General features: G+C 66.5%; 39 protein-coding genes and 1 tRNA gene (1 of these 40 running past the window's edge). 22 read left to right on the top strand and 18 right to left on the bottom strand.

The window, feature by feature from the left end:
• From QOZ99_RS14870 to QOZ99_RS14860, 3 genes are all read right to left on the bottom strand, one after another.
• A partial coding sequence (locus QOZ99_RS14870) for a cell division protein FtsQ/DivIB (protein ID WP_306890765.1) occupies positions 1-224 on the bottom strand: 224 nt, incomplete at its 3' end.
• A 935-nt stretch (positions 225-1,159) separates the two neighbouring features.
• Positions 1,160-4,246, bottom strand: coding sequence for an efflux RND transporter permease subunit (locus QOZ99_RS14865; RefSeq protein WP_306890764.1), 3,087 nt, complete (start codon positions 4,244-4,246; stop codon positions 1,160-1,162).
• Positions 4,243-5,292 carry an efflux RND transporter periplasmic adaptor subunit gene (locus QOZ99_RS14860; protein WP_370876865.1) on the bottom strand — a complete coding sequence of 350 codons (1,050 nt, stop codon included), beginning with the start codon at positions 5,290-5,292 and terminating at the stop codon, positions 4,243-4,245. The genes QOZ99_RS14865 and QOZ99_RS14860 overlap by 4 nt, the downstream gene beginning before the upstream one ends.
• Positions 5,293-5,525: 233 nt before the next feature.
• On the opposite strand from QOZ99_RS14860, the gene QOZ99_RS14855 reads away from it, so the two are divergent.
• From QOZ99_RS14855 to QOZ99_RS14845, 3 genes are read left to right on the top strand one after another with little or no spacing between them, the layout of a single operon-like run.
• A complete protein-coding gene (locus tag QOZ99_RS14855; RefSeq protein ID WP_306890763.1) occupies positions 5,526-6,215 on the top strand; it encodes a response regulator transcription factor in 690 nt (229 codons plus the stop codon).
• Positions 6,215-7,513, top strand: coding sequence for a HAMP domain-containing sensor histidine kinase (locus tag QOZ99_RS14850; RefSeq protein ID WP_306890762.1), 1,299 nt, complete (start codon positions 6,215-6,217; stop codon positions 7,511-7,513). The genes QOZ99_RS14855 and QOZ99_RS14850 overlap by 1 nt, the downstream gene beginning before the upstream one ends.
• A 23-nt stretch (positions 7,514-7,536) precedes the next feature.
• Positions 7,537-7,734: a hypothetical protein gene (locus tag QOZ99_RS14845; RefSeq protein WP_306890761.1), complete on the top strand. Its 198-nt coding sequence runs from the start codon at positions 7,537-7,539 to the stop codon at positions 7,732-7,734.
• An 87-nt stretch (positions 7,735-7,821) separates the two neighbouring features.
• Here QOZ99_RS14845 and QOZ99_RS14840 read toward each other — a convergent pair whose 3' ends face one another.
• From QOZ99_RS14840 to QOZ99_RS14820, 5 genes are all read right to left on the bottom strand, one after another.
• Positions 7,822-8,769 (bottom strand): MFS transporter, encoded by a 948-nt coding sequence (locus QOZ99_RS14840; protein WP_306890760.1) that lies wholly within the window; start codon positions 8,767-8,769, stop codon positions 7,822-7,824.
• Complete coding sequence (locus QOZ99_RS14835) at positions 8,712-9,356, bottom strand: MFS transporter (protein ID WP_306890759.1); 645 nt, start codon at positions 9,354-9,356, stop codon at positions 8,712-8,714. The genes QOZ99_RS14840 and QOZ99_RS14835 overlap by 58 nt, the downstream gene beginning before the upstream one ends.
• Position 9,357: 1 nt before the next feature.
• Positions 9,358-10,683 carry an HlyD family secretion protein gene (locus tag QOZ99_RS14830; RefSeq protein ID WP_306890758.1) on the bottom strand — a complete coding sequence of 442 codons (1,326 nt, stop codon included), beginning with the start codon at positions 10,681-10,683 and terminating at the stop codon, positions 9,358-9,360.
• Between the two features lie 42 nt (positions 10,684-10,725).
• Positions 10,726-11,646 carry an MBL fold metallo-hydrolase gene (locus QOZ99_RS14825; RefSeq protein WP_306890757.1) on the bottom strand — a complete coding sequence of 307 codons (921 nt, stop codon included), beginning with the start codon at positions 11,644-11,646 and terminating at the stop codon, positions 10,726-10,728.
• Positions 11,647-11,844: 198 nt separating this feature from the next.
• Entirely contained in the window at positions 11,845-12,846 is a 1,002-nt protein-coding gene (locus tag QOZ99_RS14820) for a LysR family transcriptional regulator (protein ID WP_306890756.1), read from the bottom strand.
• Between QOZ99_RS14820 and QOZ99_RS14815 the strand changes: the two genes are divergently transcribed.
• The 5 genes from QOZ99_RS14815 (at position 12,845) to QOZ99_RS14795 (ending at position 18,026) form a co-directional block, all read left to right on the top strand.
• Positions 12,845-13,594, top strand: a complete 750-nt coding sequence (locus QOZ99_RS14815) for an SDR family NAD(P)-dependent oxidoreductase (RefSeq protein WP_306890755.1) — start codon at positions 12,845-12,847, stop codon at positions 13,592-13,594. The two genes, QOZ99_RS14820 and QOZ99_RS14815, sit on opposite strands and share 2 nt — an antisense overlap.
• Positions 13,595-13,811: 217 nt before the next feature.
• Positions 13,812-16,313, top strand: coding sequence for a PAS domain-containing sensor histidine kinase (locus tag QOZ99_RS14810; RefSeq protein WP_306890754.1), 2,502 nt, complete (start codon positions 13,812-13,814; stop codon positions 16,311-16,313).
• Positions 16,310-16,951: a response regulator transcription factor gene (locus tag QOZ99_RS14805; RefSeq protein WP_306890752.1), complete on the top strand. Its 642-nt coding sequence runs from the start codon at positions 16,310-16,312 to the stop codon at positions 16,949-16,951. Before QOZ99_RS14810 ends, QOZ99_RS14805 begins: the two co-directional genes overlap by 4 nt.
• Before the next feature lie 2 nt (positions 16,952-16,953).
• Complete coding sequence (locus QOZ99_RS14800; protein ID WP_306890751.1) at positions 16,954-17,331, top strand: response regulator; 378 nt, start codon at positions 16,954-16,956, stop codon at positions 17,329-17,331.
• A gap of 2 nt (positions 17,332-17,333) precedes the next feature.
• Positions 17,334-18,026 carry a response regulator transcription factor gene (locus tag QOZ99_RS14795; RefSeq protein ID WP_306890750.1) on the top strand — a complete coding sequence of 231 codons (693 nt, stop codon included), beginning with the start codon at positions 17,334-17,336 and terminating at the stop codon, positions 18,024-18,026.
• 126 nt (positions 18,027-18,152) lie between these two features.
• Here QOZ99_RS14795 and QOZ99_RS14790 read toward each other — a convergent pair whose 3' ends face one another.
• The 4 genes from QOZ99_RS14790 to QOZ99_RS14775 all read right to left on the bottom strand — a co-directional run bounded on the left by QOZ99_RS14790 (position 18,153) and on the right by QOZ99_RS14775 (position 22,642).
• Positions 18,153-19,358: an NAD(P)/FAD-dependent oxidoreductase gene (locus tag QOZ99_RS14790; protein ID WP_306890749.1), complete on the bottom strand. Its 1,206-nt coding sequence runs from the start codon at positions 19,356-19,358 to the stop codon at positions 18,153-18,155.
• 319 nt (positions 19,359-19,677) lie between these two features.
• The gene (locus QOZ99_RS14785; protein ID WP_306890748.1) at positions 19,678-20,625 is read right to left on the bottom strand and encodes an AraC family transcriptional regulator; all 948 of its coding nucleotides are present in this window, start codon (positions 20,623-20,625) and stop codon (positions 19,678-19,680) included.
• A gap of 335 nt (positions 20,626-20,960) precedes the next feature.
• Positions 20,961-21,209: a hypothetical protein gene (locus tag QOZ99_RS14780; protein ID WP_306890747.1), complete on the bottom strand. Its 249-nt coding sequence runs from the start codon at positions 21,207-21,209 to the stop codon at positions 20,961-20,963.
• Between the two features lie 590 nt (positions 21,210-21,799).
• Positions 21,800-22,642, bottom strand: a complete 843-nt coding sequence (locus QOZ99_RS14775) for a helix-turn-helix transcriptional regulator (RefSeq protein WP_306890746.1) — start codon at positions 22,640-22,642, stop codon at positions 21,800-21,802.
• Positions 22,643-22,738: 96 nt separating this feature from the next.
• On the opposite strand from QOZ99_RS14775, the gene QOZ99_RS14770 reads away from it, so the two are divergent.
• Complete coding sequence (locus QOZ99_RS14770; RefSeq protein ID WP_306890745.1) at positions 22,739-23,644, top strand: SDR family oxidoreductase; 906 nt, start codon at positions 22,739-22,741, stop codon at positions 23,642-23,644.
• A gap of 193 nt (positions 23,645-23,837) precedes the next feature.
• Here QOZ99_RS14770 and QOZ99_RS14765 read toward each other — a convergent pair.
• Together QOZ99_RS14765 and QOZ99_RS14760 are read right to left on the bottom strand one after the other, a co-directional pair.
• Positions 23,838-23,927 (bottom strand) — tRNA-Ser (locus QOZ99_RS14765).
• A gap of 259 nt (positions 23,928-24,186) precedes the next feature.
• On the bottom strand, positions 24,187-24,534 hold the full coding sequence (locus QOZ99_RS14760) for a hypothetical protein (RefSeq protein WP_306890744.1): 348 nt from the start codon (positions 24,532-24,534) through the stop codon (positions 24,187-24,189).
• A 730-nt stretch (positions 24,535-25,264) separates the two neighbouring features.
• Here QOZ99_RS14760 and QOZ99_RS14755 point away from each other — a divergent pair.
• From QOZ99_RS14755 to QOZ99_RS14730, 6 genes are all read left to right on the top strand, one after another.
• Positions 25,265-26,485 carry an efflux RND transporter periplasmic adaptor subunit gene (locus QOZ99_RS14755; protein WP_306890743.1) on the top strand — a complete coding sequence of 407 codons (1,221 nt, stop codon included), beginning with the start codon at positions 25,265-25,267 and terminating at the stop codon, positions 26,483-26,485.
• Between the two features lie 59 nt (positions 26,486-26,544).
• Positions 26,545-29,733 carry an efflux RND transporter permease subunit gene (locus tag QOZ99_RS14750; protein ID WP_306890742.1) on the top strand — a complete coding sequence of 1,063 codons (3,189 nt, stop codon included), beginning with the start codon at positions 26,545-26,547 and terminating at the stop codon, positions 29,731-29,733.
• 221 nt (positions 29,734-29,954) lie between these two features.
• Positions 29,955-33,266: a transglutaminase family protein gene (locus QOZ99_RS14745; RefSeq protein WP_306890740.1), complete on the top strand. Its 3,312-nt coding sequence runs from the start codon at positions 29,955-29,957 to the stop codon at positions 33,264-33,266.
• Between the two features lie 105 nt (positions 33,267-33,371).
• The gene (locus QOZ99_RS14740; RefSeq protein ID WP_306890738.1) at positions 33,372-35,885 is read left to right on the top strand and encodes a circularly permuted type 2 ATP-grasp protein; all 2,514 of its coding nucleotides are present in this window, start codon (positions 33,372-33,374) and stop codon (positions 35,883-35,885) included.
• A 10-nt stretch (positions 35,886-35,895) separates the two neighbouring features.
• On the top strand, positions 35,896-36,807 hold the full coding sequence (locus QOZ99_RS14735) for a transglutaminase family protein (protein ID WP_306890737.1): 912 nt from the start codon (positions 35,896-35,898) through the stop codon (positions 36,805-36,807).
• Between the two features lie 108 nt (positions 36,808-36,915).
• The gene (locus QOZ99_RS14730) at positions 36,916-38,274 is read left to right on the top strand and encodes an AmpG family muropeptide MFS transporter (RefSeq protein WP_306890736.1); all 1,359 of its coding nucleotides are present in this window, start codon (positions 36,916-36,918) and stop codon (positions 38,272-38,274) included.
• Between the two features lie 6 nt (positions 38,275-38,280).
• Here QOZ99_RS14730 and recR read toward each other — a convergent pair whose 3' ends face one another.
• Positions 38,281-38,886 carry a recombination mediator RecR gene (gene recR, locus QOZ99_RS14725; protein WP_183191368.1) on the bottom strand — a complete coding sequence of 202 codons (606 nt, stop codon included), beginning with the start codon at positions 38,884-38,886 and terminating at the stop codon, positions 38,281-38,283.
• A 225-nt stretch (positions 38,887-39,111) separates the two neighbouring features.
• On the opposite strand from recR, the gene QOZ99_RS14720 reads away from it, so the two are divergent.
• Positions 39,112-40,554 carry a sodium:proton antiporter gene (locus QOZ99_RS14720; protein ID WP_306890735.1) on the top strand — a complete coding sequence of 481 codons (1,443 nt, stop codon included), beginning with the start codon at positions 39,112-39,114 and terminating at the stop codon, positions 40,552-40,554.
• 120 nt (positions 40,555-40,674) lie between these two features.
• On the opposite strand, the gene QOZ99_RS14715 is transcribed toward QOZ99_RS14720, so the two are convergent.
• Together QOZ99_RS14715 and QOZ99_RS14710 are read right to left on the bottom strand one after the other, a co-directional pair.
• Positions 40,675-42,273, bottom strand: coding sequence for a phosphoenolpyruvate carboxykinase (ATP) (locus tag QOZ99_RS14715; protein ID WP_306890734.1), 1,599 nt, complete (start codon positions 42,271-42,273; stop codon positions 40,675-40,677).
• Positions 42,274-42,417: 144 nt separating this feature from the next.
• Complete coding sequence (locus tag QOZ99_RS14710) at positions 42,418-43,179, bottom strand: HugZ family pyridoxamine 5'-phosphate oxidase (RefSeq protein WP_306890733.1); 762 nt, start codon at positions 43,177-43,179, stop codon at positions 42,418-42,420.
• Between the two features lie 207 nt (positions 43,180-43,386).
• Between QOZ99_RS14710 and QOZ99_RS14705 the strand changes: the two genes are divergently transcribed.
• From QOZ99_RS14705 to QOZ99_RS14685, 5 genes are all read left to right on the top strand, one after another.
• A complete protein-coding gene (locus QOZ99_RS14705; protein WP_183191364.1) occupies positions 43,387-44,085 on the top strand; it encodes a response regulator transcription factor in 699 nt (232 codons plus the stop codon).
• 7 nt (positions 44,086-44,092) lie between these two features.
• Positions 44,093-45,982, top strand: coding sequence for a sensor histidine kinase (locus tag QOZ99_RS14700; RefSeq protein WP_370876862.1), 1,890 nt, complete (start codon positions 44,093-44,095; stop codon positions 45,980-45,982).
• Between the two features lie 2 nt (positions 45,983-45,984).
• Positions 45,985-46,458, top strand: coding sequence for an HPr kinase/phosphorylase (locus QOZ99_RS14695; RefSeq protein ID WP_306890732.1), 474 nt, complete (start codon positions 45,985-45,987; stop codon positions 46,456-46,458).
• A gap of 148 nt (positions 46,459-46,606) precedes the next feature.
• Entirely contained in the window at positions 46,607-47,008 is a 402-nt protein-coding gene (locus QOZ99_RS14690) for a PTS sugar transporter subunit IIA (protein ID WP_306890731.1), read from the top strand.
• A gap of 4 nt (positions 47,009-47,012) precedes the next feature.
• The gene (locus QOZ99_RS14685; RefSeq protein ID WP_183191360.1) at positions 47,013-47,297 is read left to right on the top strand and encodes an HPr family phosphocarrier protein; all 285 of its coding nucleotides are present in this window, start codon (positions 47,013-47,015) and stop codon (positions 47,295-47,297) included.
• 3 nt (positions 47,298-47,300) lie between these two features.
• Here QOZ99_RS14685 and QOZ99_RS14680 read toward each other — a convergent pair whose 3' ends face one another.
• Entirely contained in the window at positions 47,301-48,041 is a 741-nt protein-coding gene (locus QOZ99_RS14680; RefSeq protein ID WP_306890730.1) for an SGNH/GDSL hydrolase family protein, read from the bottom strand.
• 127 nt (positions 48,042-48,168) lie between these two features.
• Here QOZ99_RS14680 and ahcY point away from each other — a divergent pair, with 127 nt between their 5' ends.
• Positions 48,169-49,488 carry the 5' portion of an adenosylhomocysteinase gene (ahcY, locus tag QOZ99_RS14675; protein ID WP_306890729.1) on the top strand. The gene runs 102 nt beyond the window's last position, so the window shows 1,320 of its 1,422 coding nt (coding positions 1-1,320); its start codon is at positions 48,169-48,171; its stop codon lies off the right edge, out of view.

Below are 49,488 nucleotides of genomic sequence, written 5' to 3'. Positions count from 1 at the left end.
GTCAGCGGCTCACCCGGCTTGCTCTGGAAATAGGAGCGGATGGTCTCCGCATCGACGCGACGGTTGCCCTCGACCACGATCGAGCTGGCGCTCTGTGACGCCAATTCCTGAGCGTTCAGACGATCGAATTCCGCAATTCCGAGTGTGCCAAATAATAAAAAAATGATAAATACGAAATCGCGAATGTATGGATAAAGTGCTTTCCAATTATCTCTTGACGTCATGTTGCACCACTGAGCACTTAATTATCCAAAACTGTAGTATTGTGTATTTGGGCGAAAACGACATGCCCGCGTTCGCGCCACATATGAAGCAATAGGCCGAGTTTCAGGCTATTTTTCTGCAGTCAAATGTCTCAATATTTCGAATAAATTTTTATTGAGATATTATGGAGTAATGTATTTCTCCATATATATAAATGTGTCGGGGTTTTTGCACTCACGTCTAGAATTGATGGCAATCGCTTCATGGTGTGAGCGGAGCTCTGGATGTCGACCCCCCGAACCGCGCAGAGGTTTTCGGAGGGGGCAAAGCCGCCTGGAACTCGACGCAAGCGGAAGCCACGGTGCCCTGCGGGGGGCAAAACGGAATGAAAACGGCAATGCGGAGAATGGCGCGCTTTGCGCCCCCGGCTAAGGTCGGCCTCCCCACCGCTCCTGCCGTAATCGATCCCGCGCATGATCTGATAGGAAACACCTGACGCGACGACGCATAGGGACACCGCGCGGCCACTCATCTGCGCCGAGGCTCCGTGGGTCTCCCCGACTTCAAGGTCAGCGCTCGGCCTCATCGGCGGGAATGCCTCGTCGCCGGCGGTTGGAGTGCGTCGACATTTTGCGAGGTGAAGGCGATTCTGTGGTTGAGCTTCGTCACGTCGCCACCCCCACTGATCGTATCGGCAACCAATGCGTCCTTGGTGACTGGGGCGCTGCCGACGGGTGAAGTCGTGAGTCAGCGCCCCAGTCAGACCCGATGCAGTTGCGCTTGCATCAGGTATCTATTGTCTACAGCAGAATGATTGATCGTGGCGCAACAAGTTAAGTCTATCGTATTTCTAAATATATACATTTTCTAATGATGTAATATTGCCGAATACGTTGCTGTGTGTATATCCATCCTCGGCAATGCACAGCCCAAGCTCTGTCCATCCCGTGCAGCTTCAAGCCGCCGCGGGAGGCGTTCCTGTCGCATCCCTCGCCTGCTTCGTGTGAAACAGCCGCTTCAGAAGCGTCAGGAAGTCGTCGACGAAGGTGAATATGACGGGAATGACGAGGAGGCTAAGGAAGGTCGAGGTTAGCAGCCCGCCGATAACGACGATGGCCATGGGTTGGCGGAAGCTGGAGTCGCCACCGCTCAGGCTCAAGGCCACCGGCAGCATGCCGCACCCCATCGCGATGGTGGTCATGATGATGGGCCGCGCCCGCTTGTGGCAGGCGTCGACGAGAGCATCGAACCGGGGCATGCCGCCTCGACGCGCCATGATGGCGTATTCGACCAGGAGAATGGAGTTCTTCGTCACTACGCCCATCAGCATGAGCAGCCCGATGACCGCGGGCATGGAGAAGCTGGTGCCGGTGAGAACCAGCGGTAGAAGCGCGCCGCCGAGCGACAGCGGCAGCGCCATCAGGATCGTCACCGGCTGCAGGAAGTCGTGGAACAGCAGCACCAGCACCGCATAAATGCAGAAAACACCGATCGCCATGGCGATGCCGAAGCTCGCGAACAGTTCGGAACTGCGCTGTAATTCACCTTGTTCGACCAGCCGGACGCCCTGCGGCAGGTTCTTGAGCGCCGGCTGGGCCTGGGCTTCGCTATTGACCTCCCCGAGAGTGCGGCCGTTGAGCTCGATCGACAGGGTGATGTTGCGCGACCGGTCGATGCGGTTGATCTCGGATGGGCTGCCGCCAATGCGGATGTCGGCGATCGAGCCGAGATCGACGCTGCCATTGCTGCCGGCCACCCGCAGATTGGCGATATCGTCCAGCGTCGCGCGGTTTCGCGGATCCAGCCGCACCCGGATCGCCACTTGCCGCTGTGTCAGGTTGAGCTTGGCCATTGCGGCTGAATAGTCGCCATTCGTTGCGACCCTGACCGCCTCGGAAATCGCTTCCGATGTCACGCCCAGAGCCGCGGCGCGCGTGAAATCCGGTGTGATCTGGACCTCGGGGGCCTGAAGGGATGCACTGGACGTCACCGCGCCGATGCCGGTGATGCCGCGTAGTTGCTCTTCGAGACTGGCGCCGACCTTGTCGAGTGTGTCGGCATCGTCGCTGGCGAGCGTGATTTCCAGCTTGGTGCCATTGCCTCCCGATCCGACTTCGACGCGCGTGCCCGGCAGCACGGTCAGTGCCTGGCGTATGCTGCCCTCAATCTCGGCCTGTTTGCGGTCGCGGTCGCCGATGGCCGTCAGATCGACGACGAGCGTTGCCGAGGTAACATCGCTGGTCGTGGTGGAATTCAGTCCACCGCCCGACGATACACTCCCGACAGCGACGTAAACGCTGGTGACGTCCGCCAGCCTTGCGATGACATCGGCGGCTCGGCGCGCCGTCGCGTCGGTCTGCTCGATCGTGCTGCCGGGCTGCAAGGTCAGCGTGACTTTCGTCTGCGCGTCGTCGGAAGCCGGCAGGAAGCCCGACTTGAGAAAGGGGATCGTCGACAATGAGAGGCCGAGGAAGACGCAGACGCCGAGAACCGTCAGCATCCTGTTCTGCAAGCACGCTTTCATGAACGCCATGTAGGCGTGCAGGATCCGGCCATCCTTCTGCTCGACCGGATGCGCCTTCATCATGTAGGCAGCCATCATCGGCGTCAGAAAACGGGCTACGAGCAGCGAGGCGAGAACGGCCACGGCCGCGGTGACGCCGAACTGTCGGAAAATCAGGCCGGGAATGCCGCTCATGAAAGCGGTCGGCAGAAACACGGCGACAAGCGTGAAGGTCGTGGCAATGACCGCGAGCCCGATCTCGTCGGCGGCCTCAAGCGCGGCATCTATGGGTGATTTTCCCATTTGCAGGTGACGCGCGATGTTCTCGACTTCGACGATGGCATCATCGACCAGGATGCCGACCACCAGCGACAACGCGAGGAGGGTTACGGTATTGAGGCTGAAATCGGCGAAATACATGACAAGAAAGGTCGGGATGACCGACAGCGGCAAAGCCACCGCCGACAGGAACGTCGCCCGCCAGTCGCGCAGGAAAAGCCAGACCACGACGACCGCGAGGATCGCGCCCTCGTACAGCATATGCATCGAGCCGTCGTAGTTTTCGATGATCGGCCCGACCGTGCTGTAGGCCTCGATGATCTCCACATCCGGATTGTCGGCCGCAAATGTCAGCATCGCGGCTCGGAGGTCGGCCGCGACGCCGGTGTCGGAAAAGCCGTTCGATCGCTTGATCTCGACGCCGACGACCGGCTGCCCCTTGAGATAGGCGAGCGACGAGCGGTCCGAAAAGCTGTCCGTGACGTTGCCGATCTCGTCAAGCCGCACCAGCGTGCCATTGGTGAGCGGTATCGCGAGCGCCTTGAGATCGTCCACCGAGGCGACGGCGCCGAGCGTCCGGATGGTCTGCCTGCCGCCCCCGATCTCGCCGCGCCCGCCGGAACTGTCGGCCTGCACCGCTTTCAGGCGCGAGGAGACGGTGGCAGCCGTGACCCCCAGCGACCCCATGATGTCGGGATCGAGGTCGACATGAATTTCGCGATCGATCCCGCCGACGCGGCTGGCTTCGCCGACACCCGAAACGGACAGTAGCGCCTTGGTCATGTCGTTGTCGACGAACCAGGACAGTTCGGTCTCATTGAGGCGCGTGGAGCGAACGGCATAGGTGATGAGCGGAGAACTCTGCACCGTCACCTTGGTCACGCTGGGCGCTTCCATCTCGGACGGCAGATCCGTCGTGCTGTCCACCTTGTTGCGGACTTCGTTGAGCGCCTCTTCACTGTTCTTCTCAAGCGTGAAGGAGACACTGATCGACACCTGGCCGTCCGTGATCGTCGTGGTGATGTGGTCCAGCAGGCTGAGCGAGGCGAGGTTGTCTTCGATCTTCCGGGCGACTTCGGTCTCCAGCTGCGAGGGAGACGCGCCCTCCAGCGTGGCGGTGATCTTGACGGTCGGCAGGTCCATGTCGGGAAAATTCTGGACCGGCAGCCAGTGGAAGACGAGCAGGCCGCCCACAGTGAGCAGGATGAACAGTAGGATGACGGGAACAGGATTGCGGATCGCGAGAGCGGAGAAGTTCATTCGGCTTCTCCCTCGATCCGGACGAGGGCCTTGTCGGCGAGAAAGGCCCCGCCGGACTTCACTACCCTGGCGGATGGATCGAGGCCCGACACGATCTCGACCTCGCCCGCCATGCGGCGGCCGGTTTCGACCCGTATGCGTGTGACGCGCCTGTCGTTGCTGACGGTGAAGAGGTAGTTGATGCCGTCGCGGAAAACCAGCGCGGATTGCGGCACAGAGAGGGCCTGTGTCGTTTCAAGTTCAATATGGCCGGTCACGTAAAGTCCCACCGGGGGACGCGCCTCCACTGGAAGCGCGACATAGACGATGGCCCGCCCCGTATCGGTGCTAACCGTCGGCGCAACCAGCCGGACATGCCCCGTGATGCGGTTATCGCCGGGTCCCGCGATGACGGCATCCAGGCCTTCCCTGATGCGCGGCAGATAGCGGGCCGACACCTCCGCCTGCCACTCGACGCGCCGCTGACGCACCAGCCGGAACAGCTCGGTGCCGGACGACACCACAGCGCCGAGCTGCGCCGAGCGGGAGGTGATCATCCCGTCATCCGGCGCCAGGATCGTCGTCTGCTCGATCTTGATCCTCTGGCCCTCGACCGTCGCCTCCGCCGATTTCACGTCGGCAATCGCCGTCTCCTCCGCGTTGAGGTATTCGACGGCCTTTTCGTCCGAGAGCGCGCCGCTGCCCTGCAGCTTGCGCACGCGCTCGGCGTTCGCTTTGGCCTTGGTGAGGTTCGCTTTCGCCGTCTCGCGTGCCGCTTCTTCCTTGAGCAGGTCCGACCGCACGGTCTCCTGGGCGAGCCGCACAAGCACCTGGCCCTTTGCGACCACCGAGCCGACTTCAACGAGAACATCCGTGATGCGCAGACCGCTGATCTCCGATGCAACCATTGCCTCATGCCAGGGCTTCAGCCAGCCGCTCGCGGGCACGGTCTCGGGCCATTGGCGCTCCACGGGCTTCACGACGGCTACGGTGAGGGCGGGGGTCTCGTTCTGCTCCTGCGCGCCAGAGGACTGGACGCCCAGCGCAACGCCCGCCACGGCAAGCAGGGCAACGAGTGAATTCACAGTGCGCCGGCTGACCGCGATCGATGCCCGCGAGGCAGATTTCGTCTTGAACACGGAACTCATACGCCGCCCGGACTATCAACGGATACTCCGCCTTCGATAGCGGCTGGGGCGTTAAGTGCGATCAAGCCAGCGTTAAGAAGGGTAAAATCTCCCGTCAGCCGGGTATTTTTATGTATGGATTTGTCATCCACGATGAAAGACGGGCTCTCGGGATGACAAAGGTTCTTCTGATCGACGATGACGTCGATCTCACCACGCTCCTGCAAGAGTACCTCACCGAAGAGGGTTTCGAGGTCACCGCCACAGAAGACGGGCGTGCGGCGATCGCGTTGGCAGTCGCCAATACCGTCGACATCATCGTCCTCGACATCATGATGCCGCACATGAACGGTATCGACGTCCTGCAGCGGATCCGGCGGCTGAGCGCGATTCCTATCCTTATGCTGACCGCGAAGGGCGACGACGTCGATCGCATTGCCGGACTTAATCTTGGTGCTGACGATTATGTATCAAAGCCCTGCTCGCCCGGCGAACTGGCAGCAAGGCTCAAGGCGATACTGCGTCGTTCTGGCTCCGCGGTTGCCGGTGCGGTGCCAGACCTGCTCCGTGCGGGGAATCTCGTCATGCACCCTGGGACACGGGCGGCGGAATGGCGCGGCAAGCCGCTTGATCTGACCGGCACCGAATTCAGCCTGCTCGAAGTCCTGGCCCGACAGGCCGGCCAGCTCGTCTCCAAACAGGACATATCGAAGCATGCGTTCGGCCGCCCGCTGATGCCGTTCGATCGGCGTATCGACGTTCACTTGAGCAGCATTCGACAGAAACTCGGCATGCGGGAGGACGGCCAATCCTGGATTCAGTCGGTACGAGGACACGGTTACCAGTTATTACAGGATCGTTGATGCGTGGTCTGTTCTGGAAGTTCTTCATCATCATATGGCTTACGATGACGGCATCGATCGCTGGCCTGTTCGTTGTGGGCAAACTTCTCGATGCAGCTCCCTTCTCGCAAGAAATATTACGTCAAAAACGTGTCATGGCGCTTGATGTCGCGGCCAGATTATTGGAACAAAAGGGTATAGAGGCTGCAAAAGCGTATGCACACGCTGCGGCGACTGTTCCGCAGCCGGTTCATCTTTCTATCTCCGAAGTCGACACGGCAGCCAATTGCACCAATGGCGATGTCGAGAATGTACGTAACGTCATTTCCGACAACATCTGCACTCGCGTAGTGCTTGTTACGCCCAAACCCGGCGCCATGGCAGGCACGTGGCCGAAGCTGCTTCCCTGGGCGTCGGCATTGATCGCCAGCGCGGTCGCTGCCTTTGCGCTCGCCCGTTACCTCATCGGTCCCGTCGCCCACCTCCGGCACGGGCTGAGTGCGCTCGCCCATGGCCGGTTCGACGTGCGCATCGGCGACAGGATGCATGGCCGCAAGGACGAAGTGGCGGCTCTCGCCCACGACTTCGATACCAGCGCAGCCCGCCTGCAGGATCTCCAGGAGATCCAGCAGAGACTGTTCCATGATGTCTCCCACGAACTCCGGTCGCCCCTGTCCCGGCTCCAGGCGGCGCTCGGTGTGCTCAGGCAGAATCCGTCGAGGCTCGACAAGATGATCGACCGCATGGATCGCGAGATCGAGCGCATCGACGGACTGGTCGGGGAGATCCTCACGCTCGCGAGATTGACGAGCCGATCCGACGAGAGCGTGGTTCAGACTGTCGACCTCATGGACCTCGTCAACGGGATCGTGGATGACGCCGCCTTCGAGGGGCAGGCGCGCGGGATGTCGGTCTCCAATGAAGGCGCTGCGACATTCGTCGCCGACGTGGACGGCGAACTGATCTATCGCGCGTTTGAGAACGTCATTCGCAATGCCCTGAAGTATTCCCCCGACAGATCCCACGTTTCCGTTCGCTCCGAGATTGTCGGAGAGACGCTCCGTGTGACGGTTGCGGATGAAGGCCCCGGCGTGCAGGCCCCCGATCTTGAGCGGATCTTCCAACCCTTCTTGCGTGGCAGCGATGCTGGCGCTCCAGAGGGCTACGGTCTCGGGCTTGCGATCACGAAGCGAGCGATAGAGAAGCATGGTGGCCGCGTCACCGCGGCCCTGGGTGCACGCGGCGGATTGCGCGTGACACTGGAGATTCCCCGGCGCGCGCCCCCGGACGCCGGATGGCATGCCTCAGAGCGCTCCTGAATTGCCGAAACGCTGACACCGGCATGGGAATGGCGGTGCCGGTGGAAAAGCAGGACGATCGCGTCGCCAGTCCTCGTCAAGAGCGTCCGCTTCAGCCCGAACGATTGGAAGCCATCCTCGCCATGGTGCTCGACCGGCGGCAGGAGCGATCCGAGCGGCGGCTCCAGACACTGGTATCGGGTGATGGCGTAAACGCCGTGCCCGGCTTGGGACTGAAATAGCGGAGGGAGCGATCAAGGAAAGAACCATGTATTCGCCATAGCGCCATGACCTGAGTGGGCCCGTCTGTATGAGCCGAGCGGCCATGGTCAGTGCCCCACCTGTTTGAGAGGTGCGGTCGGGCGTTTCGCCAGCCACACGGCGGCGGCGAAGACGAGGATGAGCCCGCTCGCCATGGCATAGAAATTGTTGGTCGCCAGCATCACTGACTGGGCGTCGACCATTTTTGAGAACAATGCGAGCCGAGACTCCGCCAAAACGCCGGGCGGGGCGGGAAGCGCAACGGCGGAGTCGATGATCGCCACGAGATTGGCGCGGCTTTGCTTGGTCGCGTTCTCCCAATAGGTCGAGGTCAGCGAGGCGCCGACCGCCATCGCCATCACGCGGATGAAGTTCTGCAGGCCGGCCCCGCCGGCAATCTTCTCCGGGGGAAGATCGGAAACCGCGAGCGATGTCAGCGTGACAAGGCAGGCCGGCACGCCGGCGCCGAGCACGAACATGGCGAGCGCGATCGACATGTAATCCGCCTGCGCCGTCAGTTGCGCCCGCATGTAGAACGACACGGCGAGCATGGTCATGCCATAGGTCACGATGAGACGCGGGTCGATCCGCGCCATCAGCCGGCCAACGAGCGGCGCCGTCAGCACGGCCAGAATGCCCATGGGTGCGGTGGCAAAGCCCGCCCAGGTCGCGGTGTAGCCCATCATCTGCTGCAGCCAGAGCGGCGTCAGCACGATGTTTCCGAAGAACAGGCCGAACATCAGGCCGAGCGTGAGGGTCGATACCAGCCAGTTGCGGGAGCGGAAGACCGAGAGGTCGAGCACCGGGTTGTCGTCGGTCAGTTCCCAGATAACCAGGGTGACGAGGGCGACAAAGGCGGTGATCGCCATCCAGACGATGAAGGACGAGGAAAACCAGTCCAGTTCGCGCCCCTTGTCGATCATCGTCTGGAACGCGCTGACGAACACGACGAGCAGGATCAGGCCGACGACGTCGATGGGCGCGCGCTCGGTCGGCGTGTCGCGCCTGCGCAGCAACGCCAGACAATCGCGCCGACAGCGGCCCCGAACAGGAGGTTGATGTAGAAGATCCAGCCCCAGTGATAATTGTCCGAGATGTAGCCGCCAAGGATCGGCCCGAAGATGGGCGCGACCACCGTCGTCATGCCCCAGATGGCGAGGCCGACATTGGCCCTCTCCCGGGGGAAGATCGCCATCAGCAGCGTGGAGGACAAGGGGATGAGCGGTCCGCCGGCAAATCCCTGCAGGATCCGGAACAGCACCAGCATGGCCAGGCTGCCGGACAGACCGCACAGGATGGAACAGACCATGAAGGCGACGACGCAGCACAGGAACACCCGCACCTCGCCAACGCGCCGGGAGAGCCAGCCGGTCAGCGGAACGGTGATCGCCTCGGCCACGGCATAGGCGGTGATGATCCACGTGCCTTCGGTGGTCGACACGCCGAGATCGCCGGCGATGGTGGGCATGGCGACATTGGCGATCGTGGTGTCGAGCACGACCATGAAATTGGCAAAGGCCAGCGCTCCCACCGCAAGCGCCAGCGCGCTCCCGCTCAGCGGCGGGTGAGCCCGCCCCGCCCGGTCGGCACCTTCCGCGGACATGTCAATGAGACCCCGAGAGATCGATGGTCGCGTGCATGGAAAGGCCGACCCGCAGAGGATGCGTACGCAATTCGGCCGGGTCGAGATCGATCCGCACCGGCAGGCGCTGGACCACCTTGATCCAGTTGCCGGTGGCGTTCTGCGCCGGGATGGCGGCGAAGGCCGCGCCGGTGCCGCCGGCGAAGCCGCCGACGCGACCGCGATACACGATGTCCGACCCGTAGAGATCGGAGGTCAGCCGGACCGGCTGGCCCGGCCGGACGCGGGCCAGCTGCACTTCCTTGAAATTGGCTTCGACATGCATGTCCTGTAGCGGCACCACCACCATGATGGGGGCGCCGGCCTGCACGCGCTGGCCGACCGCGATGCGGCGCGGGTCGACGATGCCGTCCACCGGCGCGCGGATGATGGCGCGGTCGAGGTCGAGCCGGGCCTGATCCAGTTGCGCCCTGGCGGCGGCCACCTCGGGGTTGGTCTCCACCGTGGCGTTTTCCAGCAGCGCCTGGTTGGCGCGGCGCGCGCCGGTGGCGGCATGTTGCGCCGCCTGGGCAACGGCGATGCTGGCCTCGGCCTGTGCGACCGCAGCGCGTGCCTGCCGGACGCTGGTGTGGGCATCGTCGAGCCGCTGCGTCGGCGCCCAGCCGTGGCTGGAGAGCTTCTGCGTCCGGTCCTCATCGAGCAGCGCCTTGTCGAGATCGGCCTGCGCGCGGGCGAGGTCGGCACGGGCTGTCGCTTCCTCCGCCGAGCGCACCTTCTCCTGGCCTTCGAGGCTGGCGTCGTTGGCCTCCAGCTGCCAGACCCGGCGCCGGGCCTTTCCCAGCGCCGCCTCGGCCTGGCTCACGGCGAGGCGAAGGTCGGCGTCGTCGAGTTCGACGAGCACGTCGCCCGCGGCGACCTTCTGGCTTTCCACCACCCGCACGCGCTTGACCGGCGCACTGACCAGCGGTGTCACCTGCGCCAGCTCGACATTGGTGTAGGCGTTTTCCGTGCTCTCGACGTCGCCGGCGAAAACGTTGGCCCACAGCCACCACGCCGCCGCCGCAAACAGCAGAAAGCCGCCAAAGAGAAGCAGCAGCCGCAGGCGACGCTGGCGATTGTCTTGGCCTTCGGCGCCGGCGGGCGGTTCGACCTTTCCGGCGGACGTCGTTCCCGCGGCCGGCTTTCCGCCCATTGTCGGCGCCCGGCCCGGCGCGCAGAAGCCGGAGGTGTTCTCACGCTCCGGGCTTTCGTGCGCGTCGCGGGCCGGTATCGGTTCAAGCTCAGTGTCCATTTCCGCATCCAGTACGGGCAAGCGCCCGGGGACCCGATCAGGACCCGCAAGGGGCAATCCGCTTGGGTTCCCTGGGCTCTGATCGGGGCAATCGGCGCGTCAGTAATCCCAGAAGGCCGGCACCCAGCGAAAGGCATCGCCATCCACCGCCACCCGGCCAACGGATGGGAACGGCAGATGGGTTGCCACCAGCTGCTCGCCGGTCGCCGCCAGCTCGGTCAGAAGGCGCACCCGGACGCGGGCGGCTTCCTTGGGGTCGTGCTCGAAGCCATTGTGCCAATCGGGGTGCTCGAACCCGACCGTGAACACGGCGTCGCCGGCGAAGGTCAGCCGGTCGCCTCCGGAGGCCATGCGGACGATGCTGTGTCCCGGCGTATGACCGCCGGTACGACGGACGATGACGCCCGGCGCCACCTCGTGCTCCTGGTCGAACAGGTAAAGCTGACTGCGGTAGGCGTCCGCGAAACGCTTGGCGGTCGCCCGCAGCGCATCCGGAAAGCCCGGCGGCATGTCGACGTAGGTGAAGTCGGGCGCTTCCCAGAACGTGACCTCGGCCGCCGCCACATGGATCCGCAGGTCCGGCCGCAGGCGCTCCTTCACGCCGTCGACGAGGAGTCCGCCAACATGGTCCATGTGCATGTGGGTCAGCACCACGTCGGTCACCGCGCCGAGGTCGATGCCCGCCGCCTCCAGTCGCATGATCAGCTGGCCGGCGCGGGGCAGGTTGAGATTCGGGTCCAGCCCGAGGCCGGCGTCGATGAGTATGGTCTGCCCGCCGCTCTTCACCAGCACCACGTTGAGCGACCAGTCGAAGGCGTCCGGCGGCAGGAACATGTCGTTCAGCCAAGCGGCCCGCACGTCCGGATCGGCATTGTGCCCGAGCATCTTGGTCGGAAGCGGCAGCACACCGTCGCTGATCACCAGCACGTCGATGTCGCCGACCTGAACCGCGTAGCGCGACGGCACCAGCTCGCTGGGGGCTCTCTCGGGATGTGAAGTAATATTGAGGCTCATGTCCATCTCCTTGTGACCGCCCTACACGCGGCATCGATGACGCTACGTCGAGGTGAAGTGGTCATCGACTATTCGCGGGAATAGGATGAGCGGCCGAATCGTACAGGCCCTGTTATTCCAGTCGCGAGGCGTCCGAAATCTACGTTTCTCTGGTCAGGCATCGGCGCTCTTGCAGGGCCGGACATGACCCGATGCAGCGAGATGTCATTGCCAGGGTATGTCGCGGAATCGGTCGACGACGAAGTCGATGAAAAGCCGCGCTCGTCGGGCGAGGTGCCGACGGTGGGCATAGACGATGCGCACGTCCATCGGTTCCGCCCGGAGCGCCGGCAGCACTTCCACGATCTGCCCCGACCGCAGTTCCCCATGGACGAGGAACTCGGGCAAAAGAGCGATGGCCTCGGCGCGCAGCACGGTCGCCTTCAAGCCCAGCCCGTTGGCGCACATCGTCGTGCATGGCGTCTCGATCGCGTGGCGCGTGCCGTCGACGGCGTCCAGCGTCCACGCATTGGCGCTGTCGGAGAACAGGTAGCCGGCACGGGGCAAGCCGCGAAGCCCCTCGACGCTGACAATCTCTCCCTTGCCGGCGAGCAGGCCAGGCGACGCGCACACCAGCATCCGGGTCGTTGCCACACGTCGCGACACCAGGCTTTCAGCGCCGGCACGGGAGATGCGCAGCGCCAGATCGAAGCTCTCATCCGCCATTTCGATGACCCGATCACTGTAGTGGAGATCAAGCTCGATCGCGGGATGGTTCTCCGCGAACGCCGTGATGAGCGGGTTCAGCCAGGTGAGACCGAAGGTCAGCGGCGCATTCACCCTCAGCCGTCCGCGCGCCGTTCGGCCATCGGCCGTCAGGCCGCTCTCCAGATCGGCAACCTCGTCGAGGATCGTGCGAACACGCGCGTACAGCTCTCGGCCGCTGTCCGTGAGTTCCATGCGGCGGGAGGTGCGCTCCAGTAGCCGGGTGCCGAGCGCCTGTTCCAGTTGCTGGATGTGGCGACTGACATTGGCCGGCGAGATGGCGAGCTCTGCCGCCGCCCGGTTGAAGCCACCACAGGCGACGATGGTGGCGAAGACCTCATAGGAGCGCAGCCTGTCCATGCCTCGATCATTGCAGAAAGCGAAACAGACGGCCAGGATTTCGGCCATTGAGTAAACAGTGCCGCCGCCGCACATGCCGATGACCAGAATGGAGGTCGTCATGGCAATGTTTGAAGGAAGGGTCGCCCTCGTCACCGGTGGCGGGGCGGGAATAGGTCACGCGGTGGCGCGGCGCCTGGCGGAGATGGGCGCCCACGTCCTCATCACCGGGCGGCGGCCCGAGCCGCTGGCGGCGGCAGCCGGCGCACATCCGTCGATCGAAGGATTCGTCGCCGATGCCGGCAGTCCGCAGGCCGCCGAAGCCACGGTAGCGGAAGCGCTGCGGCGGTGGGGGCGTCTCGATGTTCTCGTGAACAATGCCGGTGCCGGGCAGCCCGCCCCGCTCGATCAAATGACGGCGGAGCATCTCGAAGCGGCGTTCCGAACCAATGTGTTCGGCCCGGCGCTTCTCGCCCGAGCGTGCCTGCCGGCCTTGCACCATGCGCGGGGCGCCATCGTCAATCTGTCGAGCACGCTGGGCCGCAAGCCGGTGCCGGGGTTCTCCGCCTATGGCGCGAGCAAGGCCGCGCTGGAACAGATGACCCGCGCCTGGGCGCTCGAACTCGCGCCGGCGGGCGTGCGCGTCAACGCGGTGGCGTCGGGTCCGGTGGAGTCGGACTTCCTGCGCGAGCGCATGGGCTTTTCCGACGCGGAGATAACGGCGATCAAGGCCAGCGAGGCGGCCATGATCCCGCTCGGCCGCCGGGGCGTGCCGGAGGATGTCGCACGCTGGGTCGTGGCGCTCGCCGATCCCGAAGCGGACTGGGTGACCGGTCAGGTTCTGGGCGTCGATGGAGGCTTCAGCCTCTAGGAACATTCTCGACAGGCCCATGGCCCGGCCATGCCATGGCACAGGTTCGCGGCATGGCGAGCCATGGGCCCGCCGAAGACAGCGGGCAACCAATGGGTTTCGATAGGATGCGCGGGCGGCCGCGCACGATTAGGGTGCAACCACGCCGCCCGAGCCACGGCCGGGATCGAGCGGCGCTGAACACTCGACGCGCGGCGATCTCGCTGGAGAAGACGTCATGGCCATTTCGCGACCCGTCTGTCTTGCGCTGGCGGTCCTTGCCTGCGCCGCCGGGATGGTCGCGGGCTGGCGTCTTTATCTCCCTCTGGGATTGGCGCCGGTCGTCGCCGTGCTCTTCCTGCGGGTCGCCAGCCAATGGCTTCTTCCGCTCCTCGGGGTAGCGACGGCGGGTCTTGCCGTGTCGCTGCTGGCGACCAACGAAGGCGAGGGCTCGCTGCCGGACGAGGGCATGAATTATGGGGGGTGCTTCGCACTGGTGCTCTCGCTGGGCGGCGTTCTCGCTGCCCACAGGATGCTGGGCATGGCGAGGGCCGCTCCCGATAGGGCGAGCCGCACGCTCACAGAAGAGGCCGCGCCCGGTGAGCCCGCCGGCGCACCCCTTCTTCACCCCGACGATCGGCTGGCGTCGACGCTCGCCTCGGCGCGGGCATTCTGGACCGGCGTTCCACAGGTCATGCGCTATCGGCAGCGCCAGCCGGACGGCAGCTATCGCTGGTTCCGCACCCGCTCCGTGCCGTCCTATGAGGCCGTGGTTGAGATCAGCGATCTGGAGACCGTGCGGGAGGAGCCGATGACGCACTCTCCCACCTTCGCCTCGCCCACGGCCGATACCGTGCAGGCCGCCAGGACGGTCGAGGACCTGTTCGGCAATGGGTGGGCCTTCGATGCGGCTGGAGCCTGGATCTACCTGCCGCTCTTCGCGCAGACGACGCTCGGCCTGACGCCGGACGACCTCAACGCTTCGCTCCGGGATGGCGATATCAGCTGGAAGCTTCTGCTTCATCCCGATGAATATGAGGCGGTCGCTATCCGTTGGCGCCACAGCCTGGAGACCGGCGCGCCCTTCCGCGCCGAGTTCCGCATCCGGCGCGCCAATGGCGTCTATGCGTGGGCCAAGACGGCCGCCAAGCCCTTCCTTGACACCGAGGGACATATCGCAGGCTGGTTTGGCACATCGATCGACATCGACCTGCCCAAGAAAACCGAAGCGGCCCTGCGCGCCAAAGAATTCCAGCTGCGCCAGTTGATCGAAGCCGTTCCAACGATGATCTGGAGCACCACGGCCTCGGGGACGCCGACCTATGCCAACCAGCGATTCATCGACACGACAGGGGCATCCCTCGCCGACATCACCGCGCCGGACGGCTCCGCCTCGCTGAGCGTCATTCACCCGGAGGACCGCCAGGCGGCGCGCGACGCGTTCGGCAGGTCGATGCTCCAAGGTATCCCCTACGCCGCGACCTATCGCCAGCTTCGGGCCGATGGCTCCTATCGCTGGACCGCGACCCGGGCGGAGCCGCTGCGGGATGAGGCCGGCGTCATTCACCAGTGGTATGGCGTGAGCGTCGACATTCACGAACGGGTCGTCGCCGAGATGAGCCTGCGCGAAAGCGAGCACGCGCACCGCCAACTGGTCGAAACACTGCCGGCGCTCATCTACTGCGCCACGCCCGAGGGCAAGCCGACCTACCGCAGCGAAAAGCTGCGCGACTATCTGGGATTCGGCCTCACCGACAAGGACGATGCCGAGCGGACACGGCTGGAAAACACGCTCGACGCCATCATCCACCCCGATGATCTCGCCGCGGTCAAGGAGCGCTACGCGCACGCGCTCTCGACCGGCGAGCCCTACCAGATGAAGCATCGGCTGCGCCGCTTCGACGGGGTCTATCGCTGGGTGGAGACCCGCGCGGCAGCGATGCGCAACGCCGAAGGAACGATCGTGCAGTGGAACGGGATCTGTCTGGAAATCGAGGATCAGGTGCGGGCGCAGGAAGATCTGCGGCTGGCGCAGGATAATCTCGCGAGGGCGAGCCAGGCGGCAAGCCTCGCGGAGCTTTCCGCCTCGATCGCGCATGAGGTGAACCAGCCGCTCGCCGCCATCGTCGCCAATTCCCACACCTGCCTGCGCTGGCTGCGCGCCGAGCCGCCCAATCATCCGCGAGCGATGATCACGGCCGAGCGCATCATCCGCGATTCCAACGCCGCGGCGGATGTCGTCAGCCGCATTCGCGCCCTGTTCAAACAGTCCGTTCAGCCGAGGACGTCAACCGCGCTTCCCAGCGTCATCGGCGAAGCGCGCCGCCTGCTGACGGAAGAGGCGACACGACGGCGCATCCGCCTGCACGTCGACATCGAGGACGGCCTTCCGCGCGTCGTCTTCGACCGCGTGCAGCTGCAGCAGGTTCTCATAAACCTCCTCCGCAACGCGATGGAGGCGATGGAAGCGGCCGAGGGCGACAAGGTCGTCGGGATTCGCGTCCACCGCGCCGAGGGTGATGTCCAGGTCCGGGTGAGCGATCTCGGCGCCGGCGTCGCCTTCCCGGACCGGATCTTCGAGCCGTTCTTCACCACCAAGGAAAGCGGCATGGGCATGGGATTGGCCATTTGCCGCTCGATCGTCGAGAGCCATGGCGGGCGCCTGTGGATCGAAAGCAACGAGCCGCGGGGAGCGATCTTCGTCTTCACCCTGCCGGTTGAAACGGACGTGGCGGCATGACGGCGGAGGATCATGTCGTCTTTGTCGTCGATGACGACGCACGCATTCGCGAGGCACTCGTCGACATGCTGGAATCCTACGGCATCCGGGCGATCACCTTCGGCTCGGCCGGCGAATATGCCCGTGCGGCAAAGCCGGAGATGACCGCCTGCCTCGTGCTCGACGTGGAACTGCCGGACATTAACGGGCTCGATTTTCAGACCCAGATCGCCAATGCCGGGCATCCGCCCATCGTCTTCATCACCGGCCATGGCAGCATCCCCGCCTCCGTCCGCGCGATCCGGCATGGCGCGGTCGATTTCCTGACCAAGCCGTTCAGCGACGCGGACCTGATGGCCGCGATCCGCACCGCGCTTGCGCGGGACCGGGAAGAACGTGCCGCCCGCGACGAGCTCGGCGCGCTCAGACGCCGACATGCCGACCTCACGCCGCGCGAGCGCGAGGTGCTGCCACTGGTGATTAGCGGACTTCTGAACAAGCAGGCGGCGGCGGAGCTCGGGATCAGCGAGGTCACGCTGCAAATGCACCGGCGCAATGTGATGCAAAAGATGGACGCGGCATCGCTGGCGGACCTCGTGCGGATGGCGGAGAAGCTGGAGATCCCTCTCTCTGGCTCACGCCGCGCGGGAGGGCCGTGACAATGGGCGAGATGCGACCCCTGGCGGCCATCGTCGATGACGATCCGCGGTTGATCGAATCCCTGCAGGACCTTCTGGAATCGGCCGGCTATCGCACGATCAATTTCCGCTCCGCGGAGGCGCTCCTCGGAAGCGGGCTGGCAGCCGTCGACGTGCTGATTACCGATATCGGCCTGCCGGGCGCGGATGGTCTCGCGCTACGCGAGGCAGTGAAAAAGCTGCACCCCGAGATCCCCGTGTTTCTCATCAGTGGCCGCTATGAGTTCGCCGACCAGAGCCGCGCGCAGGACATAAGCGGCTTCTTTCGCAAGCCGTTCGACGCGCCGGAACTGCTCCTGGCCATTGCCGACGCCTTGCACAGCCGAAAAATCGGAGGGTGAGCATGATCGTCAACCGGCCGCTCATGCGGCAGTCCACGCCGTCGCCTCTCCCGCGCGAGAGCGACGCATCGCGCCCGATCGTCATCATCGTCGATGACGACGCCGCCATCCGGGAAGCGCTCTCCGAACTCGTTTTCTCGGCCAGCCTGGAGCCGGTCGCCTTCGCCTCGACCAAGGCGTTCCTGGATGCCACTCTCCCGGATCGTCCCGGATGCCTGATACTGGACGTGCGGATGCCGGGAGCTAGCGGTCTCGACCTTCAGCACCACCTGTCGCAGAGCGGAACGTCCAAGCCGGTCGTCTTCCTCACCGGCCATGGGGACATTCCAATGACGGTTCAGGCAATGAAGGCCGGTGCCGTCGATTTTCTGACCAAGCCGGTGCGGGACCAGACCCTGCTCGATGCCGTGACTGCCGGCATCGCCCTCGACCGTGCCCGGCGCGCCGAGGCCGTCCTGGCGAGGCGCAGCATGGAGCGCTATGAAACGCTGACGCCGCGCGAGCGGGAGGTCCTGCAGAAGGTGATGCGCGGAAGCCTCAACAAGCAGATTGCCTTTGATCTCGGCATCAGCGAAGTCACCGTGAAGCTGCATCGCGGCAACGGCATGCGCAAGATGGAGGCGAGTTCGCTCGGCCAGCTGGTGCGTGCCTGGCAATCGCTGCCCGAGGCGATGCGCGGGCCGGAAACCTCCTGACCCGCGCATCGATAGAGCATTTTCGAGCGAAGTGGGTTCCGGTTCGCGCGAAGAAAATGCGTAAGGACAAAACCTGGAGACCGTCCGGTGAACCCGCTTTCACCGGACGGGCTTTCGTGTCCGCCTTCAGAGGTCGGTGACGCGCGCCGGATCGGCGGAGGCCAGCGCTGCCGCGCGCTCGGCCTTGGGCGGATAGATCCAGATCGTATTGATGTCCTGCTTCATCTTCTTCGCCTCGGCGCCGACGAACGCGACCTTTCGGTCCCAGCCGCGGGTGAACAGCGCGCCGGCCGAACCGAGATCGAGGCAGGTCACATAGGCCTTCTGGTGATAGGTCATGGTCGGCAGGCCGAGCAGATCGGCGGCGGCGTTGTTGCCGGCGAACGCCCCCATCCGCGTGGCGTGCTGGCAGGACATGAGGGCAATGGTACCCGCGTCATCGCACGCTGCTTTCGCCGCGTCGCCGGTCGCGAACACGTTGGATACGCCCGGCACGCGCAGGTCGCGCCCGACGACCAGCCGGCCGAAATTGTCGCGCTCGGCCGGAATCTGCGCCGTCAGCGGCGCGGCGCGCATGCCCGCCGCCCAGAACACCGTCTCCGCCTCGATGCGCTCGCCATTGGAAAGCATGACGCCGGCGGCATCCAGGGCGGTGACGCCGGTGGTCAGGCGCGCCTCGACGCCGGTCTTGTCGAGTGCCTCCTCGATGATGGGCCGCGGGCCGGGGCCCAGATCGTGCCCGATGGCATCGCTGCGTTCCACAATGATGACGCGGATGTCGGCCGTGGCGCCGAGGATCGCCCGCAGCCGGGCCGGCATTTCGGTGGCGACCTCGATGCCGGTGAACCCTCCGCCGGCGACGACCACCGTGTTGCGCGCCCGTGTCGCGGGACGGGCGCCAAGCCCGTGGAGATGGCGGTCCAGGGCGATGGCATCGTCGACGGTATCGACGCTGAAGCCGTGCGCGGCGAGGCCGGGAATGTCGGGGCGGAACAGCCGGCTGCCGGTGGCAAGCACGAGGCGATCATAGGCGAGCGTCCTGCGCCGGCCATCGCGCGTCATGATCTCCACCTCGTTCGCGGTGGTGTCGACGCGTTCCGCATGCCCCTGCACATAGTCCACATCGACAGCGTCCAGGACATCGAGAAGGGGGGCCGTCAGGGTTTCGGGACGGGGCTCGTAGAGACGGGGGCGCACCGTCAGCGTGGGCACAGGCGCCACCAGCGCGATCTGGAACCTGTCGGGCGAGACGCCTTCGATGTCGCGCAGGCGGGCGGCGGAAAGGGCGGCATACATGCCGGCGAAACCGGCGCCGATGATGAGAAGTCGCATGGGATATACTCCGTTCGGTTGGGGATGAAAGAGCGTGCGTCGTCGGGCCCGCGCCATGCAGCGCGGGCGGTCGTTGGTCCGTGGCGGGAAAGTTGGCGGGCCCTCAGCTGGTCATGACGGCCAGCAGTTCGGCCGGGACGAGGTCCGCCTGGGTCGTGCACATGCCGTGCGGAAGGCTCGGATAGGCCTTGAGCGTGCCGCTGGTAAAATGCGCTTCGACCATGGCCGCCTCACGGTTTGGGTTTCCTCGGGCCTGAGTAGAAAGCCGGGCGGCATGTCGTGCCCGTGAGCGATTGCCGTCCTTGCCGCGCGATTGCTGTTAACGTGCGCGCCGGCGCCAACGGCTTGGCGTTTCGCCTGTCAGCCGCCGGAACGCGGTGGCGAAGGCGGACTGCGAGCCGTAGCCAAGCGCAACGGCAATCGAGATGACGGCCTCGTTGGTGTCGCGCAGCAGGATCATCGCCTGGGCAAGCCGGTGCTGCCTGAGCCAGGCATGCGGCGACAGGCCGGTGCTCTCCTTGAACGCGCGGCAGAAATGAAACCGGGAAAGATGCGCGTCCGTCGCGAGCGCCACCAGCGACACGTCGGCGTCGCAATCCGAGGAAAGGCGCTCGATGGCGCGCCGCAGGACCGCGGGCGAGAGCCCTCCCGTCGCCGGCCGCCGTGCGGTGCGGGCGCTCGTGTGGGCCGACAGGATCCGGGTGGCGACGAGCTCGGTGATTTGCTGGCGAAACAGCGCGTCGAGGGCGTCGCTGCCTACGAGAACGTCCGCCGCGCTGGCCAGCAGGCGCGAGGTGGTGGGATCGCGGAACCCGGTCCGTTCCACGACGGACGTCGAGAGGGGGCGCTCGGCCTCGGCGGCGATACGTTCGAGCGTCGCGTGTGGGAGATAGAGCTGAAGGACATTCATGCGGCCGGGAATGTCCCAGCGGGCGCTTGATCCCGCAGGGATGATCGTCACCGTATCCGGACCGGCCGTTCCGACCTGCGTCGATCCACCGGTACGCCGCTCCAGCCGCTGCATCGTGCCGACATAGGTCATCACGACATGGTCGGCCATCGGCTCGACGGTATCGTGCAGAGCGCTGTGCGCCCAATGGGCGATGAAGCCTTCCGACGCTGAGGCCAGTTGCCGGGGGCTGGTATGCAGAACCCGGGCCATTTCATCAACGGGACGTCGATGACGCGCGACTTCAGCGCCGAAAGCGATCGGGTCCAGTAAAGTTTCGTCTTCGGCCGGCCTTTCAAATATACCTTGTGTGTCCATTGTGCCATACCTAGGCAGTTTTAAGAACTGCTCCGAGACGACGAATACACGTCGCGCTCATCCGGTCGCGATGCTGGATCGCTCTGACCAGATACTAGGGATGACTGTCGAGGTATCCTACTATACGCACGTCCAGTAACGTAGGGGGAATGGATAGGTTATCGCGATGTGGGGCGCCGCTGCGTCGTCGCCTTCTCGGCTCCTCCTGCCGCCGTATCGCGAGGAGCAACGTTTCCGACAGCGACGTTCGGACCTCCGCCGGACGATGAGCCGTTGTCAGGCTGGGCAGGCGCGCGATGCACGGGCGGAGGCGGCCCGGCATCGTCCGCACGGCATCAACCCGCCATACGCGACGAGCGGGCGTCGACCTCGATCTGCCGCGCGATATCGGGCTCCACGCTCAGGGTCTCGACGCGATGGGTCATCGTCACGTTCCCGCCCTCATGGACCAAGCCATCCGGCACGTGTTCGCTCGCCACCATGCCCCCCCAGGCCTGACGCTCAGAGCGATTCTGTTTCGCCTCCGAGGTGCCCACATAGGAAAAAGACGCGGTAGCGGCCAGAATATAGGCGAATTTGTTCATTTCAATCTCGATCGTTGTTTATCCGCACGCACCCTGCGTGCTTCCGATGGAGGAAATGTAGAGGTTTGTATTCATTGTTATTTATAGATGTTGCGGTTATTTTGGTTGTATTGCTGGCTTATTGGTCCCATTTGACTGCATGGACCCTCAGCGTTTCAGCTGAACGATAGGGTCTGTCGCTGCCCCGGCCCGTCGTTCGGGCATGCATGACGGCCTTTTGCAGCTTCCGACGGGTCTGTCGGCACAATGGATCCGCCGTTGCTCGCGCCGGTTGCAAAATGGTGCGTGCCCGCCAAGAGGCGCGACGGCTCACCATACCGACGGATGGTGTGCGGTTGTCGGCGGCAATATCGCGCCATGGAGGGAATCGGCGGGTCTGGCGGAGGGAGCGACCAAGACGAGAACTATATGTGCGCTATAGCCCCATGACGCCGCACTGTGCGACTCCCAGGCAAACTGGCACAGTCGATCAGCAGTTCCGGACATTTCCCGCCGGCGGGATCTGGTGGATTGTAGTCTGACTGCCCTGAATGTGAACAACGTGAGACGCGGACCATTGGTTGGAGACGCGAGTTGGGTTCGCTGCTGCTTCAAATACGTGTGGGATCGGTCGGGGGCGCCATCAACGATTGAATACGCTTGGTCGTTTCCGGAGAGGCCGGGTTGTAGACGATCATCCCAAGATCTGGTCGGCCATCGACCGCGAAGACCGAGAATTCGAGCTCGATCGGGCCGTGCTCGGGATGATGAAGGCGCTTCAGTCCGGCCGCATGTCCGGCAACGTCGTTATCGCGCCAGAGCGCCTCGAATTCCGGACTTAGCCTCGACAGTTCCTCAACCAACCGCGCGATTTCCCCGCCTGCGCCGGCCCGAGCAGCATCCGCGCGGAAGGCGCCGACGACATGGCGGGCGACGCTGAGCCAATCCTCCTGCGCCGCCTTCATGCGGGAATCCGTAAACATGAGACGCAGGATATTGCGCTGCTCGCGAGGAAGCGTTCCATAGTCGGTCAGAAGCGTTGCCGCTGCTGCATTCCATGCCGCGACGTCCCAGGTCGCCGTCTTGATGATCGCCGGGCTGAACGGAAATGCATCCAGGACGCGCTGCAGCCGTGGCGTTACCTCATCGGAGCCTTTGTAATTCGCTTCCGGCGGGCGTCCGAGCCCGAGGATGAAAAGATGCTCGCGCTCGGGCTCGGTCAGCATCAGCCCGGCTGCGATGCGGTTGAGAACGTCAGCGGATGGTGCGCCGCCTCTGCCCTGCTCAAGCCAAGTATACCATGTGGGGGAAATGTTCGCGCGCTGGGCAACTTCCTCCCGGCGCAATCCCGGTGTGCGCCGACGCCCGCCGCCAAATCCGAATGCCGCCGGGTCCATCTTCGACCGACGATCCCGGAGGAAGCTGCCGAGCGTGGAATCCGTCCCAGGGGGCATGGCGAGCCTGTTGAAATTTATACCATGATAAAGTCACTACTTTTACAGGAAAACATTTAGAGTGAAGTGCCCGTCAGAACAACGGCGGAGACTTCCATGCGCGTATTTTTGACAGGTGCGACCGGTTTCATCGGCTCGCGGATCATACCCGAGCTTCTGGCCGCCGGGCATCAGGTCTTGGGATTGGCTCGCTCGAACGCCAGCGCACGGTCGCTGGCGGCCGCTGGCGCCGAGGCCCATCGCGGTGCTCTCGAGGATCTCGCCAGCCTGCGCGCCGGCGCGGAGCAGGCCGATGCCGTGATCCATACCGCTTTCGATCACGAGTTCACCAATTTCCTGGCAAATTGCGAGAAGGACCGGCGGGCGATCACGGCGCTTGGCGCGGCGCTCCAGGGATCCGCCCGGCCGCTGCTCATTACCTCGGGCACCGGGATCGGCGATGCCGGCCCCGGGCAACCCGCTGTGGAAACCATATTCAACCCCGACCACCCCAATCCGCGGATCGCGTCCGAACAGGCCGGCAACGCGCTTTTGGAAGCGGGTGTCGATGTCCGTGTGGTGCGGCTCCCGCAGGTCCATGACACGCGCAGGCAGGGACTGATCACGCCGTTGATCGAGATGTCGCGCGAGAAAGGCATCGTGGGGTATGTCGGCGATGGTGCCAATCGCTGGCCAGCCGCACATGTCCTCGACGTGGCGAAGCTCTACACCCTCGTTCTCGACCACGGCCACAAGGGCGACCGCTATCACGCCGTCGCCGAGGGAGGCATCACGGCGCGCGCCATCGCCGAAGTCGTCGCCACGGGTCTCGGTCTGCCGGCGGTGTCGCTATCCGCGGCGGAGGCGCCGAAATATTTGGGATGGCTCGCGATGTTCGCAGGGCTGGACATGCCGGCGTCCAGCGACCGGACACGGGCTCAGCTTGGCTGGACGCCGACAGGGCCAGACCTGATCGCCGATCTCAAAGCGATGGATTATTCGCCGACGGTCGGCGCCGCGTAACGGCCGACGCTCGCTGACGGCAGCTTACAGGCTGTCGTCAGCGGAGCCTCAATGTCCGCGACTCGGCGAATCCTGCGGTGCGGGGCGTCCTGAACACCGTGTCCGAACTCGCGTTGGATGGCCTACGCAGCAATCGGCGATGAATGATAGCCATCGCGTAGAATATCGCGCGGTGGCGTGTGATCGGCGGGACTGGCGGAGGGAGCGGGATTCGAACCCGCGATACGGTTTCCCGTATACACACTTTCCAGGCGTGCGCCTTCAACCACTCGGCCACCCCTCCAGCCGCAGGCGCGGAGCCTGTCGGTTCCTGCCGGCTGCGGACTGCAACGCAGTCGGCTGTCTCCCGGCGAGGAGGCGCGGAATATAGCGAAGCATGCCACGCTGGCAAGCGCTCTCAGCCGCATTGATTGCGGGTTCCGGTGGGCATCGCGAATTTTCTGTTCGCCACGGCACGGCGGATCGCTCCGGGGGCTCCGCTCGGGTGCCGTGCCGCCGGGAAGAAGCGTGCACGCCGCGCGGGTGGCTGCGTGGCGGGTTCGTCAGTTTGCCGCGGGCGGGGTGGTGCCGGTGATGCTGCACGTGGCGGCGTCGGCCGTGGCGCCGATCAGGTGCACCTGGTCCTCCCCCTTGCTGCCCGGGACGATGTTGTAGATCGCCGTGCTGGCGGAGCCGATCGGCTTGCCCTTGGCGGTGAAGGCACAGGTCACCACGGCCGAGCCGAGCGTGGCGGCGGAGTTGTTGGTGACGGCCACGCCGATCACCGAGCCGACCGCGTCGGTGAAGATGTCGCCCTGCCGCAGCACGAGAGCCGAATCAGCCGCGCCCGCGGGCGTGGCAAGCGCGAGAGCGGGCAAGGCGAGGAGAGCGAAAACGAAAGCCGGCTTCATGCGATGTCCCCTGACGGGTCCCATGGAGCACGCGGAGCGACGTGCCGCCTATCACTACCTTCGCCCGCGCCTGTCGCCTAGCGCGTTTTCGAGGCGAGCGCCGGCCTGCCGGTTCCGGCGCGCGGGCGCGCCGGAACCGGCAGGCCGTCCTCCATGCGGCGCTGCGACGCGGGCCCCCTGCGCGCGTCGTTCCCCCGTGCGCGCCCGTGCCCCCCGTGCCCCGGCATCGGGTTCGCGGGAGCCGCGTTGCGCGTGTCCGGTGGATGGGGCGGATGACGGCGGAGGGGCCAGCCGGTGCGGACGGCGCTCGCGGTGGGCAGTGCCCGCGAGCATGGTGCAATGCGGTCTCCGTTATGGGACGCGGCCGGCCTTTCCTGTCATGCGCATGTTTCGCCACCGGCGTGTGCCGCCTTGTGGCCGCGCGGCTGCGATCGAGAGGCTGCACCCGAGAGTGTCCTCAAGATCGGCCATCGTATTGGCATGCTCTAGACGCGGCGGTGCGGCCGGGGGCGGGCGGGGAGCGTGGGATAGACTGTCTCATGTCGATTGTATGTCGAAAGTGTACTTTAAATTAACCCATATAATTGACGCATGTGCGCTGGGTCGGTGCAATAGATGTTCAAGTAGACAATCACGAAGCGGTAGGTATATTTTGCGCCGGTTCTGGGCGTGGAGGGGTCGAATGGTTGCGGGCGGGCGTCTGTCGGGTGCATGGCGCGGATGGGCCGGCATGGCCGGCATTTCGGCGCTGGCGGCGCTGCTGGGTGCGTGCAGCGAGGAGAACAAGTATGTTCCCCCGCCGCCGCCCAAGGTGGTCGTCGCCAATCCGGTGCAGCAATCGGTGACCCGCTATCTGGAATTCACCGGCAACACTGCCTCGATCAACCAGGTCGATCTGGTCGCCCGTGTCGAGGGTTTCCTCGATGCCATCGACTACAAGGACGGCGCTGTGATGAAGAAGGGCGACCGGCTCTTCCTCATCCAGCAGGACACCTATCAGGCCAATCTCGATCAGGCGAAGGCGGACCTTGCCTCCGCCAATGCGCAGCTGGTCAACACCTCGGCGGAATATCAGCGCCAGCTGACCCTCGGCCAGCAGGACTTCGCCTCGCAGGCCACCGTCGACAAGGCGCGGGCGTCGCGCGACCAGGCGCAGGCCTCGGTGGATTCGGCGAAGGCCAATATCGAGATCGCCACCATCAATCTGGGCTACACCACGGTGACCGCCCCGTTCGACGGCATCGTCACCCGCCATCTCGCCGATGTCGGCCAGCTGGTCGGCCAAAGCACGCCGACCAAGCTCGCCTCGATCGTGCAGATGAACCCGATCTACACCTATTTCAATGTGGGTGAGGACAAGGTGCTGCGCATCAAGAGCGAGCTGGCTAAGCGCGGGCGCACCATCGAGCAGATTCACGAGGTGCCGATCGAGATCGGTCTGCAGGACGAGGGTGTCGACTACCCCCATACCGGCCATCTCGACTATGTCTCGCCCGAGATCGACCCCTCGACCGGCACGCTGCTGGCGCGCGGCGTGTTCGACAATCCCAAGCTCACGCTGCTGCCCGGCCTGTTCGTGCGCGTGCGCATTCCGGTCGAGAAGATCGCCGACGCCTTCCTGGTCGACGACACCGCCATCGGTGCGGCGCAGCAGGGCAAGTATGTGCTGGTGGTCAATGCCGACGACGTGGTCGAGCAGAAGCAGGTGACGACCGGCCAACTCGTGGGTCAGTACCGGGTCATCGAATCCGGCCTGGCGGCCGGGGACCGGGTGGTCATTGGCGGCATCCAGCGGGCCGCGCCCGGCGCCAAGGTGGATCCGCAACCGGCGCCCGCCGCTCCGGCTGCGGATGCCGCGCCCGCCGCGCCCGCGAGCGGTGCGGCGCCGGCTGATGCCACGGCACCGGCCACGGCACCGGCACCGGCGAAACCCGCCGCGCCTGCCAACTGACGTCGATCGTCTGAGCCGGACCGCTCGAATCCAGCCCGCTCGAACCCAGGGCCTGCGCCATGATTTCACGCTTCTTCATCGAACGGCCGGTTCTCGCCAACGTCCTGGCGCTGGTATTCGTCCTCATCGGCACCGTGGCGCTGCTGAAGCTGCCCGTCTCCCAGTATCCCAACGTCGTGCCGCCCACGGTGCAGGTGACGACGCTGTATCCGGGCGCGAGCGCGCGCACGCTGGTCGACACGGTGGCCCTGCCGATCGAGCAGCAGGTGAACGGCGTCGAAGGCATGCTCTACATGCAGTCGACCAGCGCCAGCGACGGCACCTATACGCTGACCGTCACCTTCGCCATCGGCACCGACCCCGACTTCGCGCAGGTGCTGGTGCAGAACCGGGTGGCGATCGCCATGTCCTCGCTGCCGCAGGCGGTGCAGGTGCAGGGCGTGACGACGCAAAAGAAATCCACCGCCATCCTGCAATTCGTCACGCTCTACTCGCCGGAGGGCAAGTATGACAGCCTGTTCCTGGCCAATTACGGCGTCATCAATCTGCAGGACGAAATCGCCCGCCTGCCCGGCGTGGGCAATGTCAGCGTGTTCGGCGCCGGCCAGTACGCCATGCGCATCTGGCTCAATCCGGACGAGTTGCAGGCGCGCCAGCTCACGCCGGAGGACGTGATCGACGCCATCCAGCAGCAGAGCCAGGAAGTCGCCTCGGGCGTCGTCGGCATGCCGCCGGTGCCGAAGGGGCAGAATTTCCAGTACACGCTGACCATTGACGGGCGGCTGAACGACGCGGTCGACTACGAGAACATCATCGTCAAGGTGTCGAATGCCGATGGCGGGCGCATCACCCGCCTGCGCGACGTGGCGCGCGTCGAGCTTGGCGCCCAGACCTACAGCCAGACCTTCACCTTCAACGGCCAGGCTGCCGCGGCGCTCGGCATCTACCAGTTGCCGGAGGCGAACTCGCTGCAGGTGGCGACCGAAGTCCGCAACAAGATGGCGATCCTCGCCAAGGACTTCCCGCCCGGCTTCGCCTACCAGATACCGTTCGACACCACGGTGTTCGTCAACGCCTCCGTGACCGAGGTGTACAAGACGCTGTTCGAGGCGGGCATCCTCGTGCTCATCGTCATCCTGGTCTTCCTGCAGGACTGGCGGGCGACGCTGGTGCCGGCCACTACCGTGCCGGTGACGATCATCGGCACCTTCGCGGCCATGGCGGCGATGGGGTTCACGGTGAACCTGTCGACGCTGTTCGCCATCGTGCTGGCCATCGGCATCGTGGTCGACGACGCCATCGTCATCGTCGAGGGGGTGGCGCGCCACATCGAGAAGGGCCTGCCGGGACGGCTCGCCGCCGAAAAGGCGATGGACGAACTGCTCGGCCCGATCATCGGCATCACCCTTGTTCTGATGTCGGTGTTCATTCCCGCCGCCTTCATGCCCGGCCTCACCGGGCAGCTCTACCAGCAGTTCGCGCTGGTCATCGCCGCGACGGCCTTCATCTCGGCCATCAACGCCATGACGCTGAAGCCGACCCAGTGCGCGCTCTGGCTGCGCCCGCCGGTGCCGCCGGAGAAGCGCAACTTCTTCTATCGCGGCTTCAACGCGGTGTATGACAAGGCCGAGCATTGGTATGCCGGCGTCATCCGCCACATGGTGCATGCCAGCCATATCACCGTGACGGTGGGGCTTATCCTGATCTGCGGCGCCATCTGGGGCCTCACCCGCGTGCCGACCGGCTTCCTGCCGACCGAGGACCAGGGTTATGTTCTGATCGGCGCGCAGCTTCCCGACGCCGCCTCGCTGCAGCGGACCGATGCGGTGATGAAGCAGATCTCCGATATCGCCAAGAAGACCCCGGGCGTGGAGAACGTGATCGCCATTTCCGGCGTGTCGGTGCTCGACAACAACGCCACGCTGCCCAATGCCGGCGTCGCCTATGTGATGCTCAAGGGCTGGGATGAGCGTGACAAGGCCGGGCAGGGCCTGCTCTGGCTCTACAAGACACTGAACGCGGAGCTGCAGAAGGTCGACGGCGCGGCCACCTTCGTACTGGTGCCCCCGCCCATCCAGGGCATCGGCAACGCCTCGGGCTTCACCATGATGGTGGAATCGAAGAATGGCAGCTTCGATTTCGTCGAACTGCAGAGCCTGACCGATTCCATCGTGAAGAACGCCTCCAGCCAATCGGCGCTGCAGCGGCTTTCCACCTCGTTCCGCGCCAACGTGCCCCAGCTCTTCCTGAAGATCGACCGGGTCAAGGCCGAGACACTCGGCGTCACGATCGGGCAGGTCTTCTCGGCGGTGCAGGGCTATGTCGGCTCAAGCTACGTCACCCAGTTCAACCAGTTCGGCCAGACCTTCCAGGCCTATATCCAGGCCGATTCCGAGTTCCGCCGCACGCCGGAGGAAATCCTCAACCTCAAGATCCGCACGCCCAAGGGTGAGATGGTGCCGCTGGGCACCCTCGCGGAGGTGACGCCGATATTCGGCCCGCCGCTGATCACGCTCTACAACCTCTATCCCGCCGCGACGATCGTGGGCGCGCAGGCGGTCGGTTTCTCGTCCGGCCAGGCGCTCGACATCATGGGGCAGGTGGCGTCGAACACGCTGCCGCCCGGCACGGGCTATGAGTGGAGCGCCATGTCCTACCAGGAAGAGGTGGTCGGCAACGAGGTCTACTACGTGTTCGGCCTCGCCATCCTGCTGGTCTATTTCGTGCTGGCCGGCCAGTATGAGAGCTGGATCCTGCCGCTCTCCGTGCTGCTCGCCGTGCCGCTCGCCCTGCTCGGCACGGTGGGCGCGCTCACCGGGCTCGGCGTGGCGAACAACCTCTACACGCAGATCGGCCTCATCCTGCTGATCGCGCTGTCGGCGAAGAACGCGATCCTCATCGTGGAGTTCGCCCGCGAGAAACGGGCGGAGGGGCTGGACATCATGGATGCGGCGGTGGAGGCGGCCAGGCTGCGTTTCCGCCCGATCCTGATGACCTCCTTCGCCTTCATCCTCGGCGTGCTGCCGCTGGTGCTGGCGACCGGCGCCGGCGCGGCCTCGCGCAAGTCGATCGGCATCGCGGTGTTCAGCGGCATGCTGGCCTCGACCTGCCTCGCCGTGCTGTTCGTGCCCTCGTTCTACACCGTGCTGCAGCGTTTCGAAGAGTGGCGGAGCCGGGGCAAGAAGCCCGCGACCGCCGCCGTGCCGCCTTCGGGCGAACCGCCCGCCAGCGCGCAGCCGGCGCCGTGATGCCGGCACATGCCCGCCTCAATAAGCAGCACCCCATTGCCGCATATTGAGGCGGGGCGTCATTTTGCCGGCAGCCTGGCTCCCTCGCGCAACGTCGTGGGCCGGGCCTGCCGGTGGAGTGTCGCGCGGCACGATTCGTGCGTTCCCTTCCGTCCACAATCTGCCATCGTACGGGCGGGCGACCGTCCGTCCGCTCGGGGTTCCTTGTCCAGTTGGTGCCTATGACAATCTTTGCCAGCCTGCATCACGTCACGGCCTACAAGTATGATCGGCCGGTCACGCTGGGGCCCCAGATCATCCGTCTGCGTCCCGCGCCCCATTGCCGGACCCCGGTGAAGAGCTATTCGCTCAAGGTCACGCCGTCGAACCACTTCGTGAACTGGCAGCAGGACCCGTTCGGCAACTGGATGGCGCGCTTCGTCTTCCCCGAGCCGACCACCGAGTTCCGCGTCGAGGTCGACCTCATCGCGGACATGACGGTCTATAATCCGTTCGATTTCTTCATCGAGGAATTCGCCGAGGGCTTCCCCTTCGCCTATCCCCCGGATCTGGCAAAGGAACTCATTCCCTATCTCGAACTGGAGGAAGGCGGTCCGCTGCTCGATGCCTATGTCGAGCAGGTGCGGCCGAGCGGCCCGATCACCACGATCGACTTCCTGGTCGAACTGAACCGCACGCTGCAACAGAAGGTCGGCTACCTCATCCGCCTGGAGCCGGGCGTGCAGAAGCCCGACGAGACGCTGGCGCTGGCCTCGGGCTCCTGCCGCGATTCCGGCTGGCTGCTGGTGCAGGTCCTGCGCCGGCTCGGCCTTGCCGCGCGCTTCGTCTCCGGCTACCTCGTCCAGCTCAAGCCCGACGTGAAGGCGCTGGACGGGCCGACCGGCACGGAGGTCGACTTCACCGACCTGCACGCCTGGTGCGAGGTCTACCTGCCCGGCGCCGGCTGGATCGGCCTCGACCCCACTTCGGGCCTTCTGTGCGGCGAGAGCCACCTGCCGCTCTGCGCCACCCCGAACTACACCTCCGCCGCCGCCATCACCGGCGGCTACACGGCCACCGAGGACACCACGACCGAGTTCGACTTCATCATGCGCGTGACGCGCGTGGCGGAGAAGCCGAGGGTCACGCTGCCCTTCTCGGATGACGCCTGGGCGGCGCTGGACGCGCTCGGCGACAAGGTCGACGCCGACCTCGCCGCGCAGGATGTGCGCCTCACCATGGGCGGCGAGCCGACTTTCATCTCGATCGACGACTACCAGGGTGCGGAGTGGAACACCTCCGCCGTCGGCCCCACCAAGCGCATGCGCGCCGACGACCTGATCCGCCGCCTGCGCCGGCGCTTCGCTCCCGGCGGCATGATGCATTACGGCCAGGGCAAGTGGTATCCCGGCGAGAGCCTGCCGCGCTGGACCTTCTCGCTCTACTGGCGCAAGGACGGCCGGCCGATCTGGCGCGATCCCAACCTGATCGCCACCGAGAATCTCGCCGGCGCGGGGCCGGAAGAGGCGCGCGTCTTCACCGAGGGCCTCGCCGAGCGCCTCGGCCTCGCGCCCGGCTATGTCGAACCCGCCTATGAGGATCCCGCCCACTGGATCCTCAAGGAGGGCGACCTGCCGGTGAACGTGGATCCGCTGGATTCCAAGCTGGAGAGCCCGGAGGACCGCGCGCGGATCGCGCGCGTGTTCGAGCGCGGCCTTGGCCGGCCGACCGGCTATGTGCTGCCGGTGCAGCGCTGGCAGGCGCGGGCGCAGCGCGGCTGGGTCAGCGAGAAATGGCGTTTCCGGCGCGGCAAGCTGTTCCTCATGCCGGGCGATTCGCCGGTCGGCTTCCGCCTGCCGCTGGCCGCGCTGCCCTGGGTGCCGCCCGCGGCGTACCCTTACGTCAATCCCGCCGACCCCATGACGATCACCGGCGAGTTGCCGGATGTCGAGACGCTGCACCAGCTCTATCGCCGCACCTCGACCGAGGACGGCCATACCGAGCAGGTCGACCAGGTGCTGACCGGCACCGGCGCGGTGCGCACGGCGCTGACGATCGAGCCGCGCGATGGCCGGCTCTGCGTCTTCATGCCGCCGACCGAGCGACTGGAGGACTATCTCGAACTGCTCGCCGCCATCGAGGTGACGGCGGGCGATCTCGGCATGCCGGTACATATCGAGGGCTACACGCCCCCGGTCGATCCGCGGCTCAACGTCATCCGCGTCGCGCCCGATCCCGGCGTGATCGAGGTGAACGTTCACCCGGCCGCGAACTGGAAGACCTGCGTCGAGATCACCCGCGACCTCTATGAGGAAGCGCGGCTGTCGCGGCTCGGCACCGAGAAGTTCATGGTGGATGGGCGCCACACCGGCACCGGCGGCGGCAATCATGTGGTGGTGGGCGGCGCCACGCCGGCGGACAGCCCGTTCCTGCGCCGGCCGGACCTGCTCAAGAGCCTGGTGACCTACTGGCAGCGGCACCCCTCGCTGTCCTTCCTGTTCTCGGGCCTGTTCATCGGCCCGACCAGCCAGGCGCCGCGCATCGACGAGGCGCGGCACGATTCGCTCTACGAACTCGAAATCGCCATGGCCAACGTGCCGGCGCCGGGCAAGGGGCAGACGCCCCCGCCCTGGCTGGTCGACCGGCTGTTCCGCAATCTGCTGACCGACGTCACCGGCAACACGCACCGCTCGGAAATCTGCATCGACAAGCTGTTCTCGCCGGACGGGCCGACCGGCCGGCTGGGGCTTGTCGAATTCCGCTCGTTCGAGATGCCGCCGGACTGGCGCATGAGCCTCGCCCAGCAATTGCTGCTGCGCGCGCTCATCGCCTGGTTCTGGCGCGAACCGCAGGAGGGCCCGCTGGCCCGCTGGGGCACGGCGCTGCATGACCGCTTCATGCTGCCGCATTTCGTGTGGGCCGATTTCCTCGATGTGCTGCACGATCTCGGCCGTGCCGGCTACCGGGTCGATCCGAGCTGGTTCGAGGCGCAGCGCGAGTTCCGCTTCCCCTATTTCGGCCAGGTCGAGCATGGCGGCGTGACGCTGGAACTGCGCCAGGCGCTGGAACCGTGGCATGTGCTGGGCGAGGAAGGGGCGGTCGGCGGCACGGTGCGCTTCGTCGATTCCTCGGTCGAGCGCCTGCAGGTGAAGGTGGAGGGGCTGAACCCGATCCGCCATATCATCACCTGCAACGGCCGGCGCCTGCCGCTGGGGCCCACCGGGCGGTTCAGCGAGTTCGTCGCCGGCGTGCGCTTCAAGGCGTGGCAGCCGGCCTCGGGCCTGCACCCCACCATTCCGGTGCACGCGCCGCTGACCTTCGATATCGTCGACCTGTGGTCCAACCGCTCGCTGGGCGGCTGCGTCTACCATGTGGCGCATCCGGGCGGGCGGAACTACGACACGTTCCCGGTGAATTCCTACGAGGCGCAGGCGCGCCGTCTGGCGCGCTTCCAGGATTATGGCCACACGCCGGGCTATCTGTTCGTGCCGCCCGAGGAGCCGTCGTCGGAGTTCCCGGCCACGCTCGACCTCCGACGACCGGCCCGGGTCTGACCCGGGCGATGGAGGGAGCCCGCGCGCATCGAGCGGTGGACCGCGACGCCGGCGCGGTCACGGGCGGGTTGCCTCGCAGGGTCTCGGGCGCGCATAGAGGTTGGCATGCCCAGACGCAGTGAGCCACAGGCGCGCACACGCCGCTTCGAGGAAGAGGCGGTCGAGGCGCTGTTGGCGGGGTACAAGACGCTGCCCGGCGTGCACGACGAACTCGTGGATGCCGAGGGGTACCCGCGCGCGCACTGGCATTCCATGCTCGCCGCGCTCGCCGAGATGGGGGTGGAGGAGGTCAATCGCCGCTTCCAGGCGGCCGACCGACACCTTTACCGCTCCGGTGTGTTCTACCGCGTCTATGACGATCCCAATGGCGGCGAGCGCCCCTGGCCGCTGTCGCATCTGCCGCTCGTCATCGACGAGCGCGAATGGCAGGCGCTGGAGCGCGGGCTGATCCAGCGCGCCCAGCTGGTCGAGGCGGTGCTGGCGGATATCTATGGCGATGGCCAGCTGGTGCGCTCGGGCGCGCTGCCGGCGGCGGCCATCGCCGGCTCGCCGGATTTCCTGCGTCCGATGGTCGGCGTCGACCCGAATGGCGGCACCTTTCTGCGTATCTATGCCGCCGATGTCGGGCGCGGCCCGGACGGGAGCTGGTGGGTGGTGTCGGATCGCACCCAGTCGCCATCCGGGGCGGGATATGCGCTGGAGAACCGCATCGCCATCGGCCGGGCGCTGCCCGATCTTGCCCGCTCGCTCAACGTGGTGCGGCTGGCGAGCTACTTCCAGGCGATGCGGGCGGGGCTGACTCGGCTGGACCGCTCGGGCGAGGGGCGGGTGGGGCTGCTCACGCCCGGCCCGCTGAACGAGACCTATTTCGAGCACGCCTATCTCGCGCGCTATCTCGGCTTCGTGCTGCTGGAGGGCGAGGACCTCACGGTGCGCGACAATGTGGTGTTCGTGCGCACGGTGGCCGGGCTCAAGCGGGTGGACGTACTGCTGCGCCGCCTCGATTCCGATTATGCCGATCCGCTGGAGCTCAATCCGCGGTCGCGGCTCGGCATTCCCGGGCTGGTGCAGGCCATCCGCTCGGGCGGGGTGGCGGTGGTGAACGCCGTCGGCGTCGGCGTGGTGGAGGCGCCCGCGCTGATGGGCTTCCTGCCCAAGCTCGGCCAGCGCGTGCTGGGCGAGGCGCCTATCCTGCCCAATGTCGCCACCTGGTGGTGCGGCCAGAAAGCCGAGCGCGAACGCGTGCTCGACAGTTTCGAGGACCTCGTCATCTCGCCGGCCTTCCAGCGCACGCTGCCCGGCCTGCTCGACAAGGGCTCGGTGATCGGCGCCGATCTCGACCGTGCCCACCGTGCCCGCATCAAGGCGGCGATCCGCGCGCGCGGGGTCGACTTCGTCGGCCAGGAGGCGGCGCGCCTGTCGACCATGCCGGTGTGGCGCAATGGCAAGCTGGAGCCGCGCCCGTTCATCCTGCGCATCTTCCTCACCGCGACCGAGACCGGCTGGAAGGTGATGCCCGGCGGCTTCTGCCGGGTGTCCGACAGCCTGGACGCGCGCGCCGTCACCATGCAGAGCGGCGGCCGCTCGGCGGATGTGTGGGTGCTCGACGCCGGCCCGACCGAGCAGACCTCGCTGCTGCCGGCGGTGGACCGGGTGGAGATCAAGCGCCAGACCGGGCCGCTGCCGAGCCGGGCGGCGGATAATTTCTTCTGGCTCGGGCGCTATATCGAGCGGGCCGAGACGACGCTGCGGCTGCTGCGCACGCTGATGGGCCGGCTGTCCTCCTCGCTGGAGGGCGGGGGTTCCTCGCTCGGCGGGCTGGTGAGCCTGCTCCAGCTCTGGGGCGCGATGCCGGCGGACCTCGCCACCACCAAGCCGGCGCGGCATGCGCTGGCCGCGCTGTCCCGCCGCGACCTCCACGGCTCGCTGCCCAACATCATCGAGGCGGCACGCCATACCGCCTCGGTCATTCGCGACCGCCTGTCGCCGGATGCCTGGCGCACCCTGGCCGACCTGTCGCTGATGATGGCCGAGCCGGTGCCCGCCGCCAGCGCGGAGCCGGACGCCTATGAGCGCTCCGACCGGGCGCTGCGCGCGCTCGCCGCCTTTTCCGGCCTTGCCTCGGAAAACATGAACCGCCTCGCCGGCTGGCGCTTTCTCGATCTCGGCCGGCGCATCGAGCGTGCCATCGCCACCTGCCGCTTCGCCCGCACGCTGGCCGGCGAAGCGCCCACCGCCGGCGCGCTCGATGTGCTGCTGGAACTGTGCGACAGCCAGATCACCTACCGCTCGCGCTATGTGATGGTGGAGAGCCGCGCGCCGGTGCTCGACCTTGTGCTGCTGGAATCGGTCAATCCGCGCTCGCTGGCCTACCAGATCGACGCCATCATGGCGCATCTCGACCAGTTGCCGGGTCATCTGGGGGATGAGCCGCCCCCGCCCGAGGAGCGGCTCGCCGCCCGCCTCGTCGCCTCGATGCGGGCGTTCGACGCGCTCGACTTCGACGACGCGCGCCTGCGCGAGATCGAGGGCCAGCTGATGGAACTGTCGAACGACGTCGCCGAGCGCTATTTCATCCATCGCCAGCCGGTGGAAACGCCGTGGGATCTGGTGTCGTGAGGCGGGCGCCATGATCTACGACATTCACCAGACCACGGCCTATTCCTATGCCCATGCCGTGCCGGTCGCCCGCCATGTGGTGCGCATGGTGCCGGTCGCCCGTCCGGGCCAGCGGGTGGTGGCGAGCCATTTCGCCGTCGAGCCCGAGCCGGTGGAGTGGATCGAAACGCGCGATTTCTTCGGCAATACGGTGGTGCATATCCGCATCGAGACGCCGCATACCCAATTCCGGGTGCGCACGCGGGCGCGGGTGGAGGTGACGGCCGGCCCGGCGCTCGATCCCGCCGCCTCGCCCGCCTGGGAGGCGGTGCGCGAGGCGTCGTCGTCCTGCCTCGATCCCGGCCCCCATTCGCCGGCGCACCACATGTTTCCCAGCCCCGCCGTGCCGCTGAGCCCGGCCATCACCGAATGGACCGCGAAGAGCTTCCCGCCCGGCCGGCCGATGCTGGCCGGCGCCATCGACCTGATGCGCCGGATCTACGAGGAATTCACCTATGATCCGCGCGCGACGGACGTCACCACGCCGGCGCTGGAGGCGTTCAACCTGCGGGCCGGCGTGTGCCAGGACTTCGCCCATATCATGATCGCCGGGCTGCGCGGGCTCGGCCTGCCGGCCGCCTATGTCTCGGGCTTCCTGCGCACCGAGCCGCCGCCCGGCAAGGAGCGGCTGCAGGGCGCGGATGCGACCCACGCCTGGGTGTCGGTGTGGTGCGGGGAAGAGGATGGCTGGCAGGGGCTCGATCCGACCAATGCGCTGATCGTCGCCACCGACCATGTCGTGCTGGCCAATGGCCGCGATTATAGCGACGTGGCGCCGATCGGCGGCGTGCTGATCGGCTCGGGCAAGCAGAAGCTCTCGGTCGAGGTCGACGTCATCCCGATGCCCGAGGCCCCGCCCGCCCGCGAGCTCGAGCCGGACTGACGCGCCGGACGGACGCGCCGTCGCGACAGGACCGGCCGGCCGGGTTAGGAACAACGCTCGCGTCGCCACGCGATTCGGCGCGGGGATCAACGGGGGCACGACCGACCCATGACCGAGGCCGCCAAGGATGCCGCCCCACCGCGGGCCCCGGATGCCGAGGATGGCTTGCTCGCCAGCCTCGCGGTTTATCTGCGCCCGCGCGTGCTCATCGTCATCCTGCTCGGCTTTTCCTCCGGCCTGCCGCTGGCGCTCTCCGGCGCGACGCTGACTATCTGGATGGCGGAAGCCAAGGTGAACCTCACCACGATCGGGCTGTTCGCGCTGGTCGGCGTTCCCTACAATTTCAAGTTCATCTGGGCGCCGCTGGTCGATGCGCTGGACGTGCCGCTGCTCGGGCGCTGGCTGGGGCGCCGGCGGGGCTGGCTGGTGTTCACGCAGGGGCTGCTGGCGCTCGCCGTCGTGTGGCTGGGCTTCCAGGACCCGGTATTGTCGCCCTGGCATGTCGCGCTCGGGGCGTTCCTCGTGGCCTGCGCCTCGGCGACGCAGGACATCGTGGTGGACGCTTTCCGCGTCGAGAGCCTGGAGACGCGCGAGCAGGCGGCCGGCATGGCCGGCTATGTCGCGGCCTATCGCGTGGGTATGCTGGCCTCGGGCGCCGGCGTCGTGCTGCTGGTGGCGTGGTTCGAGGCGATCGGCGTCGCGCGCGCGGATGTGTGGGCCTATGGCTACATCGCCGCCGCGCTGATGGTGAGCGTCGGCTTCTTCGCCACGCTGCTGGCGCGGGAGCCGGCCGGCGGGCCGGTGATTTCCCATGACGTGGGCGTGTTCGCGCGCATCGGCGAGACGGCGGTCGGCGCCTTCGGCGAGTTCTTCTCGCGCCGCAGCGCGGTCGCCGTGCTCGGCTTCGTGGTGTTCTTCAAGTTCTGCGATGCCTTTGCCGGGGTGCTGACCGGCGCCTTCGTCATCGATATCGGCTTCGACAAGGCGGCCTATGCCGGCATCGTCAAGGGCGTGGGCTTCGCCGCCGCGCTGCTGGGCGGCTTTGCCGGCGGGCTGATCGCCCGGGCGCTGCCGCTGGTGACCAGCCTGTGGATCGCCGGTATCCTGCAGATGGCGTCGAACCTGGTGTTTTCCTGGCAGGCCTGGATGGGCGTCGATCTCGGCGCGCTGACGCTGACCATCATCGTCGAGAATTTCACCGGCGCCATCGGCACGGTGATCTTCGTCGCCTATATCTCGGCGCTGTGCGGCGACCGGGCGCACACCGCCACGCAATATGCGCTGCTCACCGCGCTGGCGGCGGTGGGGCGCACCTTCCTGGCCTCCACCGCCGGTTTCGTGGCGGCGCAGACAGGGTGGATGGTGTTTTTCGCGGTGACCGCGCTGGCGGCCGTGCCGGGGCTCGGCATCCTCGCCTATCTGCAGGCGCGCGGGCATTTCCGCGAGCTGGCGGCGCGCAAGCCCTGAACGCCCTCAGAGGCTGGTGCGCGACTTGATGGCCGCCGACAGCGTGCCCTCGTCGAGATATTCCAGCTCGCCGCCCACCGGTACGCCATGGGCGAGGCGGGTGACGCGCACGCCGCAATCGCGCAGCAGCTCGGTGATGTAATGGGCAGTGGTCTGCCCGTCGACGGTGGCGCCCAGCGCCAGCAGCACTTCCTGCACCGTGCCGTCATGGGCGCGGGCGATCAGCGAGGCGAGGTTGAGATCATCCGGCCCGATGCCATCGAGCGGGGAGAGCGTGCCGCCGAGCACATGATAGCGGGCGTTGAGCGCGCCGGCCCGTTCCAGCGCCCAGAGATCGGACACGTCGGCGACGACGATGAGGAGGTTGGGGTCGCGCGTCACATCGGTGCAGATCGAGCACGGGTCGCGCACATCGATGTTGCCGCAGACCCGACAGGTCGCGATCTTGCCGAGCACGTCCTCGAAGGCGCTGGCCAGCGGGCCCATCAGCTGCTCGCGCTTCTTGATGAGGTGCAGCGCCGCTCGCCGCGCCGAGCGGGGGCCGAGCCCCGGCACGCGGGCGAGAAGCTGGATCAGGCGTTCGATCTCGGGGCCGGCAACGGCACGGGGCATGGCGTCCTCACGGCCGGCAGGCGCGCCGGCGGAATATGCCGGTCTAGCGCAGCCTGCGGCGCCGCGCCACGGGCGGGCCCGTGCGCTCCATCACATCAGCGCTTGTCGGGCCGATGGCGATCCCGGCAGGGCCCCTTCGGGTCGGGGCCGCCCGGTTTTTCTCGACACCCGGGAGGGGGGTTGCTAACCGGGGGAGGGCCACTTGATGCCGCCACGGGAGATGTCATGCCGACGACGAAAGCCGCCGCCCTTTCCTCTCTCCCGATCGCCGCGCTCGGCCTGGCGCTGGCGGCAACGCCCGCCGCTGCCGCCGACGGCATGGGGCTGGACGGGGCCAGCCTGTCGCTGCTGTGGGCTATTCCCTTCGTCGGCATGCTGCTGTCGATCGCGGTGATTCCGCTGGTGGCCGGGCATTTCTGGCACCACCATTATGGCAAGGTCGCGCTGTTCTGGGCGCTCACCCTCCTCGCGCCGTTCATCGCCGTCCAGGGCGCGGGGCTCGCGGTCTATGAGGTCGCGCATGCGGGGCTGCTGGAATACATCCCCTTCATCATCCTGCTATTCTCGCTGTTCACCATTTCCGGCGGCATCCTGCTGACCGGCAATCTGAAGGGCAGCCCGGCGGTGAATACCGGCCTGCTCGCCATCGGCACGGTATTGGCGAGCGTCATCGGCACCACCGGGGCCTCGATGGTGCTGATCCGCCCGCTGCTGCGCGCCAATGACGAGCGGCGCCACAATGTGCATACGGTGGTGTTCTTCATCTTCCTGGTGTCGAATATCGGGGGCTCGCTCACCCCGCTCGGCGATCCGCCGCTATTCCTCGGCTTCCTGAAGGGCGTCGATTTCTTCTGGACCACGCAGCACCTGTTCCACGACACGGCGGTGGTGGCGGTGATCCTGCTCGTGGCCTTCTACCTGCTGGATCGGCATTTCTACGGGCGGGAGGACAACCTGCCGGCCAAGCGCGACCCGACGCCGGGCGACGAGCGGCTGGGGCTGCGGGGCTTGCGCAACCTGCCGCTGCTGGGCGGCGTGATCGCCGCCATCCTGATGAGCGCGCTGTGGAAGCCGGGCATCGAGTTCAACGTGCTCGGCACCCATGTGCCGTTGCCCTCGGTGGCGCGCGATGTCGCGCTCGTGCTGCTCGCCCTGGTCTCGCTCAAGATCACGCCGGCCTTCATCCGCGAGCGCAACGGCTTCGACTGGGAGCCGATCCGCGAGGTGGCCAAGCTGTTCGCGGCGATCTTCCTCACCATCATCCCGGTCATCGCCATCCTGAAGGCGGGGGCGGACGGGGCGCTGTCGCCGCTGGTCGCCCTCGTCACCCAGGAGGGAGGCGAGCCGTTCAATGCCGGCTATTTCTGGATGACCGGCCTGCTCTCCGGCTTCCTCGACAATGCGCCGACCTATCTGGTGTTCTTCAATCTGGCGGGAGGCGATCCGGCCGCGCTGATGACCACCCATGCGGTGACGCTGGAAGCGATTTCGGCCGGCGCGGTGTTCATGGGCGCGCTCACCTATATCGGCAACGCGCCGAACTTCATGGTGCTGGCCATCGCCAAGAGCCGCGGCGTCGCGATGCCGAGCTTCTTCGGCTACATGGCGTGGTCGGGCATCTTCCTGCTGCCGTGTTTCGCGCTGCTGACCTGGCTCTATTTCCTCTGAGGCGACCGCGCGCGGCGCGGGCGGCTCTTCGGGCCAACGGGTCCGGGTGCCTCTCCCCGAGGGGCGGGGCACCCGGCGCTACTCGTCAGCGGCGACTCGTCAGCGACGACTTGGTGGCGACTACTCGGCGGCGATCGCCATGCCGGGCTGGGCGTGGCGGATCTCATCGTCGACCGCGTTCTCGAAGCGGGCGAAATTGTCGCTGAACAGGCTGACCAGCCGGCGAGCGGTCATGGCGTAGTCCATGCGACTGGCCCAGCCGCGCGCCGGATCGAGCAGACGGCTGTCGACGCCTTCGACCGCCATCGGCACGGCGAAGCCGAAATGCGGGTCGGTGCGCCATTCAGCTTCCATCAGGCGATCTTCCAGCACGGCGGCGACGAGGTGGCGCGTCACCTCGATGGGCATGCGCCGGCCGGTGCCGGCCTTGCCGCCGGTCCAACCGGTATTGACGATCCAGCACTCCACATCCCGCGCGCCGATCAGTTCGCGCAGCTGCCGACCATAGGTGGAGGGATGGCGCAGCAGCAGGGAGCCGGAGAAGCCGGCGGAGAACCGCACCTCGGGCTCGGCGGCATCGGTCGGCCCGGCGGTATAGCCGGAGAGGAAATGATAGAGCGCCTGCGCCGGGGTCAGCCGGGCGAGCGGGGGCAGCACGCCATGGGGATCCTGCACCAGCAGGAAGAGATGACGCGGCGCGGCGCCGCGCGCCTCGGGCGCGGCATGGGCGAGGGCGGCGAGGGGGAACACCGCCCGCGCGCCTTCCGCCCGCGCGGGGGCATCGAACATGGGCAGCCGGGTGTCGCCATCCAGCGCCACATTCTCCAGCACCGCGCCGAACTGCTGGGCGGCGGCGGCAAGCGCGGGCTCCGCCGCGGCGAGGCCCTGGGTGCGGACGCAACAGCCGTTTTCCACGTTGAAGACGCCGGTGCGGCTCCAGCCGGTTTCGTCATCGCCGATCAGCAGGCGCGTGGCGTCGGCGGCGAGGGCGGTCTTGCCCGCGCCGCTCTCGCCGATGAACAAGGCGACGTCGCCCGCCTCGCCCATGTTGGCGGCGGCATGCAGCGGCAGCACGCCGCGCGCGGGCAGGGTGTAGGTCAGCACGCTGAAGATTGCCTTGGCCATCTCGCCGGCGTGCTGCGTTCCCCCGATCAGCACAAGGCCGCCTGTGAGGTCGCAGGCGATCACCGTGCGCGAGCGCACACCGTGGCGATCCGGCTCGGCCCTGAAGCTCGGCAGGCACAGCACGGTGAGTTCGGGCACGAATGTGGCGAGTTCGGCGCTGTCGGGCCGATGCAGCAGGTCGCGGATGAACAGCGCCTGCCAGGCGTGCTCGGTGAAGACGCGCACGGGGGTGCGGAAGGCGGGATCGGCGCCGGCTTCGAGGTCCTGCGCGAAAAGGGTGCGCCCGCCGGCATGGGCGAGGGCATCCGCCTTCAGCTGCTCGAAGGTCTCGCGTGAGAGAGCGTTGACATTGTCCCACCACACATCGGCTTCGCTGGCCTCGTCGCGCACGATGAAGCGATCCTCCGGGCTTCGCCCGGCCGGCGCGCCGCTATCGGCGACCAGCGCGCCGAAGGCGGACATGTGGCTTTCGCCACGGGCGATGGAGCGTTCGCACAGCGCGGCCTCCGCCAGATTCCAGAAGACTTTGCCGGTGCCGGCGAGGCCGATGGCCTCAATGCCGTGCTGCTCGTTGCGTGTGCCGGTCTGGTGCAAGGTCGGCTCCTCCTGACGCGTGACAAACGGGGGGCAGGATCGGTGCCCATGCCGACGTTGTGCCCGCCCATCCCGGTCAAATCTGTGACAAAACCGGGCCGAACCCATGACGGCGGATTCCAGTGGACGGCGTCCCGTGATAAACTATTGAGCCGAATCAATCGTTACGCCGCGCGCCGCACCGGCCAGTTCCACCAAAATTTCTCTCATGCCCCGCGCCGTGGTGACGCGGCGAGGGAAGGTGAGGCGCCTGAGTTCGGTTCCCGCCATCAGATCGCAGCCTTCCGGGTCGATGCCGACGATCCGCCAGTCGCCCGGCCCGGCTCCCGCGAGGTGCAGCGCATAGAGGCCGATCGCATCCCGGTGGTCGGCGTTCATGTGGGCGATGGCGCCCTCTTCCGCGGCGAGGAGTTCGCCGGCATCCGACACATCGGTCATGAGCCCCTCGCGCTCCACATCGGCAATGCGCCCGAAGCCGGCCACCAGATGCGCGCTCTCGGGTTCCATGCGGTAGAAGGCGAAATCGGCGAAGCCCGCGAAACCGGCGGCCTCCGCGTGGCGGGCGAGGAAGCGGCGGCGCGCCGTGGCGATCGCCGTCTCATCGTCGAGGCGGGCGATGGCGCCCTTCAGGCTCGCCCGTGCCCCCTGCAATTCGTCACCCAGCCGGCGCTCGTCCACCAGCAGGCAGGCCCGCGCGTCGCGGGTGAGATTGTGCGTGTGGCGCGCGAGGCTGGAGAGCAGCAGCAGCGGCGCGCCATCGGGCCGGGTGGAGAGCTGGACCAGCGACACATAGGGCGTGCCGTCCGCGTCGAGCGTGGCCAGCGCGGCGACGCGCGCCTCGCGGATCAGCCGCCGCGTGGCCCCGGCGGGGTCGAATGCTTCGGTTGCGGAAGGGGGCGTGTTCATGCTTTCTGCCCTCGCCAAGATCTGGCCGTCAAACCTTGGCTGAGGTGACTCCGCAAGGCCCCTGGCGTCAAGGCGCGCAGGCGGTATTGGCTATGTCTCTCGAAACGCGCTAATTTCTGTTGAATCGATTTGCGTGTCACATTATGGCCACGCCCGCACGGTTCACCGCATACTGCGCAAGAAGCTGCCGAACAGGAAAGAGTGCAGATGCCGACCATCGCCCTCGTCGACGACGACCGCAACATCCTGACGTCCGTGTCGATAGCACTGGAATCCGAGGGCTACCGGATCCAGACCTACACGGATGGCGCGACGGCGCTGGACGGTTTCAAGACGAACCCGCCCGACCTCGCCATCTTCGATATCAAGATGCCGCGCATGGACGGGATGGAACTGCTGCGCCGGCTGCGCCAGAAGAGCGACATGCCGGTCATCTTCCTCACGTCGAAGGATGACGAGATCGACGAATTGTTCGGCCTCAAGATGGGCGCCGACGATTTCATCAAGAAGCCGTTCTCCCAGCGCCTGCTGGTCGAGCGGGTCAAGGCGGTGCTGCGCCGCGTGGCGCCCAAGGACGGGGCGCTGCCGCGCGAGACCGACAGCGCCAAGGTGCTGGAGCGCGGGCTGCTGCGCATGGACCCGGAGCGCCACACCTGCACCTGGAAGGGCGAGAACGTGACGCTGACCGTCACCGAGTTCCTCATCCTGCAGGCGCTGGCCACCCGGCCCGGCGTGGTGAAGAGCCGCAACGCGCTGATGGACGCGGCCTATGACGACCAGGTCTATGTCGACGACCGCACCATCGACAGCCACATCAAGCGGCTGCGCAAGAAGTTCAAGGTGACGGACGACAATTTCGAGATGATCGAGACGCTGTACGGCGTCGGCTATCGTTTCAAGGAGTAGCGGCTCCTTGCTCGATACCCCATCCTCCCGGACCCCGGCCGATGGCGAGGATTTTCTCGACGAGGCCGAATCCGTGGAAGAGGCCGCGCCGAAGGGCGCGCGCGGGCGCTTTGCCGGGATTCTCGGGGCGTTCCGGCGGCTGCGCAACTTCGTCGCCTTCCAGAGCTTTTCCAGCCTGACCCGGCGCATCGTGCTGCTGAATCTGGCGGGCATGGTGGCGCTGGTCTCCGGTATTCTCTACCTCTCCGAATTCCGCGCCGGCCTGATCGATGCCCGCGTGCAGAGCCTTCTGGTGCAGGGCGAGATCATCGCCGCCGCCATTGCCGGGTCGGCGCAGGTCGAGACCAACGCCATCACCATCGACCCCGAGCGGCTCCTGGAGCTTCAGGCCGGCGAGAGCTACGGGCCGGGGGAGGAGGGCTTCGCGCCGCTGGAATTTCCCATCAATCCCGAGCGCGTCGCCCAGGTGCTCAAGCGCCTCGTCGAGCCGACCGGCACCAATGCCCGCATCTATGACCGCGACGGCGGGCTGCTGCTGGATTCCCGCTCGCTCTATTCCAAGGGCGAAATCCTCCGCTTCGAGATGGCCCCGCCGACCGAGCGCCGGCCGAACTGGTTCGAGAAGACCTGGAACCGGCTGAGGCTCTGGTTCGAGCGTGGCGACCTGCCGCTCTACAAGGATCTCGGCCCCAATAACGGCAAGGGCTATGCCGAGGTCGCGGACGCGCTGAAGGGGCGCAACGCCTATTCGGTGCAGGTGAACGAGCGCGGGCAGGTCATCGTCTCGGTGGCGGTGCCGGTCCAGCGCTTCCGCGCCATTCTCGGCGCATTGCTGCTCTCCACCCATAGCGGGGAGATCGAGGAGGCGGTGACGGCCGAGCGCCTCGTCATCGTGCGCGTCTTCCTTGTCGCCATGGCGGTGATGGTGATGCTCTCGCTGCTGCTCGCCGGCACCATTGCCGGTCCGGTGCGCCGTCTGGCGGATGCCGCCGAGCGGGTCCGCCGGCGAACCCGCTCGCGCGTCGAGATCCCCGATTTCACCGGTCGCTCCGACGAGATCGGCCATCTCTCCGGCGCGCTGCGCGACATGACGGACACGCTCTACTCGCGCATCGAGGCGATCGAGAGCTTCGCGGCGGACGTCTCGCACGAACTCAAGAACCCGCTCACCTCCCTGCGCTCGGCGGTGGAAACGCTGCCGCTGGCCCGCAACGACGTTTCGCGCGGGCGGCTGATGGAAGTCATCCAGCACGATGTGAAGCGGCTGGACCGGCTGATCACCGACATTTCCGATGCTTCGCGACTCGATGCGGAGCTGCAGCGGCAGGAGGCCGCGCCGGTCGATCTGACGCGGCTGCTCGGCACCGTCACCAGCGTGCACAATGATGTGGTGCGCGGCGACGGCGTGAGCGTGACGCTCGCCTTCGAGCACGCGCCGGGCACGAGCGGGCCCTTCATCGTGCCGGGACACGATTCCCGGCTCGGGCAGGTCATCAACAACCTGATCGACAATGCCCGCTCCTTCTCCCCGAAGGGGGGCGAGGTGCGCGTGACCTGCCGCCGGCTCAAGGACGCGGTTGAGATCATCGTCGATGATGACGGGCCGGGCATCCCTCCGCACGCGCTCTCGCGCATCTTCGAGCGCTTCTATACCGACCGGCCGGAAGAGCAGGGCTTCGGCCAGAATTCCGGGCTCGGGCTGTCCATCTCCCGGCAGATCGTCGAGGCCCATGGCGGGCGGATCTGGGCGGAAAACCGGCTTGCGGACCTGGCCAAGGCGAAGCCGCGCACGCGCAAGGCCCGGCCGAAGGCGGAGGACGGGGAGGAGCGGCGCGAGGCTCCCGCCGCACCGCGCGTCGCCGGTGCCCGCTTCATCGTGCGGCTGCCGGCGGTGTGAGCATGAACGCGCCGACCGTGCACGGCTCGATCCACGCCTCCTGCGTCAGCATCGGCGGGCGGGGCGTGTTGCTTCGCGGGGCCTCCGGCGCGGGCAAGTCGCATCTTGCCTTCGCTCTCATCCTCGCGGGCGGCGTGGGGCGGGTGCCGCCGGTGAGGCTGGTAGCCGACGATCGGGTGCGGCTTGAGACCCGCGCCGGCAGGCTGGTCGCATCGGCGCCGCATGGCCTCGCCGGCCTCATCGAAGTGCGCGGCGCCGGGCTGCGCCGGCTGCCGTTCGATGTCGAGACGGTGCTCGATCTGGTGGTCGATCTCGATGCGCCCGATGCCGCCCGCCTGCCGGAAGAAGCCGCCTGCCGCGCGCGGATCGACGGTGTCGAACTGAGGCGGCTGCCGGTTCTCAAGAGTGGCGATCCGCTCCAGCAGGTGCTTGCCGTGCTGCTGACCGCGCCGTTTTCGGACATGCCGATCCCGTGAATATGCCGGCTATCCCCGCCGGCGGGTCTTGCTATTCGTGTGCGGTGCAACGATGATGTGCGCCCCGTGAAGGGGCTGCCGGAACTGCCTCCCCCGGACGCCCCGCACAGCATGGATGCGTGCCGACGAACTGGTGCGGCGGAGCCGAATGATAGGTCTCGTACTCGTAACGCACGGACATCTTGCCAGCGAGTTCCGTGCTGCGCTGGAACACGTGATGGGACCGCAGTCCCAGATCGAATCGATCACCATTGGCCCGGACGACGATATCGAGCAGCGCCGCAAGGACATCGTCGAGGCGGTCGGCGTGGTCAATGGCGGCGGCGGCGTGGTCATTCTCACCGACATGTTCGGCGGCACGCCCTCCAATCTCGCCATCTCGGTGATGACGGAGCCGGATATCGAGGTGCTCGCCGGCATCAACCTGCCCATGCTGGTCAAGCTGGCCACCGTGCGCGCGGAAGTGCCGCTGGCCGAGGCGGTGATGCAGGCACAGGAGGCCGGGCGCAAATATATCAACGTCGCCAGCCGGGTCCTGGCCGGGAAATAGCCGCGTGACGACCGATCAGGCCATCCAGCGCGAGCTTTCCATCGTCAACAAGCGGGGGCTGCATGCGCGCGCATCCGCCAAGTTCGTGCAGACCGTCGAGCGCTTCGACGCGGATGTGCGCGTGACGCGCTGCGGCGAGACGGTGAGCGGAACCTCCATCATGGGCCTCATGATGCTCGCCGCGGCGCCCGGCACCACCATTTTCGTGGAGGCCTCCGGCCGTCAGGCAGGCGCGGTGGTCGACGCGCTGGACGCGCTGGTGTCCGACCGATTCGGCGAGGGCGAGTAGCGTTCATTGCGCGTGCAGCGCGGCGAGGATCTCCCGCCGCAGGAGGGCGTTCGCCTCGTCCGACAGATGCACCTCGTCCGTGGCGAAGCGCGCGGGCAGAACCGCCGCGCCACCCGATAGTATCCCGTCCGCATCGATCACCGTGACGCCGGGGCCGGCCAGTGCGCGCAGGCGCACATTGGCGGCGGCGACGAGTTCCGCGACGCCCGCCGGCCAGATCGGCCAGCGGATGAGGCGAACCGCCGCCGGGCGGACGATGGTGAGCAGAACCACCTCGATGCCGGCGGCGCGCGCCTGCCGGACGAAGTCGGTCAGGTTGGCGACCGTGGCGTCCAGCCCGGCATGCGTCTGCCCGGGCAGGGCGGCGGCGGCGACGAGATCGTTGATGCCGGCAAACAGCACCACCGCACGCGGCGCGAGGCCCACCACGTCCTGTGCGATGCGGTAGCGCATCTGCGCCGTGGTCTCGCCGCTGATGGCCCGCTCGACCCGCTGCCATCCCTCGGGCGCGGCGAGGCGCAACTGCACGGCGCGGGAATCGCCGAAGATCACCAGCCGGGGCGCGCCGGTGTGCGGCAGCGCCGCGTTGGCCTCCCGGAACACCCGGTCGAATACCGGCTCCAGCCGCAGGCGCGCCCGCTCCAGAAAAAAATAGTCGAGCCCGCGCCCCGCCAGCAGCGCCGCCAGCGCCAGCCCGACGGCCATGAAAGCCAGTGCGCCAATGGCTGCGCCGCTCGCCCGCATCGTCCGTCTTCTCATGCCTGACATAAAGACATCTTTATATCGTTATTGTATTCACCGATCCGGGCTGCTAAACCCGGCGCAATCCAACCGCCCGCAAGTTCCGCCTCAAGGCAGAAGGGACGCCATTATGGCTATCGCCAGCGAATATATCGTCAAGGACATCAGCCTCGCCGCTTTCGGCCGCAAGGAAATCGAGCTCGCGGAAACCGAGATGCCGGGGCTGATGGCCATCCGCGCGGAGTATGGCCCCTCGCAGCCGCTCAAGGGCGCGCGTATCGCCGGCTCGCTGCACATGACCATCCAGACCGCGGTGCTGATCGAGACGCTGAAGGCGCTGGGCGCGGATGTGCGCTGGGTCTCCTGCAACATCTTCTCGACCCAGGACCACGCCGCCGCCGCCATCGCCGCCGCCGGCACGCCGGTCTTCGCCTTCAAGGGCGAGACGCTTGTCGAGTACTGGGACTACACCGCCAAGCTGTTCGACTGGCACGGTGCCAAGGAGGGCGAACTCCTGGTGCCGAACCTGATCCTCGACGATGGCGGCGATGCCACCATGCTGGTGCATTACGGCCTGCGCGCCGAGAATGGCGACACCGCTTTCCTCGACACGCCCGGCTCCGAGGAGGAGGAGATCTTCTTCGCCCTCATCAAGAAGCTGCTGGCGGAGAAGCCGAAGGGCTGGTTCGCCCATGTCGCGACCTCGATCAAGGGCGTGTCGGAAGAGACCACCACGGGGGTGCACCGCCTCTACAAGCTCGCCGAGCAGAACAAGCTGCTGTTCCCGGCGATCAACGTGAACGATTCGGTGACCAAGTCGAAGTTCGACAATCTCTATGGCTGCCGCGAGTCGCTGGTGGACGCCATCCGTCGCGGCACCGACGTGATGCTGGCCGGCAAGGTGGCCTTCGTCGCCGGCTTCGGTGATGTCGGCAAGGGTTCCGCCGCCTCGCTGCGCCAGGCCGGCGCGCGCGTCATCGTCTCGGAAGTCGATCCGATCTGCGCCCTGCAGGCGTCGATGGAGGGCTATGAGGTCGCGACCATCGAGGACGCGTTCTCCCGCGCCGACATCTATGTGACCGCCACCGGCAACAAGGACATCATCACCGTCGACCACGTGCGGCAGATGAAGGACCGCGCCATCGTCTGCAACATCGGCCATTTCGACAACGAGATCCAGGTCGCGGGTCTCAAGAACTTCAAGTGGACCAACATCAAGCCGCAGGTGGACGAGATCGAGCTGCCCTCGGGCAATCGCATCATCCTGCTGTCGGAAGGCCGGCTGGTGAACCTTGGCAACGCCATGGGCCACCCCTCCTTCGTGATGTCGTCCTCCTTCTCCAACCAGACGCTCGCGCAGATCGAGCTGTGGGCGAACCCGGACAAGTATGACCGCAAGGTGTACACGCTGCCGAAGTTCCTCGACGAGAAGGTGGCCGCGCTGCATCTC

The sequence above is a fragment of the Ancylobacter amanitiformis genome (genome assembly GCF_030814815.1).
In the GTDB taxonomy this organism is placed as follows: Bacteria; Pseudomonadota; Alphaproteobacteria; order Rhizobiales; family Xanthobacteraceae; genus Ancylobacter; species Ancylobacter amanitiformis.
The sequence above is the reverse complement of the archived record's forward strand: the minus strand, read 5'-3'. Positions and strand labels throughout refer to the sequence as shown.

Excerpts from the sequence above, each read along its gene's own strand:
- QOZ99_RS14865 (WP_306890764.1), bottom strand. The coding sequence starts at position 4,246 with ATGAACTTCTCCGCTCTCGCGATCCGCAATCCTGTTCCCGTCATCCTA.
- QOZ99_RS14855 (WP_306890763.1), top strand. The coding sequence starts at position 5,526 with ATGACAAAGGTTCTTCTGATCGACGATGACGTCGATCTCACCACGCTC.
- QOZ99_RS14850 (WP_306890762.1), top strand. The coding sequence starts at position 6,215 with ATGCGTGGTCTGTTCTGGAAGTTCTTCATCATCATATGGCTTACGATG.
- QOZ99_RS14845 (WP_306890761.1), top strand. The coding sequence starts at position 7,537 with ATGGGAATGGCGGTGCCGGTGGAAAAGCAGGACGATCGCGTCGCCAGT.
- QOZ99_RS14835 (WP_306890759.1), bottom strand. The coding sequence starts at position 9,356 with ATGTCCGCGGAAGGTGCCGACCGGGCGGGGCGGGCTCACCCGCCGCTG.
- QOZ99_RS14825 (WP_306890757.1), bottom strand. The coding sequence starts at position 11,646 with ATGGACATGAGCCTCAATATTACTTCACATCCCGAGAGAGCCCCCAGC.
- QOZ99_RS14815 (WP_306890755.1), top strand. The coding sequence starts at position 12,845 with ATGGCAATGTTTGAAGGAAGGGTCGCCCTCGTCACCGGTGGCGGGGCG.
- QOZ99_RS14820 (WP_306890756.1), bottom strand. The coding sequence starts at position 12,846 with ATGACGACCTCCATTCTGGTCATCGGCATGTGCGGCGGCGGCACTGTT.
- QOZ99_RS14810 (WP_306890754.1), top strand. The coding sequence starts at position 13,812 with ATGGCCATTTCGCGACCCGTCTGTCTTGCGCTGGCGGTCCTTGCCTGC.
- QOZ99_RS14805 (WP_306890752.1), top strand. The coding sequence starts at position 16,310 with ATGACGGCGGAGGATCATGTCGTCTTTGTCGTCGATGACGACGCACGC.
- QOZ99_RS14800 (WP_306890751.1), top strand. The coding sequence starts at position 16,954 with ATGGGCGAGATGCGACCCCTGGCGGCCATCGTCGATGACGATCCGCGG.
- QOZ99_RS14795 (WP_306890750.1), top strand. The coding sequence starts at position 17,334 with ATGATCGTCAACCGGCCGCTCATGCGGCAGTCCACGCCGTCGCCTCTC.
- QOZ99_RS14790 (WP_306890749.1), bottom strand. The coding sequence starts at position 19,358 with ATGCGACTTCTCATCATCGGCGCCGGTTTCGCCGGCATGTATGCCGCC.
- QOZ99_RS14785 (WP_306890748.1), bottom strand. The coding sequence starts at position 20,625 with ATGGACACACAAGGTATATTTGAAAGGCCGGCCGAAGACGAAACTTTA.
- QOZ99_RS14780 (WP_306890747.1), bottom strand. The coding sequence starts at position 21,209 with ATGAACAAATTCGCCTATATTCTGGCCGCTACCGCGTCTTTTTCCTAT.
- QOZ99_RS14775 (WP_306890746.1), bottom strand. The coding sequence starts at position 22,642 with ATGCCCCCTGGGACGGATTCCACGCTCGGCAGCTTCCTCCGGGATCGT.
- QOZ99_RS14770 (WP_306890745.1), top strand. The coding sequence starts at position 22,739 with ATGCGCGTATTTTTGACAGGTGCGACCGGTTTCATCGGCTCGCGGATC.
- QOZ99_RS14760 (WP_306890744.1), bottom strand. The coding sequence starts at position 24,534 with ATGAAGCCGGCTTTCGTTTTCGCTCTCCTCGCCTTGCCCGCTCTCGCG.
- QOZ99_RS14755 (WP_306890743.1), top strand. The coding sequence starts at position 25,265 with ATGGCCGGCATTTCGGCGCTGGCGGCGCTGCTGGGTGCGTGCAGCGAG.
- QOZ99_RS14750 (WP_306890742.1), top strand. The coding sequence starts at position 26,545 with ATGATTTCACGCTTCTTCATCGAACGGCCGGTTCTCGCCAACGTCCTG.
- QOZ99_RS14745 (WP_306890740.1), top strand. The coding sequence starts at position 29,955 with ATGACAATCTTTGCCAGCCTGCATCACGTCACGGCCTACAAGTATGAT.
- QOZ99_RS14740 (WP_306890738.1), top strand. The coding sequence starts at position 33,372 with ATGCCCAGACGCAGTGAGCCACAGGCGCGCACACGCCGCTTCGAGGAA.
- QOZ99_RS14735 (WP_306890737.1), top strand. The coding sequence starts at position 35,896 with ATGATCTACGACATTCACCAGACCACGGCCTATTCCTATGCCCATGCC.
- QOZ99_RS14730 (WP_306890736.1), top strand. The coding sequence starts at position 36,916 with ATGACCGAGGCCGCCAAGGATGCCGCCCCACCGCGGGCCCCGGATGCC.
- recR (WP_183191368.1), bottom strand. The coding sequence starts at position 38,886 with ATGCCCCGTGCCGTTGCCGGCCCCGAGATCGAACGCCTGATCCAGCTT.
- QOZ99_RS14720 (WP_306890735.1), top strand. The coding sequence starts at position 39,112 with ATGCCGACGACGAAAGCCGCCGCCCTTTCCTCTCTCCCGATCGCCGCG.
- QOZ99_RS14710 (WP_306890733.1), bottom strand. The coding sequence starts at position 43,179 with ATGAACACGCCCCCTTCCGCAACCGAAGCATTCGACCCCGCCGGGGCC.
- QOZ99_RS14705 (WP_183191364.1), top strand. The coding sequence starts at position 43,387 with ATGCCGACCATCGCCCTCGTCGACGACGACCGCAACATCCTGACGTCC.
- QOZ99_RS14695 (WP_306890732.1), top strand. The coding sequence starts at position 45,985 with ATGAACGCGCCGACCGTGCACGGCTCGATCCACGCCTCCTGCGTCAGC.
- QOZ99_RS14690 (WP_306890731.1), top strand. The coding sequence starts at position 46,607 with ATGATAGGTCTCGTACTCGTAACGCACGGACATCTTGCCAGCGAGTTC.
- QOZ99_RS14680 (WP_306890730.1), bottom strand. The coding sequence starts at position 48,041 with ATGCGGGCGAGCGGCGCAGCCATTGGCGCACTGGCTTTCATGGCCGTC.